At 71.0% G+C, this 57671-nt stretch carries 40 protein-coding genes and 1 pseudogene (2 of these 41 cut by a window edge); 15 read left to right on the forward strand and 26 right to left on the reverse strand.

What is annotated here, in order from left to right:
- The 3 genes in view from PPSIR1_RS05235 to PPSIR1_RS05245 are tightly spaced (at most 36 nt apart) and all read left to right on the forward strand, a layout consistent with a single transcriptional unit that may run on beyond the window.
- Positions 1-1507, forward strand: the 3' portion of a protein-coding gene (locus tag PPSIR1_RS05235; protein ID WP_006969946.1) for a DUF2330 domain-containing protein. Its footprint begins 170 nt before the window's first position; only the last 1507 of its 1677 coding nucleotides appear in the window; its start codon lies off the left edge, out of view; the stop codon is at positions 1505-1507.
- A 34-nt stretch (positions 1508-1541) separates the two neighbouring features.
- Entirely contained in the window at positions 1542-3854 is a 2313-nt protein-coding gene (locus tag PPSIR1_RS05240) for a multiheme c-type cytochrome (RefSeq protein WP_006969947.1), read from the forward strand.
- Positions 3855-3890: 36 nt separating this feature from the next.
- Positions 3891-4469, forward strand: coding sequence for an NADPH-dependent FMN reductase (locus tag PPSIR1_RS05245; protein WP_006969948.1), 579 nt, complete (start codon positions 3891-3893; stop codon positions 4467-4469).
- Here PPSIR1_RS05245 and PPSIR1_RS05250 read toward each other — a convergent pair.
- The 8 genes from PPSIR1_RS05250 to PPSIR1_RS05285 all read right to left on the reverse strand — a co-directional run bounded on the left by PPSIR1_RS05250 (position 4453) and on the right by PPSIR1_RS05285 (position 15527).
- Entirely contained in the window at positions 4453-4944 is a 492-nt protein-coding gene (locus tag PPSIR1_RS05250; RefSeq protein ID WP_006969949.1) for a hypothetical protein, read from the reverse strand. The two genes, PPSIR1_RS05245 and PPSIR1_RS05250, sit on opposite strands and share 17 nt — an antisense overlap.
- 200 nt (positions 4945-5144) lie before the next feature.
- Positions 5145-6740, reverse strand: a complete 1596-nt coding sequence (locus PPSIR1_RS05255; RefSeq protein WP_006969950.1) for a hypothetical protein — start codon at positions 6738-6740, stop codon at positions 5145-5147.
- A gap of 80 nt (positions 6741-6820) precedes the next feature.
- A complete protein-coding gene (gene tssD, locus PPSIR1_RS05260) occupies positions 6821-7309 on the reverse strand; it encodes a type VI secretion system tube protein TssD (RefSeq protein WP_006969951.1) in 489 nt (162 codons plus the stop codon).
- Between the two features lie 94 nt (positions 7310-7403).
- Complete coding sequence (locus tag PPSIR1_RS05265) at positions 7404-9062, reverse strand: type VI secretion system contractile sheath domain-containing protein (RefSeq protein WP_006969952.1); 1659 nt, start codon at positions 9060-9062, stop codon at positions 7404-7406.
- A gap of 236 nt (positions 9063-9298) precedes the next feature.
- A complete protein-coding gene (gene tssA / locus PPSIR1_RS05270; RefSeq protein ID WP_006969953.1) occupies positions 9299-12607 on the reverse strand; it encodes a type VI secretion system protein TssA in 3309 nt (1102 codons plus the stop codon).
- A gap of 170 nt (positions 12608-12777) precedes the next feature.
- Positions 12778-14250, reverse strand: coding sequence for a type VI secretion system contractile sheath large subunit (tssC, locus tag PPSIR1_RS05275; protein WP_006969954.1), 1473 nt, complete (start codon positions 14248-14250; stop codon positions 12778-12780).
- Positions 14251-14305: 55 nt separating this feature from the next.
- Positions 14306-14797: a type VI secretion system contractile sheath small subunit gene (gene tssB, locus PPSIR1_RS05280; protein ID WP_006969955.1), complete on the reverse strand. Its 492-nt coding sequence runs from the start codon at positions 14795-14797 to the stop codon at positions 14306-14308.
- A gap of 400 nt (positions 14798-15197) precedes the next feature.
- On the reverse strand, positions 15198-15527 hold the full coding sequence (locus tag PPSIR1_RS05285; RefSeq protein ID WP_006969956.1) for a hypothetical protein: 330 nt from the start codon (positions 15525-15527) through the stop codon (positions 15198-15200).
- A gap of 40 nt (positions 15528-15567) precedes the next feature.
- On the opposite strand from PPSIR1_RS05285, the gene PPSIR1_RS05290 reads away from it, so the two are divergent.
- Entirely contained in the window at positions 15568-16107 is a 540-nt protein-coding gene (locus PPSIR1_RS05290; protein WP_006969957.1) for a hypothetical protein, read from the forward strand.
- 502 nt (positions 16108-16609) lie between these two features.
- On the opposite strand, the gene PPSIR1_RS05295 is transcribed toward PPSIR1_RS05290, so the two are convergent.
- Entirely contained in the window at positions 16610-18007 is a 1398-nt protein-coding gene (locus PPSIR1_RS05295; RefSeq protein WP_157595213.1) for a Mur ligase family protein, read from the reverse strand.
- Between the two features lie 290 nt (positions 18008-18297).
- Between PPSIR1_RS05295 and PPSIR1_RS05300 the strand changes: the two genes are divergently transcribed.
- The gene (locus PPSIR1_RS05300; RefSeq protein ID WP_045115410.1) at positions 18298-19497 is read left to right on the forward strand and encodes a homocitrate synthase/isopropylmalate synthase family protein; all 1200 of its coding nucleotides are present in this window, start codon (positions 18298-18300) and stop codon (positions 19495-19497) included.
- A gap of 227 nt (positions 19498-19724) precedes the next feature.
- Here the strand turns inward: PPSIR1_RS05300 and PPSIR1_RS41850 are convergent, their stop codons facing one another.
- The 3 genes from PPSIR1_RS41850 to PPSIR1_RS05315 form a co-directional block, all read right to left on the reverse strand.
- Complete coding sequence (locus tag PPSIR1_RS41850; protein WP_053335318.1) at positions 19725-20552, reverse strand: aspartyl/asparaginyl beta-hydroxylase domain-containing protein; 828 nt, start codon at positions 20550-20552, stop codon at positions 19725-19727.
- A gap of 139 nt (positions 20553-20691) precedes the next feature.
- Complete coding sequence (gene tssH / locus PPSIR1_RS05310) at positions 20692-23457, reverse strand: type VI secretion system ATPase TssH (protein ID WP_006969962.1); 2766 nt, start codon at positions 23455-23457, stop codon at positions 20692-20694.
- Positions 23458-23803: 346 nt separating this feature from the next.
- A complete protein-coding gene (locus tag PPSIR1_RS05315) occupies positions 23804-24199 on the reverse strand; it encodes a hypothetical protein (RefSeq protein WP_157595214.1) in 396 nt (131 codons plus the stop codon).
- Positions 24200-24492: 293 nt separating this feature from the next.
- Between PPSIR1_RS05315 and PPSIR1_RS05320 the strand changes: the two genes are divergently transcribed.
- Positions 24493-24786 carry a hypothetical protein gene (locus PPSIR1_RS05320; RefSeq protein WP_006969964.1) on the forward strand — a complete coding sequence of 98 codons (294 nt, stop codon included), beginning with the start codon at positions 24493-24495 and terminating at the stop codon, positions 24784-24786.
- Between the two features lie 8 nt (positions 24787-24794).
- Here PPSIR1_RS05320 and PPSIR1_RS05325 read toward each other — a convergent pair whose 3' ends face one another.
- Together PPSIR1_RS05325 and PPSIR1_RS05330 are read right to left on the reverse strand one after the other, a co-directional pair.
- On the reverse strand, positions 24795-25739 hold the full coding sequence (locus PPSIR1_RS05325) for a hypothetical protein (RefSeq protein WP_006969965.1): 945 nt from the start codon (positions 25737-25739) through the stop codon (positions 24795-24797).
- A 1-nt stretch (position 25740) separates the two neighbouring features.
- On the reverse strand, positions 25741-26526 hold the full coding sequence (locus PPSIR1_RS05330; RefSeq protein WP_006969966.1) for a hypothetical protein: 786 nt from the start codon (positions 26524-26526) through the stop codon (positions 25741-25743).
- Between the two features lie 145 nt (positions 26527-26671).
- Here PPSIR1_RS05330 and PPSIR1_RS05335 point away from each other — a divergent pair, with 145 nt between their 5' ends.
- The gene (locus PPSIR1_RS05335; protein WP_006969967.1) at positions 26672-27718 is read left to right on the forward strand and encodes a DNA-methyltransferase; all 1047 of its coding nucleotides are present in this window, start codon (positions 26672-26674) and stop codon (positions 27716-27718) included.
- 56 nt (positions 27719-27774) lie between these two features.
- Positions 27775-29259 (forward strand): sodium:solute symporter family protein, encoded by a 1485-nt coding sequence (locus tag PPSIR1_RS05340; RefSeq protein WP_006969968.1) that lies wholly within the window; start codon positions 27775-27777, stop codon positions 29257-29259.
- Positions 29260-29273: 14 nt separating this feature from the next.
- Here PPSIR1_RS05340 and PPSIR1_RS05345 read toward each other — a convergent pair whose 3' ends face one another.
- The 4 genes and pseudogenes from PPSIR1_RS05345 to PPSIR1_RS05360 all read right to left on the reverse strand — a co-directional run bounded on the left by PPSIR1_RS05345 (position 29274) and on the right by PPSIR1_RS05360 (position 34176).
- Positions 29274-29474, reverse strand: a complete 201-nt coding sequence (locus PPSIR1_RS05345; RefSeq protein ID WP_006969969.1) for a hypothetical protein — start codon at positions 29472-29474, stop codon at positions 29274-29276.
- 52 nt (positions 29475-29526) lie between these two features.
- A pseudogene (locus tag PPSIR1_RS51155) lies at positions 29527-30459 on the reverse strand (hypothetical protein); the annotation flags it as partial.
- 152 nt (positions 30460-30611) lie between these two features.
- Positions 30612-31499: a hypothetical protein gene (locus tag PPSIR1_RS05355; RefSeq protein ID WP_006969971.1), complete on the reverse strand. Its 888-nt coding sequence runs from the start codon at positions 31497-31499 to the stop codon at positions 30612-30614.
- 148 nt (positions 31500-31647) lie between these two features.
- The gene (locus PPSIR1_RS05360) at positions 31648-34176 is read right to left on the reverse strand and encodes a neutral/alkaline non-lysosomal ceramidase N-terminal domain-containing protein (RefSeq protein ID WP_198154462.1); all 2529 of its coding nucleotides are present in this window, start codon (positions 34174-34176) and stop codon (positions 31648-31650) included.
- Between the two features lie 111 nt (positions 34177-34287).
- On the opposite strand from PPSIR1_RS05360, the gene PPSIR1_RS05365 reads away from it, so the two are divergent.
- The 4 genes from PPSIR1_RS05365 to PPSIR1_RS05380 all read left to right on the forward strand — a co-directional run bounded on the left by PPSIR1_RS05365 (position 34288) and on the right by PPSIR1_RS05380 (position 40365).
- Entirely contained in the window at positions 34288-35985 is a 1698-nt protein-coding gene (locus PPSIR1_RS05365; protein WP_045115412.1) for an alkaline phosphatase D family protein, read from the forward strand.
- Between the two features lie 213 nt (positions 35986-36198).
- The gene (locus tag PPSIR1_RS05370; RefSeq protein WP_006969974.1) at positions 36199-37191 is read left to right on the forward strand and encodes an FHA domain-containing protein; all 993 of its coding nucleotides are present in this window, start codon (positions 36199-36201) and stop codon (positions 37189-37191) included.
- A gap of 64 nt (positions 37192-37255) precedes the next feature.
- Complete coding sequence (locus tag PPSIR1_RS05375; protein WP_006969975.1) at positions 37256-40054, forward strand: serine/threonine-protein kinase; 2799 nt, start codon at positions 37256-37258, stop codon at positions 40052-40054.
- Between the two features lie 14 nt (positions 40055-40068).
- Positions 40069-40365 (forward strand): hypothetical protein, encoded by a 297-nt coding sequence (locus tag PPSIR1_RS05380; protein WP_006969976.1) that lies wholly within the window; start codon positions 40069-40071, stop codon positions 40363-40365.
- Between the two features lies 1 nt (position 40366).
- Here PPSIR1_RS05380 and PPSIR1_RS05385 read toward each other — a convergent pair whose 3' ends face one another.
- The 3 genes from PPSIR1_RS05385 to PPSIR1_RS45690 form a co-directional block, all read right to left on the reverse strand.
- The gene (locus PPSIR1_RS05385; protein WP_006969977.1) at positions 40367-41167 is read right to left on the reverse strand and encodes a DUF1295 domain-containing protein; all 801 of its coding nucleotides are present in this window, start codon (positions 41165-41167) and stop codon (positions 40367-40369) included.
- Between the two features lie 36 nt (positions 41168-41203).
- Positions 41204-42229, reverse strand: coding sequence for a lysophospholipid acyltransferase family protein (locus tag PPSIR1_RS41855; RefSeq protein ID WP_006969978.1), 1026 nt, complete (start codon positions 42227-42229; stop codon positions 41204-41206).
- Between the two features lie 457 nt (positions 42230-42686).
- Complete coding sequence (locus PPSIR1_RS45690; protein ID WP_006969980.1) at positions 42687-43916, reverse strand: RNA polymerase sigma factor; 1230 nt, start codon at positions 43914-43916, stop codon at positions 42687-42689.
- A gap of 198 nt (positions 43917-44114) precedes the next feature.
- Here PPSIR1_RS45690 and PPSIR1_RS05400 point away from each other — a divergent pair, with 198 nt between their 5' ends.
- Positions 44115-44579 carry a deoxycytidylate deaminase gene (locus PPSIR1_RS05400; RefSeq protein ID WP_006969981.1) on the forward strand — a complete coding sequence of 155 codons (465 nt, stop codon included), beginning with the start codon at positions 44115-44117 and terminating at the stop codon, positions 44577-44579.
- 9 nt (positions 44580-44588) lie between these two features.
- On the opposite strand, the gene PPSIR1_RS41860 is transcribed toward PPSIR1_RS05400, so the two are convergent.
- Genes PPSIR1_RS41860 through PPSIR1_RS05415 form a run of 3 tightly spaced genes read right to left on the reverse strand, consistent with a single transcriptional unit; the run spans position 44589 to position 48694 of the window.
- Positions 44589-46397, reverse strand: a complete 1809-nt coding sequence (locus tag PPSIR1_RS41860; protein WP_006969982.1) for a sensor histidine kinase — start codon at positions 46395-46397, stop codon at positions 44589-44591.
- Positions 46394-47158: a response regulator transcription factor gene (locus tag PPSIR1_RS05410; RefSeq protein ID WP_045115445.1), complete on the reverse strand. Its 765-nt coding sequence runs from the start codon at positions 47156-47158 to the stop codon at positions 46394-46396. The genes PPSIR1_RS41860 and PPSIR1_RS05410 overlap by 4 nt, the downstream gene beginning before the upstream one ends.
- Positions 47159-47179: 21 nt before the next feature.
- Complete coding sequence (locus tag PPSIR1_RS05415) at positions 47180-48694, reverse strand: hypothetical protein (RefSeq protein ID WP_157595215.1); 1515 nt, start codon at positions 48692-48694, stop codon at positions 47180-47182.
- Between the two features lie 58 nt (positions 48695-48752).
- Between PPSIR1_RS05415 and PPSIR1_RS05420 the strand changes: the two genes are divergently transcribed.
- Positions 48753-49568 (forward strand): hypothetical protein, encoded by an 816-nt coding sequence (locus tag PPSIR1_RS05420; RefSeq protein ID WP_006969985.1) that lies wholly within the window; start codon positions 48753-48755, stop codon positions 49566-49568.
- 56 nt (positions 49569-49624) lie between these two features.
- Here the strand turns inward: PPSIR1_RS05420 and lysS are convergent, their stop codons facing one another.
- The gene (lysS, locus tag PPSIR1_RS05425) at positions 49625-51256 is read right to left on the reverse strand and encodes a lysine--tRNA ligase (RefSeq protein ID WP_006969986.1); all 1632 of its coding nucleotides are present in this window, start codon (positions 51254-51256) and stop codon (positions 49625-49627) included.
- A gap of 64 nt (positions 51257-51320) precedes the next feature.
- Here lysS and PPSIR1_RS05430 point away from each other — a divergent pair, with 64 nt between their 5' ends.
- A complete protein-coding gene (locus PPSIR1_RS05430; RefSeq protein WP_006969987.1) occupies positions 51321-52601 on the forward strand; it encodes a class I SAM-dependent rRNA methyltransferase in 1281 nt (426 codons plus the stop codon).
- Here PPSIR1_RS05430 and PPSIR1_RS05435 read toward each other — a convergent pair.
- A protein-coding gene (locus tag PPSIR1_RS05435) for an ATP-binding protein (RefSeq protein ID WP_006969988.1) crosses the window boundary here: on the reverse strand, positions 52598-57671 show its 3' portion. Its footprint extends 656 nt past the window's final position; only the last 5074 of its 5730 coding nucleotides appear in the window; the start codon falls outside the window, past its right edge — the gene reads right to left on this strand; it ends in the stop codon at positions 52598-52600. The two genes, PPSIR1_RS05430 and PPSIR1_RS05435, sit on opposite strands and share 4 nt — an antisense overlap.

Genomic DNA, 57671 nt, shown 5'->3' on the forward strand with positions numbered 1-57671 from the left:
GACCATGGTCGTGATGATGCGCGACGGCAAGCGCACGGTCCTGGCCATGCAGAACAACTACCAGGGCCCGACCGAGGACTTCGCCATGGTCGTGCCCGTGCCCGTCGTGCTCCAAGAGGCCGACGTCTTGACCCTCGAGCGCGACGTCTTCGACCGCGTCGACCAGCTCGCCGCCCCGCGCCTGGTCGAGTACTGGGAGCAGGACCCCTGCTACCGCCCGCCCAGGCCCAAGCGCAGCCGGGCCATGAAGTCCATGGCCGTCGAGAGCTCGATGCCGCCCTCGGAGGCCGAGGGCGACGCGGACTACGGCGTGACCATCGAGGCCGAGTTCACCGTCGGCGAGTACGAGATCGTGGTCCTCGGCGCCCAGGACAGCACCGGCCTCGACAGCTGGCTGCGCGACAACGGCTACTCGATCCCCGAGGGCGCCGCGGACGTGCTCGGGCCCTACGTGCAAAGCGGCATGAAGTTCTTCGTCGCCAAGGTCGACGCGCAAAAAGTCCGCTTCGACGCCAACGGCCAGGCCCAGCTCTCGCCCCTGCGCTTCCACTACGACAGCGACACCTTCTCCCTGCCCGTGCGCCTGGGCCTGATCAACGCCAACGGCGACCAGGACCTGATCATCCACATCCTCGGCCAGCGCCAGCGCTACGAGCTGGCCAACTACCCCAACGTCACCATCCCCACCAACCTCGAGGTCAACAACGAGACCCGCGAGCGCTTCGGCCAGTTCTACGCCTCGCTCTACGACCACACCGTGGCCCAAAACCCCGGAGCGATCGTGACCGAGTACAGCTGGTCGGCGAGCAGCTGCGACCCCTGCCCGGTGCCCGCGCTCTCGGGCCAGGAGCTGCGCGTGCTCGGGGCCGACGTGCTGCCTAGCATGGCCGACTACTTCGACCAGCAGGGCAACCTGACCAACGAGTGGGGCCTGTCCTCGGAGTTCACCCTGACCCGGCTGCACGCCCGCTACGACCGCGAGGCCCTCGGCGAGGACCTGGTGTTCCGCGAGGCCGAGCCCATCGTCGGCGGCCGGGAGTTCCTCCAGGACAACGGCGTGCTCGAGCGAGGCTCGCGGCCGGCGGACTACGGCGAGAGCAACTTCCAGTCGCGCTACATCATCCGCCACTACTGGGACGGGCCGGTCGCCTGCGCCAACCCGCGCTTTGGGGTGTGGGGCGGGCCGCCCAACCACCGCCAGGAGACCAAGGTCGCCCGCGATCTGGCCTTCGTGGCCCGCGACGCTGGCCTCGACGAGTTCGTGACCGCGGCGACCCACGACGAGCTCGGCCTGGCCGGGCCGCCCAAGGCCGAGAAGGTCCCGCACGCGGGCAAGCGCAAGCGCGGCGGGGGCGACAGCGTCCACGCCGACGCCAGCGAGGGCGGCTGCGCCCACTGCTCGACCACCGAGGACGGCTCGTCCTCGCCCTGGGGCCTCGCCTTCGGCGGCCTGGGGCTGCTCGGGCTCGGCGCCCTGCTCCGTCACCGCCGCCGTCGCCAGGGCTGAGCGAACCAACCCCTCCGACCACGGTCCGACCTGCGTGCGCCGCCGCGATCCAGCCCTCCACCGCGTCCCCCTCGGTCTCGCCCTCGCGCTCAGCCTGTGCGCGGGCGTGGGCCTGGCCTGCTCGAAGACCACCACCGTCGAGGGCGAGGGGCCGACCACGGCGACGCCCAAGGTCGACCCGAGCGACGAGGGCCCAACCGAAGCTGGCAGCGGCGTCGAGGGCCCCGTGCCCGACGCGCGCCTGCCCGAGGACGACGGCGAGTTCGCGCCCGCGCTGACCACCCGGGCCCCCGGGCCCGCGCCCCTCGACGGCCACACCCTCGGCGACGTCGACACCTGCGGGACCTGCCACGAGCAGATCGTCGCCCAGTGGCGCACCAGCGCCCACGCCTACGCGAGCTTCAACAACCCGATCTACCGGGCCTCCATCGCCCGCTTCCGCGAGGCCGAGGGCGGGCCTGAGGCGAGCCGCTTTTGCGCGGGCTGCCACGACCCGGCCCTGCTCGTCGACGGCGTCATGGACACGCCGGGCTCCCTCGCCAAGGACCCGCGGGCCCACGTCGGCGTCGCCTGCCGGGGCTGCCACGGCGTGGCCGAGTCCCGCCCCGACGGCAACGGCAGCTACACCCTCGCGTCGGCGGCCATGGTCCTGCCCAGCGACGCCGACGGCGGGGCCCCCGGGGAGCTCGGGGCCCACCGCCGCGCCGTCACCCGGGGGGCCGCGCGGGACCAGTGCGGGGCCTGCCACCGCGCCTTCGTCGGGGTCGAGACCGGCCACCCCCACCACCTCGGCGGCACCGACGAGCTCGGCCCGTGGCGCGACTCGAGCTACTCGGGCTCGCGCCTGCGCCTGGACACGCCCGTGGACGAGGCCGACTGCGTCGACTGCCACATGGCCACGACCACCGAGGCGGACCCGGCCATCGCGGCCCTCGACGAGGCGGCCGCCGACGCCCAGGGGCGCTTCGTCAGCCACCGCTTCCTCGGCGGGCACAGCTACCTCGCGGCCATGCGCGACGACCCCCAGACCCTCGCGCAGATCCAAGCCTTTCTGAGCGATGTTGCGAGCGTCGACGTGGCCGCGGTCAAGCTCGACGGGCAGGCGGCGCTGCTCGGCCGCGGGCTGAGCCCCGAGGCCCTCGCCCTCGGGGGCGAGCTGCGCGTGGACGTGGTCGTGCGCAACCGGGCCGTCGGGCACCGCTTCCCCGGGGGCACCCGCGACGCCCAGGACACGTGGATCGCCGTGCAGATCCTCGACGCCGCCGGAGCGGTCATCGGCGAGTTCCAAGATCGCCCCGAGGCCCCCGCCGAGGTCCACCGCCTGCGCGCCGGGGCGGTCGACGAAAACGGCGCGCTGATCTCCGCCCGCGAGGTCGAGCGCCTGCGCGCCGTCGCCTTCGACCACACCATCGGCCCGCGCGACGCCGTCGCGGTCCGCTACGCCCTCGAGCTCCCGCCCGGGCACCGAGGCGTCCGCGTGCGCGCGCGCCTGCTCCACCGCAGCCGCAGCCTGGCCCTGGCCGCGCGGACCTGCGAGGGGGGCCGCAGCGCCTCGGGCCAGGCCGCGCTCAGGACCAGCGCCGAGCGCAACGGCGAGCGCCTCGACCCCTGCGCGACGCCCCCGACCACCGCGATCGCCGAGGGCCAGCTGGCGCTCGGTGAACTCGTGACCCGGCCGGACACACCCGCGGCGGCGCCCGACTGCGAGCGCCTGTGGGAGCTCGGCGTCGCCCTGAGCCACCAGCTCCAAGAGCGCCTGCCCGAGGCCCGCGAGGCCCTCGAGGCCGCCCTCGAGGCCGCCGAGCGCGAGCTCGACGACCCCGCGCGCCTCGCCCAGACCCGCGCCCGAATCCTCGCCACCCTCGGCGCCGTCGCGGCGCGCCAGGGCCGGGTCGAAGAAGCCCTCACCCTCGCCGACCAGGTCGAGGCGCTGATGCCCGACCACCCCTACCCCGACCTGCTCCGCGGCCGCGCCCTGGCCAAGGTGTGGCGCTGGGAGCAGGCCATCGAACCACTCGAGCGAGCCTTCGAGCGCAACCCCGAGTCCCCCGGCCTGGCCTCCGAGCTCGCCACCGCCCTCGGCAGCGCCAACCGCCCCGCTCGAGCCCTCGCCGTCGCCCAGGCGGGCCTCGCCCTGCGCCCCCGCGACGAGGCCCTGCTGCGCAGCCAGGCCCTGGCCCTCGCCGCCCTCCACGGCGAAGACGACCCCCGGGCCAAGGCCGCCCTCGACGCCTACTTCGCCCACCGGCGACCCGACGACGAGCCCCACCTCGCCGCAGACTGTGGGCGGCTGGACCCCGCCTGCGCCCTCGAGCGGGTCCCCGTGCACGTCCACCGCAGGAACTGAAGCGGGCTCGCCCGCGCGGGTACCATCGCAGCGCTCATGAAGCTGCTCGTGTTCGCCGCGTCCGCCCACTCGACCTCCATCAACCGAAGGCTGGCCGAGTACGCCGCCCGCACCCTGGCCGCCGACGCGAGCCTCGACGTGCCCATCGAGATCGAGCGCCTCGACCTCAACGACTACGAGATGCCGCTGTTCACCCAGGACCGCGAGGCGCAGCTCGGCTCGCCGCCCCAGGCCCAGGCCTTCCTCGACGCCATCGCGCGCAACGACGCGGTCGTCGTGTCCTTCGCCGAGCACAACGGCTCGTACACCGTCGCCTACAAGAACGTGTTCGACTGGGCCTCGCGCATCGACAACAAGGTCTACCAGGGGCGACCCATGGTCCTGCTCGCGACCTCCCCGGGCGGCCGCGGGGGCGCCAGCGTGCTCGGCCAGGCCAGCGCGAGCCTCCCCTACCAAGGCGGCGAGATCGTGGCCAGCGTGTCCGTGCCGCGCTTTCACGCCAACTTCGACGCGGACACCGACACCCTGACCCAGCCCGAGCTCCGCGCCCAGGTCGAGGCGGCCATGCGCGCCCTCTACGACGCGACCAAGGCCCGGCTCAACAAGGGCCCGTGATGTCCCCGGGGGCCGTGCACGCCGTCAGGTTCGAGGGCACGCACTGGTCGGTCTGCCACAGCTCGTCCTCGCCCCCGCACAGCACCTTCATCAGCGGCGGGCACAGGTCGCCCGCGTTGACGCAGCCGATGTACTCCTCGGCGTCGGTGCACCAGCTGCCCTCGCCCATCTCGACCAGCGGCGAGCCGTAGACGGCGTTGCAACCGGCCGCGCTCGAACACGCGTCCTCGGTCTCGTGCACGACGCAGCCCATGGGCTCGCCGTCGTCGCCACCGCCGAAGTCCCCCGCGTCGTCGCCGGCATCGTCCCCGCCCTCGTCGACGTTGACGTCGCCGCCCTCGTCTCCGTCTCCCTCTTCCGTGTCCCCGGCCGCCTCCTCGGGCCCCTCCTCGTCGCTGCCTTCGCACGCGGGGGCCAGGGCCAAGGTCAGGCTCATCATCAGGGTCGGGATCGTCAGCGTGGCTCGGCGCATCATCTCGACGCTTGAGACTCTCCCTGGCGGCTCCAGGCTTCGCGACGAGGGCGTGAGCATGGCGCGAGTTCGCCGTGAAACTCCAGCCGCCCATCCCGTGTCGAAGACACGACTCGCAAGCTGCTGAAAATCGCCGCGCGTCGTCAGGTGCGTCGCTGCGCGTCGCGGCCAAGGAGCGAAACCGAAGCTGTCTCAGGAGCTTGCTAGCGCAGCTCGGACTCGAACGGCCAGCCCGCCGAGTCCGTGACGAACAAGCGCCCCGGCGCCCGGTCGAACCACCACGCGCCGTGCAGCTGCCAGGCCGCCGCCGCGAGCACCAGCGCCAGGAACAGCCAGCGCACGCGCACGCCCCAGGGCGTCTTGGAGCTCCCCGCTCCCCCGGCCACGACCAGGGCCGGCAACGCGAAGGGCAGCCAGTCCACGGCGAAGCGGTAGCTGAACTGGAGCTGCCCGCTGTTTTGGTAGAGCAGCGAGGGCACGGCCACCGCCGCCGCGGCCAAGAGCAGCCCCCAGCGCTGCGGAGCCGGGCTGTCCTCGCCCTCAGCCCGCGGGCGCAAGGCGAAGGCCGTCAGCAACACCCACGGCGACCCCAGCAAGATGCTCGAGCCGTGGATCGACACCCGCGGCACCCAGGCCGCCAGGTCCGACTTCGGCCCGCCCAGGAGCTCCGGCAGCGCCCCGGGGCCGTGGGCCCAGGTCGGCATCAAGGTGAAGGCGCAGCGCAGGTTCCGGCCCAGGTAGTCCGGCGCGAACATGCCGATCTCCTGCATGCGTCGCTGCCAGCGAATGTCGAGGAAGCGGTGGCCAAACTCGAAGGGGTCGGCGAAGCGCGCCCAGTTCATGGCCATGAGCGCCGAGCCGATGACCACGATCGGCGCGGCGAAGCGCAGCGCCACCAGGGCGCGCTCGCGCAGGCTCTGGTCCTGGCGCTGGCCCTCGCGCCACCACTCGAGGGCGAAGAAGACCACCGCGACGGCCACGTGCGGCCGAGCGCCCACGGCCAGACCCAGGGCCAGGCCCGCGAGCAAGGGTCGGTGGCAGCGCCAGGCCATGGACACGTAGAGCGCCAGGCACAGCGCGGACACGATCTGTGCCGTGAACCACACCTCCCCGTGGCTACCCAACAACAGCGCCGGGCTACCCAGCGCCCAGGCCCCGGCGGCGAACAGGTGCTCGAGCTGCTCGCCGCGCTCGCGGTCGAACAGGCGCAGGAGCACCGCGGGGATCAAGGCCGCGAGCAGGCAGGTCAGCAGCACGTCCGGCGTGCCCTCCGGGCCCCACAGCGCGACGGCGGGCAGCATCACCAGGGCCGGCGTCGGCGGGAAGCTGACGTACCAGGTCTCCCGACGCTCGACGATCTCCCCGCGGCCGAGCTCGAGCAGCTGCGCGCCCCGGCCGAGGGTCAGCCAGCCCTCGACGCCGCGCTTGCGCAGCGCGTCGCAGGCCTCGGTCCGGCACTTGTGGGCCCGCACCGTCGAGCCGTCGCGCAGGCTCAGCGTCCACACCCGCGCCCAGTCGTCGTGGCGGTTGCGCTTGCACTGCTTGGCCCGGCGCAGCTCCTTGGTGCACCAGCCTTTGGGCTTCCCCTCGTGCTCGAGGGTGCCGTCGAGCCACGACTGCGCGAGGTGGGCGTAGTGGTTGTTGGCGCTCGCCGATCGCAGGCGCTCACCCCCGGCGAAGCTGGCGAGCACCACGAAGGTGACGATGAAAGCGGCGATCGGGCGCAGCCACGAGCGCCACGGGCTCGGAGCCGACGGGGTCGTCGGCGTCGTCTCGCGCGCTGCCGGAGCCTCGGCCATCGGCGGAGTGTAGTGCCGTCTGCGTTAAACGGAAAAGGGGCCGCCAGATGGCGACCCCTTTCGAGCGCGAGCGCGTTGGCTCAGGACTCGGCCCAGTTGTCGGTGTGCTCCTTACCATCGGCCACGTAGGTCTTGGTGATGGTGTGGAACACGATCTCGACGACCTCGGTGGCCGGCTCGGAGGTGTTATCGGGGTCGAGGCAGTCCGGCGAGGTCACGGTGATCGAGGCGATGCGGCCCTTCTTGATGGAGACCGTGTAGAAGTGCTCGATCTCCCCCATGCCGTCGCGGTCGGGGCGGAAGAACTTGAACTCACCCTCGATGACCTCGTTGTTGCACAGGGCCTTGAACAGGATGGGCGAGGCCATGTCGACGCGCTTGCGGATCTTGATGGGGTGGTGCTTGCGGCGGCCAGCGTAGTTGGCCGTCGCGGCCTCGATGGCCGAAGCGACGGAGTCCTCGTAGAAGACGGCCTCGATGGAGTTGCCGTCACCGCGCACGGACTCGGTGGGCTCGCCGTCGATGTGGGTTCCGTTGGCGGTGAGGTGGACGTGAGTGATCGTTGACATGTTTTCGCTGCTTCCTATCCGGTTAAATCGTCGTCCCTGGTGGTGCTGACGTTAGGTCTGAGTGCACTTGGCTGTCAAGGCAAGCCCGCCGCCGTCAATCGGCGAGGGCCACCGTGAGCGGAAGATCAAAGCCGACCTCGAAGGGCACGCCTGCGAGTCGGGGTTCGACGGCGGCGACGAGTCGGATCATGGTCTGATCCCCCTCCTCGACGACGCCGGCGTTGAGCTGAGCGCCACCGCCCAGTCCCGGGAACAGGAACACGGTCGCGGCCTGCTCGAACAGGTCCTCGACCTCCTGGCGTGACGAGCCAGCGGGGATTTGGTCGCGGACCCAGAGGCCAAAGCGCACCAGCCGCCCGGTGAGGATCTGGGCCGGCAGGGGCACGGCGTCCTTCGAGCGACGGGCGGTGCGGATCTCGGACAGCACGACCGCGTCACTGTTGCGACCGCTACCCAGCCCGATGATTCCCAGGGCCCCCAGCTCAGCCTGCGCACGAATCGACACAAACGCGGCCGTGGGCACGGTGCTGCCCTGCTCGCGCCCGCTCTGCACCTCTCGCAGCCCCGGCATGCGGAGCGAGCCCTCCTTGCCGAGCACCCGCGCGAAGCTGGCCGTGTGCCGGAAGCTCGCCGCCAACATCGCCGCCACGGCGAACACCGACGAGCCCAGCACCGTTCGCCGGGCCGCGCCCGCGCCCTCGGACGCGACCACCACGTCGTTGGTGGTGACCGCGAGCCAGCGCGAGACCTCGTCTTGGGTCAGCTCCGCCCAGCCCTCGGGCAGCGCGCTCATGCCATCGGGCTTGGCGTCGCGCAGGGCCGTGATCACGTCCTCGGCGTCCTCGACCCCGAAAAAGCCGGGGCCCACGGAGGTCACGAGCGGGGCGTGGAGGTCCTCGGCCGTCGAGGCCAGCGACTGCAGGCGCGCGGGATCCTCGACGCGGTCAAAGCAAAAGTAAGCGTCGGGCCGGTTCATCGGCTCCTCGTCCAGGCTCTCGCGCATCACCTGCTCGAGGCCCTCGGGGCCGACGTCGACGATCTCGACGTACATCTTCGCGCGGCGCGTGGCCTCGGCGACGACGAGCTTGAGCCCGCGCCACAGCGCCTCGGGCTCGGTCACGCCCGGATCGTTGAGCAGCGCCGAGATCGCCCCGAACACCGCCGTCTCGACGAGCTCCCGGGCCCGACGGTGCGCCGGGGTGGGCTTGGCGCCCGCCTTGGGCTTGCTGCCGCGGAGCGCCGAGATGAACGAGTCGACCGCCCGCGCGCTCTCGTTGCGGGTCGCCTCGGCCTTGCGCTCGTTGGCCGCGAGCATCTCCCCGACGAGGTCGTCCGAGTCCCCGCCAGCCTTCGCCTCGGGCTCAACCTCGGGCGCGGGCGCGGGCTCGGGAATTGCCTCGGACTCGTCGCCGGCGAACACCTTGCGCAGCTCCGCCGCGAGCGGGCCGTCGCCGACGAGCTCGACCACCTTGGCCACGGCCGCGTCCGGCGAGGGCCGGCGCGAGCTCGGGCCGCCCAGGTCGTCGGCGAGCTTGCGCAGGGTCGTGAGCGCCGGGACCGAGGCGAGCACGTGCTTGAGCGAGTAGTCCTTGAGCTTCGCGAAGCTCAGCTCGACCTCGAAGGCACCCGCGGCTCCGATCGCCGGGCCGACGTCGACCTTGGCGCCCAGCTGCGCGGCGGCGAAGGACTCCTTGAAGCTGTCGGTGTCCAACGCGAAGCGGCGTCCAGTGGGCGTGGGCGACAGGGAGCCCATCAGCAACCAGTGGACATGGGAAGATTCGCGAGCGCTGGCGTTGGACATGGAGAGCGACCGCCCCGGGCTGCGCACGAACGCCGACTGCGTCCGCGGGCCTCGATGGCGCGCCAAGCCTAGCGGAAAAGCATCGGCGGCTCCACGTCGGATTCGATCAGTAGGGGGTCACTGGCACCCCATCCAGGGCTACGGCGCCCCCCACCGGGGCGCCGGTTCACCCGCGCACCACCGGCGTATCAAACCTTGCTGGCCGTCACCGGATCGGCACGGCACAGACGCTCGAAGGCAGGATTGGTGGTCAGCGGAGGCTTGGCCTTCGCCGCGGTCTTTTGCACTCGGAGCAGACCCTGCAAGCAGCGAGCCGTGAGCTCCGGATCCCAGCGATCGAGCTGCTGCCCCTCGAGCTCGGCGGCCAGGGACGACAACAACCCCAGCGAGAGGCGGGGGGCCTTGCCCATGACCATGTCCGCGAGGTCGAGGCGGATCAGGAACTCGCTGCGCCCGCTCGACGCCCGGTTGATCTGGGCCTTCATGATCTCGAGGCCCTCGTCGAGGTTGCCCCCGCTGATGCTCTTCTTGGCCCGGGCGACTTGCTCGGTGATCTCCGGGGGCAGACCCCCCGGTCCACCTCCGCCGCCGCCCTCGTCGGGGAACACCTCCGACTCGATCCACGCCCGCGTGTCGGGTCCGCAGATCTCGGTGCCCTCGTTGAATTTCAGGGCGAGGAGCGTAGGCATTCGTCCGATGAGCGAACGCACTCCGTCGATCACCGCGTCGAGGGCCTCCCCGTGGCCCAGCCCCTGCAGACCTTGCGCGGTGTAGTAGTGGAGATCGAGGGCCAAGCGCGCGCGCATCAGCGTGCTCTCGGCCTCCTTGACCAGCACGTCGAACTTGCCGTTGGCCTTGAGCGCGCCGAGGCGCTTCATGACGTCGGGCGGCGGCGGCGGCATGCGGGTGTTGCCGTTGGGCTGGGGCGGCGGCGCCTTGGTCATGTGCAGGTACAGGCCGATGCGGAACAGCCGGTAGGCCATGGCGTCGCCGACGTTCGCCCCGCGCAGCAGGTTCGCCGTCTTGAGGAAGTCCACGCCCGTGGTCTTGAGGTACTTGATGACCTCGGCCGCGTCGGTCGGGGCCGCGGCCCCCTTGGGCGCGGCCACGGTCACGGCCGCCCCCGCAGGAGCAGCCGCCGCGGGAGCAGCCGCCGGCTTCGGCGCCGGGGCAGCCGCCGGCTTCGGCTCCGGCTTCGGCTCGGGTTTGGGCTCCGGCTTCGGCTCCGGCTTCGGCTCCGCCGGCAGCGACATCTCGAGGCGCTTGAGCGCGTCCCGGAGCCCGCGCGTGGGCGGAGCGACCTTCTCGAACTTGCTGCCGAGCTTGGACTGCAGCTCCTTGAAGGCCAGCTGCAAGGCCGCGACCTTGGGCCGATCCGCGGCCGTCGGCTGCATCTCGGCGATGTCGCGCTCGAGGTGCTCGAACAGCCAGCTCAGCGCGTTGGCCCGGCGCCGCTCCTTTTTCTTGGGCGGCTGCATGTCCTCCCAGTAGCGCTCGCCAAGCTCGGCGAGCACGGCCATGCCCTGGACCAGGCCGTCGAGGCCGCCGAGCACGTGCAGGGCCCGGGTCAGGTAGGACGCGATCAGCAGGTCCTTGCACTTTTGGGTCAGGACCGCGGTCGCGTCGCGCTTGACCGCCTTCCAGTCGACCTCGCCGCCGGTGACCGACTCGAGCTTGCCGACCTCCGTGCGCACGGCCTCGTGCTCCGGCTCGTAGCGGGCGTCGGCGCCCGCCGGCTTGTCGCCGGGGATGGGCTCGATCCACTGCTTGGCCAGGCCGGCCGAGTCGAACGCGGGCTTCTCGGGCTCGGCGGCTTTGGCCGGGGCTGCCGACGCGGGCGCGGGCGCGGGCGCGGGCTTGGCCGCCGCCGCGGGGCTGGGCGCCGCCGCTGCGGGCTTCGGCGCCGCCGCAGGCTTGGGCTCCTCCTTGGGCGGAGGCGGGGCCGACATCTTCGCCCGGGTGATCGCGTCCCGGACGCCCCGGGTCCCCGGCGAGTGCTTCTCGAAGCTCTGGCGGATGGTCGAGAACATGTGCTTCGACACCGCCTCGAGCTCGTAGATGGCCTTCGAGTCCTTGGCCGTGGGCTGCAGCTCGCTGACCTTGCGCTCGACCGGCTCGAACAGCCAGCTCAGCGCGTTGGCCCGTCGACGCTCGCGCTTTTTGGGCGGGAACATCTCGTCCCAAAAGCGCAGGGGCAGCTCGCCGAGGAGGGCGAAGCCCGTGACCAGGCCGTCGAGACCGTCGAGCTCGAACAGCGCCCGGGCCAGGTAGGACGCGATCAGCAGGTCCTTGGTCTTCTCGCGCAGCAGCTTGTCGCACAGCCGCTTGACCAGCTTCCAGTCGACCTGCCCGCCGGTGATCGACTCGAGCTTCTCGACCTCCTGGCGCACCTTGGTGTGGTCGTCGTCGTAGCGGGTCTCTTCGCCGGCCGGCTTGGCGTCGGAGATCGGCGCGAGCCAGTGCTCGACCCGGGGCGTCCACTCGCTCGTCGGGTACTCGGGCTTGGCCGGCTCGGGCGGCGGCGGAGGGGGAGGCGGCGGCTCGGCAGCCTTGGGTTTCGGCTCCGGCTTCGGCTCCGGCTTCGGCTCCGGCTTCGGTTTCGGCTCCGGCTCGGGCTTCGGCTCCGGTGCGGCCACGGGAGCCGGCTCCGGTTTCGGCTCGGGCTTCGGTTCAGCCGGTTCCGGTGCGGCTACGGGAGCCGGCTTCGGCTCCGGTGCGGCTACGGGAGCCGGCTCCGGCTTCGGTGTTGCCACGGGAGCTGGCTTCGGCTCCGGTGTTGCCACGGGAGCAGGCTCCGGCTTGGGTTCCGGAGCTGCCACGGGAGCAGGCTCTGGCTTCGGCGCGGGCGCAGGCTCCGGTGCAGGGGCGGGCGCAGCCGCGGGTGCTGGTGCCGCCGCGGCCGCAGCCTCGGCCGCGGCCTGCTCCTCGGGCGAAGCCTCGGGCAGGCTCATCACCAGCCGCTTCGCGCCGTCGGTCAGCGCCCGCATCCCGGGCGAGCGATCCGCGAACTTCTCGCGCACGACCCGAGCAAAGGCGGGCGCCATCTTCTCGAGCATGAGCACCGCGACGCGGTCCTTGCCCGCGACCTGGATCGAGGTCATCGCGTTGTCGAGCCGCCCCATGTACCAGTCGACGGCGTTGGCCCGGCCGCGGATCCGCTTTTTCGGCGGGAAGCCGTTGTCCCAGTACTGCTCGACGATGCCGTGGAGCAGCCCCACGCCCGCGACCAGGCCCTCGAGGCCCTCGTTCTCGAACCACGCCCAGGCCACGTAGCAGGCCATGAGGTAGTCCTTGCTCTTGCTCGACAGCAGCTCCATGCCCACGCGCGCGACCATGGTCCAGTCGGGCATGCCGCTGGTCGGCGACTCGAGCTTGGCGACCTCGCGGCGCAGCTCCTCGTGGCGCGGATCGTAGTTGGCTGCCTCGCCACCCGGAGAGGCTCCGGGGATCGGCGCGAGGAGGGGAGCGATGCGGGCGTCGATGCTTTGACGATCCATGGGGTCGTGGGGCTGGGTGGGCTGGGTGAGCTGGGAGTCGAAGACGCGGAGGAGGGCTCAGGCGATGGCGGCGGTGCTGGCTGCAGCCTCGGCGTGGGCGTGGCTGCGCCAGACGAACGAAGGCCCCCCACGCCGAACTGCGCAGGGAGCCTCCGTGTGATCCGTGGGGATCAGTCCTTGTCGAGCTTACCGACCAGGGACAGCTCGAAGGAGGCGCCCATGTACTTGAAGTGCGGGCGAATCTTCATCGAGCACTTGTACCAGCCAGGCTGCCCCTCGACGTCCTCGACGGTGATCGAGGCCTTGCGCAGGGGACGACGCGAGCGGACGTCGGGGGCGGGGTTCTCCATGTCCGCGACGTACTGGCTGATCCAGGTGTTGAGCTCGCGCTGCAGGTCCGAGCGCTCCTTCCACGAGCCGATCTGCTCGCGCTGCAGCACCTTCATGTAGTGCGACAGGCGGGTGACGACGAACATGTAGGGCAGCTGGGTGCCCAGGCGGTAGTTGGTCTCCGCCGCCTTGCCCTCGGGGGTGTTCGGGAACACCTTGGGCTTTTGGACCGAGTTGGCCGAGAAGAAGGCCGCGTTGTCGCTGCCCTTGCGCATGGTCAGGCCGATGAGGCCCTCCTCGGCCATCTCGAACTCGCGGCGCTCGGTCAGCTGGCACTCGATGGGCAGCTTGGTCTGGATCTCGCCGCCTTGCTTGTACTGGTGCAGGGGCAGGCCCTCGACGGCGCCGCCGGAGGTCGGGCCGATGATGTTCGGGCACCAGCGGTACTTGGCGAAGCTGTCGGCGACGCGCACGGTCATCGCGATGGAGCTGAGGCCCCACAGGTAGTTGTCGTGCTGGTCGATCACGTCCTCGACGAAGTTGAAGGACTTGACCGGGACGTCGTCGGGCCCGTAGGGCTGACGCAGGATCATCCGCGGGGCGCACAGGCCGACGTAGCGGGCGTCCTCGCTCTCGCGGAAGGAGTGCCAGCGGGCGTACTGCGGGCCCTCGAACAGGCTCTGCAGATCCTTGAGCTTGGGCAGCTCCTCGTAGCTCTCGATGCCGAACAGCTTGGGCGAGGCGTTGCCGAGGAAGGGCGCGTGGCTCATGGTCGCCACGGCGGCGCAGTTTTGCAGCAGCTCGATGTCCTGCGGCCCGCCGTCGAACTCGTAGAGCGAGCACATGACGCCGTAGGGGCGGCCGCCGAAGGTGCCGTACTCGGCGGAGTAGACCGTGCGGTAGAGGCCCGACTTGGTGATCTCGGGGGCGTCCTCGAAGTCCTCGAGCAGCTCGTCCTTTTGGACCGAGAGCATGTTGACGCGGACGTTCTCGCGGAAGTTGACGTTGTCGATGACGTACTTGAGGCTGCGCCACGAGGACTCCATGGCCTGGAAGTCCTTGTGGTGCAGGATCTCGTTGATCTGCGCGCTCAGGCGCGAGTCGATCTCGACGATCATCGCGTCGACGGCCGCCTTGTCGATCTTCTTGCCCTCGCGGCCCTTGAGCATCTCGCCGATGAAGGCCTGGACGCCCTGCCTGGTGACGTCGTAGGCCTCGTCGCCAGGGGAGAGCTTGGTCTCGGCGAGGATCTGGTCGAAGAGCGAGCCTTCGCCTGCAGCTTGTGCGCCTTCGTTTTGGGTCTCGGTGCTCATGAAACTACCGTGTTCCTTTTAAATCGATCGCAGTGGTGACTGACGAGTTCGAGGCTCAGCCCTCGCCCTTGTTGACGCCGAGTTCGGCCATGAGCTTCTCGCGCGCGGACACGTCGTCGAGCAGGCTCTGGATCTTCTTGCGGAAGGCCGGGACGTTGCCCAGAGGGCCCTTGAGGGCGGTCAGCGCCTCGCGGAGGGCGAGCAGCTGCTTGAGCTCGGGGACCTGGTTGGCGATGCCCTCGGGCGTGAAATCCTTGATCGACTTGAACTTCAAGCTGACGCCCATCTCCGCGCCCTCTTCACCCGAGAGGGTGTCCGGCACGTTGATGTCGACGCCGAGGTTCTGGCTGGCGAGGACGTCAGAGAAGTTGTCCTTGTCGATGCTGACGGGCTTGCGCTCTTCGACGGGCGTGTCGTCCGCCTTGCCGGTGAAGTCACCGAGCATCATGATGCGCAGCGGCAGCTCGACGTCTTCTTGTGCATCGCCAGCCGGCTTGTAGACGATGTTGACGCGTTCTTTGGGGGCGACGGAGGCTTCTTTTCCCATCTCGGCGCGGAGCGTATCACTTTTGCTCCCGGCTTCGCGACACATGATCGTGCATGGTCGACGCTTATTTTGGGGTCACGGATGCGGATCCAATCGACCCCACCCTCGCGACCGGCCCCGCGACTCGGGGCATTGGAGCTTCGGAGCCTCGGGGGGTCACGAGGTGCGTGCAATGGATTTTGCAATTGCCCTTTTTGACCGTTCAAAACGGCACGTGAGGGGCAAAGCGAAACATGCGCAGGCTCACGCGGGGCCCCTCGCCGAACCCTCGGTCCGAGCCCACGAATACTGATCTTCCGATCGCGTCGTGGCCCGGACTGGACCAGGCAGTCCCGCGCTCGCCAGGCCTCCCCGTCGGTCCCCGTGTCGAGCTGAGGTGTCAGCTCCGTCTCGATTGCGCTCAGCCGCCCTGGCCGAGCTCCGTCTCGCCGACGCGCTCCCACTCGCCCGTGCGCAGCACTCCGCGGCCACCGACGAGGCCGAGCTTCACCGGGCGGTCATGCTGCAGCAGCGCGACCACGCCCGCGAACGCGCTCATCGGCAGGTTCACGAGGATCAGCCCGTCCTCGCTCTCGCCGTCCGCTGGCACCGAGACCCCGTCGTCGTAGAAGCTCAGCCGACCCAGGGCCAGGCGCGGGCCATCGTCCGCCATCAGGTTGATGACCGCGCGCACGCCGTTGGACGCCGCCTCTCCGAACACGCCGACGTTGTACCTGCTGATCGCCCTCATCGCGCCCGAGTGTACGCCATCGGAGGGGTAGAGTGCGGCCATGCTCTCGCCCGCCTCCCCCGGCGCCCGAACGGTCACCACCCTCGGGCTCGCTTGCGCCCTCGCCCTCGGCTCCGGCTGCTCTCGCCAGCTCCGAGCCTCCCAGTCCGTCAGCCTCAGCGGTGACACCTCCCCAGAGATCGAGGCCCTCGAGCGCGAGGAGTACGAGGTCCGAAAGAGCGTCGAGGCCGAGGAGTCCTCGACGCAGGTCTACATCTTATGGTTCCCCGTGGGCTCGGTGCGCACGGGCCCGGAGCTCTACGAGAGCGCCTACTTCGAGGCCGCCGAGAGCAACGACTGCGACGGCCTGATCCTCCCCCACGAGCGCGTGCGCCGGATCGTCGTCCCGCTCATCGCCGTCAACATCGTGGTCAAGAAGACCCGCGTCCGCGGCCGCTGCGTCCGGGTCAAGGACGACTCGGCGCTGACGCCCACGCCCCAGCCATCGCCGACGGCACCGAGCGCGCCGGCCCCAGCCAAGGCGCCCCTCGCCGAACCCGAGGCTCCGGCGGCTCCCGAAGCCACCGCCCCGGCAAACTGAGCCTCAGATCGAGCAGCCGCCGTTGAGGGTCGCCATCTCGCCGGCCGAGGGCACCTCGAAGCTCGTCGACTCGCCGCCGTACTCGAGGGTGTAGGTCCCCGCGGCGAGCGTCATGCCCCCAAGCTAGCAGACTGCTCGCGCCTGGCCGCTCGCCCGCGGCGGTTGTCACGGCGTGCGAGTCAAAGACACGCCGGGTGCTCGAGCCAGATGTGGGGGTTGGCCGAGGGGCCCCGGCTGGCGACGGCGAACACGTGCATGTCGTAGCTCTGCCCCCACAGCCGCCTGGGACCGGGGGCGCTTCGTCGCTGTCCGCTCCTCCGCTTTGGCTTGGTGGGCAATGGAGTTCGTGCCATTGAGAGGGCATGTGGTCGCCCCCGCAAGCGGGGGCGTGGATTCCTTGACAGTCCCTGAGTCGTGGACGTGGGGCAGGGAGGGCGTGGCGTCGTCCACGACGGCTAAAATCGTCAGGGACTGTGAGTCACTCACAGTCTCTGAGCGCGGCTCAGCCTCCGCGCGCGCCCATGTAGGCTGCGACAAAGTCGCGGTCCGACCACTCCACGCGCCGATCCGCGAAGATCTGCACCCGCTCGTGGCCCTTGCCCGCGACCACCACGACGTCCTCGGGCGCGGCCTCGTCGAGGGCGCGGGTGATCGCCTGTCCACGCTCGCCGATGACCCGAGCCCGCGAGGGCGTCTCCATGCCTGCCACGACCGCCGCCGCGATCGCCTCCGGGTCTTCGTGGCGCGGGTTGTCCGTGGTCACCACGACGACGTCCGCCGAGCCCTCCGCCGCCGCGCCCATCTCCCCGCGCTTGCCCGAGTCGCGCCCGCCCCCGCAGCCGAACACGCACCACACCCGCCCCCCAGGGGCCAGCGCGCGCGCCGAGTCCAGGGCGAAGGTCAGCGACTCCGGCGTGTGGGCGTAGTCGATGAGGCAAAGGGGAGTTCCCGGGGCCGCGTAGGGCTCCATCCGACCGGGCGGGCCCGACAGCCCCTCGCAAGCCACCACCAGCTCGGGCCAGGGGACCCCCAGCCGCGCCAGGGTCGCGAGGGCGGCCGCCAGGTTGTGGGCCTGGAAAGCTCCCAGCGCGCGGATCGACACCGCCGCCTCGCCCCACGTCGAAGCCAGGCGCACGCCCAGGCCCGCGCGCTGCTGCTCGAGGCCCTCGATGTGGACGCGGGGCAGGTCGAGCTCGGGGCGCGGCTCGGCGCCGAAGACCGTGACCGCGCAGCGCTCTCGGAGCCTTCGAGCCCACGCCTCGCCGGTCGGATCGTCTGCGCCGAGCACCGCGAACTCCGGGGCGTAGGCGTCGAACAGCCGCCACTTCGCCGCGGCGTAGGCCTCCATGGTGCGGTGGCGATCGAGGTGGTCGCGCCCGAGCATGGTGAACACGCCGGCGTCGATGGGCACCCCGCCGAGGCGATCCATCTCGAGCCCCGCCGAGGAGGCCTCGATCGCCACCAGACCCAGGCCCTCGTCGACGTAGCGGGCCAGCTCGCGCTGCAGCATCGCGTGCTGCGGCGTGGTGTGGCCGCTGTCGCGCAGGTCGCCGAGCCGGCCCATGCCCAGGGTCCCCATCACCGCCGCGCCCAGGCCCACGCGGTCGGCGAGCTGGGCCGTGAAGAAGGTCGTCGAGGTCTTGCCGCAGGTCCCGGTCACCGCGACCACCTTCAGCGCGCGGCCCGGGTGGCCGTAGAAGCTCGCCGCCAAGCCCGAGACTTCGTCCGCGAGCGCCGGCACGAACACGATCCGGGGGTCGCTCGCCGCGAGCTCGCGGTCGTCGGTCAACACGGCCGCCGCCCCCTGGGCCAGAGCGTCCTCGGGCCGCGTCAGGCCCATGCGCGGGTGCGAGGGGATCCAGACCGCGACGTCCCCCGCCCCGACCGGGTCGATGCCCATGCGAAATTCTCGGAGCGGCGCGTCTTGGTGGGGACGCAGGCCGAGGGGGGCCAACCAGGCACCAAGCGACATCGAAGGCCGGGTCATGGCGTGGCCTAGCACGATCGCTCGGGCGCGGACAACGATCCAAAGGCCTGGCCTTCGCCATGCTTTCGCAACATCCTCGCGCGGGAACGAGCATACTTGGGTCAGACTGTTCCCAAATCAATTGGGGGCGACGTGGGGACCACATTCCCTCGACTTTTTTTGGATCTGCATGCTCTATTGGCGCACTTCCGAAAGGGGTCGCCATGGACTTGGATCAGAGCCACCTGAATGAAGTTCGAGCCGCGCTGGCGCCCGTGCGGCTGGTCGACTCCACGCTCCGCGAAGGGCTGCAGTCCGACACCCGCCCCGTCGACAGCGCGCGCAAGCTCGACATCGCGGCCCTGCTCGCGGCCTTCGGCGTCGACTGCATCGAGGTCGGCAACCCCGTCAGCTCGGAGCGCGCCCGCGCGGACGCGAGGCGCCTGGCCGGCCTCGACCTCGGCAGCACCCGCGTCCTCGCCCACGTCCGCTGCCACCCCGAGGACATCCGCGCCGCCGTCGACACTGGCGTCGACGGCCTGAACCTGTTCATCCCCTGCTCGCCCCTGCTGCGCCACGCGAGCCTCGGCCGTTCCCTCGACGAGCTCATCGAGATCGCCGTGGGCGCCCTCGAGCTGGCCCGAGCCCTGCGCCCAGAGCTCGAGCTGCGCATCACCCCCGAGGACAGCTTCCGCACGCCCGTCCCCGAGCTCGAGCGCTTTTGCGGCGCCGTGACCTCCCGCGTCCGGGTCGATCGCGTCGGCCTGGCCGACACCGTGGGCGTCGCCCACCCCCGCGCCGTCGAGGCCCGCTTCGCCCGGCTGCGCCAGCGCTTCGACCTCGACCTCGAGTTTCACGGCCACAACGACACGGGCTGCGCCGTGGCCAACGCCCTGCTCGCCCGCGAGGCCGGGGCCACGCACGTCGACGTCACCGTCCTCGGCCTCGGCGAGCGCAACGGCATCACCGCGCTCGAGGGCTTCGTGGCCGCGCTGCTGGTCCACGACCCCGACGCGGTCCACGGGCGCCTTCGCCTCGAGCTCCTGCCCCTGCTCACCCGCGCGGTCGCGGACGCCTTCGGGGTCGAGATCCCGCGCAACAGCTGCCTGGTCGGCGCGAACAGCTTCGCCCACAAGGCCGGCGTGCACACCAACGCCATGCTCCGCGACCGTCGCAGCTACGAGTTCGTCGACCCCCAGCTCATGGGCGTCGAGCGCAGGCTGCTCGCGGGCCACGAGATGACCGGCGCGAGCGTGCTCGGGGCGCGGGCCCAAGCCCTCGGCCTCGACCTGAGCCCCGAGCAGCTGCGCCGCCTCGCCGCCTCCGTCCGCACCTCGGCCAGCCACGGCGCCCTCGCCAGCGAGACCATCGACGAGCTCTTGCTCGCGAGCGTGTGCGCCCCCGAGCGGGCTCAGGGACTGTGAATCAATTCACAGTCCCTTTCTACTTTAGCCGTCATGGACGACGCCACGCACTCCCTGCCCCACGTCCACGACTCAGGGGCTGTCAACGAATCCACGCCCCCCCTTCGCGGGGGCGACCACCAGCCTTCTCGAAGGCACGAACCCCATTGCCCACCAAGCCAAAGCGGAGGAGCGGATAGCGACGAAGCGCCCCCGGTCCTCAGATGCCTGTGGGGGCAGAGCAGAACTCAGCTGCGTCCGCCCTCGGGGCCTTCCTCGATCTCGCGGGTCGAGAAGTAGGCCTTGTAGGTCGGCTGCAGCAGCTCGCGGATCCGCGAGGTCGCCCGGCGCTCGAGCGCCGAGAGGTCGGGGTGCGGCACGGTGATCAACAGGATCACCCGCGACTCTCCGCTGTGGTTCCAGGCCTCGTGGGGGTAGGCGTCGTCGAGGATCAGCCACTTGCCCGGCCGCCAGCGGCGCAGCTCGGTCCCGCAGCGGATCCCGCAGTCCGTCGCCGGCACGCGCAGCGGGTAGTGGAAGATCAAGCTCGCGTTGGTCCCCCCGCAGTGCGGGCGCAGGTGGCCCGCCAGGCCCGCGTAGTAGACCGGACCGCGCAGCATCCCCCGGGCCTGGATCGCGCGCAGGTGCCCCACGGTGGCGGGCACCCGCGCGACCTCGTCGTCGATCCACTCCTCGTTGACCGTGCGCAGCGGATACTGCGACCACGCCTCTTGGATGCCGATGTGGGTGTGCCCCGTGGGCCGAAAGTCCTGGCCGAGGATGCCCGCCTCGAACTCGGCCGAGACCGCCTCCCAGTCGCGCTCCACCGCCTCGAACACCGCCCGGTCCTCGACGGGGAAGTCCGCGAGCGACCAAAAGGGCTGGGCCCGCAGATCGGGAAGATGCAGGTAGTGCGGCGCGTGCAAGCTCCAGTCCGGCCACGGGCCACGGGACGCCGCGTGTCGGTCTTCGCAGGTCAGCGTCCCGCGACGCCAACGCTCGAGCCGCACGCCCATCTCCGCCTCGGTCTGCTCGACCGCCCGCTGAAATCCCGCCTCGAACTCCCTGAACTCCATGGTCACCAAGGGATGTACGACGGCCTCTCACGTTCTCCAACCCCCGTCGCCTCGACACCCGAAGACACGCGCGACCCCGCGCCATCGCCAGGGATGGATCGCGGGGTCGTCTGTCTCGGCCTCCGGCCCAATCGCTAAACTAATCGCTAAAGTCGAAGCGCCAGCTCCCCTCGGGGCTGAGGCCAATCTCGAGCTGGGGCGGAATCTCGCCGTCGGCCATGTACTCGAGCAAGGTCCGAGCCAGAGCCGGCATCAGCGAGGCCCGCAGGGTGTGGTCGACGTTGCGAGCGCCCGTGTCCGCGTCGGTGCACCGGCGCACGAGCTCGTCGAGGAGCTCGTCGCTGAAGGTGGTCTCGATCTCGTGGGTCTCCCGCAGGCGCCGCTCGAGCTTGCGCAGCTTCAAGATCGCGATCTCGCGCATGATCTCGGGGCCGATGGGCCTAAACGGCACCATGGTCATGCGCGCGAGCAGGGCGGGCTTGAAGTGGGCGCTGACCGTGGGCCGGATCGCCTCGACGACCTCCTCGGTGGCCGGGGCCTCGTCGCCCTGGTACAGGCGCATGATCGTGTCCGAGGCCAGGTTCGAGGTCAGGATGATGATCGTGTTGCGGAAGTCGACGGTCCGGCCCTCGCCGTCGTTGAGCACGCCCTTGTCGAACACCTGGTAAAAGAGGTTCATGACGTCGGGGTCGGCCTTCTCGCACTCGTCGAGCAGGACCACCGAGTAGGGTCGCTGGCGCACGGCCTCGGTCAGCATGCCGCCCTCGCCGTAGCCGACGTAGCCGGGGGGCGAGCCGATCAGCCGGGAGACGGTGTGCTTCTCCTGGAACTCCGACATGTTGATGGTCGTCATGAAGCGGTCGCCGCCGTAGAGCTGGTCGGCGAGGCTCAGGGCCATCTCGGTCTTGCCCACGCCGCTGGTGCCGACGAAGAGCAGCACGCCGATGGGCGTGTTCGGGTCGCGGACGCCGGCGTAGGCCATGCGCACGGTCTCGGACACCACGCGGACCGCCGGCTCCTGGCCCTTGACCCGGGAGCCGAGCACGTCCTCGAGGGCGAGCACGGAGCCGATGGTGTCGGCCTTCATCTTGCCGACGGGGATGCCGGTCCAGTTGGCGACGACCTTGGCGACGACGTCGGCGTCGCACTCGTGGTGGACCAGGGGGTCCTCCTCGCCGCGGATCGCGTCGATCGCCGCCCTGGCGGCCTCGACCTCCGCGCGCAGCTCCTCGATGGACTTGGCGGGGGCTCGTGCCTCGCCTTCACCCTCACCTTCGGCGGGCGCGTCGACGAGCGGCGGCTCGGCGGGCGCTTGTGCCTCGCCCTCGCCCTCCGCCGGCGCCTCGAGCTTGGCGATCTCCGCCGCCTCGGCCTCGCGCAGCACCTCGCAGGCCGCGTTGTAGGCCTTGACCGCGTCGCGCTCGGCGACCCAGCGCTGCGTCCCCTTGGCCACGGACTCGCGCAGGCTCTCGATCTCCCCGAGCAGCTCGGCGTAGGCGTCCTGGTCGACCTCGATGTGCTCGGCGATGTCGCGGTCGAGGGCCGCCCGCTTGCGGTCGAGGGAGGCGAGCTCGAGCTCGAGCTCCTCGATGCGCTGGGGCTTGGCGCCCTGCTCGATCTTGACCCGCGCGGCCGCGGTGTCGAGGAGGTCGACGGCCTTGTCGGGGAGCTGGCGCCCGGAGATGTAGCGGCCCGAGAGCTCCGCGGCCGCGACCACGGCCTCGTCGCGGATCGTCACCCCGTGGGCCTCCTCGTACTTGCCGGCGAGGCCGCGGAGCATGACCACCGCGTCCTCGACCGAGGGCTCGTCGCACTTGACCGGCTGGAAGCGGCGCTCGAGGGCCGGGTCCTTCTCGAAGTACTTCTTGTACTCGGACCAGGTCGTGGCCGCGACGGTGCGCAGCTCGCCGCGGGCCAGGGCCGGCTTGAGCAGGTTCGAGGCGTCGCTGCCCCCCTTGTTGGCCCCGGCGCCGATCAGCGTGTGGGCCTCGTCGATGAACAAGATGATCGGCGTGGGCGAGGCCTTGACCTCGGAGATGACCGCCTTGAGCCGTTTCTCGAACTCGCCCTTGACGCTCGCGCCCGCCTGCAACAGGCCCATGTCGAGGGCGATGAGCTCGACGTTCTTGAGCAGGTCGGGCACGTCGCCGCTGACGATCTGCAGGGCCAGGCCCTCGACCAGGGCCGTCTTGCCGACGCCGGGCTCACCGACGATGATCGGGTTGTTCTTGCGGCGGCGCGCGAGGATGTCGACGATCTGCCGGATCTCGCGGTGGCGGCCGAAGATGGGGTCGATGCGCCCGTCCCGGGCCTCTTGGGTCAACGACACGGTGAACTGACCCAGCGCGCTGTCGGCCGAGGGCGCCCCCGCCTCGCCCGGCGCCGCCCCGCGGCCCGAGCGGGCCCCGCCGCCGCCCGAGCTGGCGACGTCGTCGAGCTCGTTGGAGTTGAACACGACGCTCGAGAACTCGCGGCGCAGGACCTCGGTGTCGATGGCCTCGAGCTCCGGGAAGTCCTCGGCGGTGTAGCGAGACGCGCGCTCGCAAAACTGCAGCAGCAGGTGACCGGTGCGCAGCGTGGCCACGCCGTAGAGCAGCGAGGACAGGGTCCACGCGTCCTCGATCCACTGGAACAGCGCCTCGGAGAACACCGGGCGCTTGGCGTTCCCGGTCTTCATGCTCTCGAGCACCTTCTCGATCCGCCCGACCAGGCGCAGCCGATCTTGGCCGAAGTGCTTGAGGATCTGGGCCGCGTCGCCGTCCTCTTGACCGACGATCCCGTAGAGCAGGTGCTCGGGGACGATCTCGTAGAACTGACCCTGCGCCGCACGACCCACGGCGGCTTCGAGCATGCCCGTGCTCACGGGGCTGAGACGGCGGACGAGGACTTTGGGCTGGACGCGCATCGGCGATGAGTTTGCCCCAGCCCGCGCGCTTCCCTCAACTACGATGTGCAACGATTTGACCCGATCCTCGGACCACCGCGCGTGCGCGAGGGGGTCACGGGGACCGGGCCGTCCAACTCACCCAACACGCCCTCGGGTTGGCCCCAGGCTCGCCGAAGAGCCCTGCACCGACCAGTGTGTGCTGGGTCAATCCGCGGTCATCTGCCAGGTCGGGCTCCAAGAACACATCATCTGTGGGCCTTCCCTCGGAGTCGCGTCTGTGAGCTGCGCGGACGCAGGGGGCTCAGCCGCGACGGAGATCGATGTTTGCGCTTCGTCGGCGGACGACGGCGGTGATGAGGCGGGCTCAAATCCAGACGCCCAGCCTTGGGAGCCCGAGCTCTACATCACGCATGACTCCGACAAGGACCTCTACATCGTCGATGCCGAGTTCCTCGACGACGTCCGAGCCGACCACCGACCGTACGAGCTCGTGGTCCAGGGAGAAGGTGCTGGTGTAGATCAGCCTCTCTCCGTAGACGTAGCAGCCCAAGTTGTGGACGCCACAGAACTCGGACTCCGGGTAGTCCGCGGACCCCCAGATGTACATGCAGGGACAGCCGGCTTGGGTGTCCCCCAGAGCTTCTGGGGTGAAGGCGCCGCGGAGTCCCTCGGTTGGCGCCGCACACTCCCGGGCAACACCGACCCACTCGAAAACCTCGAGCTCGACCCGCCCGCGCTCGAGTACCAGAGCGCAGGGCACTTCGTACGGTGGCTGTGGGAGACACGCGGACCAGAGGCGGTCTCGGCCCTGCTCGCGCAGACCCTCGACCAGCCCAAGAGGCATTCGAGGCGCTCTTCGGTCAGAGTTTCGTCGACGCGGAGAACGAATACTTCGCAACGACAGCCTACAGCTACTCCGTCATCGACGCGTGCGCCCACCCCTCGGTGCCCGAGCTTCAGACTCGAGAGGGTGAACCACGGCGTTGGAGCGACACTGCCTCGCTCGACTGCGCCGCACCAGGCAACTTTGGGAGCAGCGTCGGCACGGCCACGATGCGTGTGCTCGAGCTACCCGAGCACGCGCTCTACGCCATCACCACCAACGCGGACGTAGCGACGCTCGCCCGCTGCTCCGACGAGACCCTGCTCGAGAAGCCCGTCGACGGCGATCCACAGTGGGGAGAGCTCCCCCCTGTGACCGACATCGCTCCAGGAGGCCTGACCATCAGCCTGCCTGGCGGAGAAACGACGAGCCTCGAGCTCGCGCCCGGGCGATATGAGTTGACCCTCCTGGGACAAGAGGGTCAGCCAGTGGGTGTCGACGTGAGCGTCGAGCTCGGTCCTTGAGGGCCCGCTCAGCCCCACTTGATGGGCAAGCCGTCGGTCAGCACGAAGTTCGCAAACTTCTTGTTGGCCGCCAGCATGACCATCGCCACGTCGCCCACGCTCGCGTCACCGACGTCGATGACCAGCGTGGTCTTGTTGGGGTACTTCTTCTTGATCGCCACGAGCTGCTTGGCCAGCTCCTTCCAGCCCGTGCCAGAAATGCGCGGCGCGAAGCGGGGGTGGGCGGCGGAGATCTCGAAGCTCTCGCCGGCGGACAGGCTGATGCGCAGGCCCAGGGCGTTGTCGCCAGGCGCCACCCGCATGCCGCCGGGGGGGAGCACGTAAAAGGGCCGGGCGCGCAGGCCCGCGTTGCCGCCGTTGACCAGCAGGCTGAAGTTGGGAGGCACGCCCGGGCGGGTCTCGCCGGCGGCGTAGGCCAGCTCGACGATGGTCTTGGCCGGGACGCTGGCCTCGGCGCCGAACATGACCCGGGTCGGGACCTCGAGGGTCAGGCGCTGGGCCTCCTCGAGGGTCTGCAGCCACAGCCGGCGAAAGCCCGCCCACAGCAGCTGCTTGCACCCGCTCTTGCACTCCCGAGAGGCCGGGCCCGGAGGGGTCAGCCCGCCGCTCAGGGGCGTGACCTCGGTGTCGAACATGTACAGGGCCGTGGGCGAGACGGTCAGGTAGATGCCCGGCTCGACCGGGGCGCCGTTGACCTGGGGCAGGTTCTCGGACCCGAAGGCGGCGTTGAGCTGGGCGAGGACCACGGTCTCGAAGCCCTGCAGGCTCTCGGGCGCGGCCTGGGCCCGGATGATGTCGGCGAGGGTGATGCCTCCGGCCGCGTAGTCCTGGGCGTCGGCGCTGGTCGAGCTGCTCGTCGTGGTCGAGGTCGCGTCGATGGTCTGCGCTGCGAAGGGGGCGGGGTGGGCGGGGTGGGCACCAAGAAGCGCGGTGATCAGCAAGGTCTCGAGCATCTCAGAACTCCTCGATGGGGATGGGCATCCAGTTGGTGTCGACGGTGCCTTCGCGGACGACACCGAGGGTGGTCGAGGCCCCCAGCCCGCGGTTCTCGAGCCGGCCCTCGACGGCCTCGTCGGACAGCTCGCTGCCCTCGAGCCAGGTCGGCAGGTCGGTCAGGAAGCCGACGACGGTCTGCCGGTCGCCCTCCTTGGCCGTGGCCACCCAGATCTCATAGGGGTCGCCGTAGCAGGTCATGTGCACGAGCCAGCCCTCGCCCAGGCCGTCGATCGCCTCCTTGGTCAGGCCGTCGATGACCCCGCCCAGATCGCCGCGCCACAGCCCGAGCTCGTCGAGCCGGCCCTCGACGCGGCTGCGCAGCTTGGGCAGCAGGGTGCTCATCGCGGCGGCCGACTCGGGCCGGCACTCGGCCCCCCGCAGGGGCTCGCGGTAGCCGGCGGCGTGGGCCACGAGGCGGTCCTGGATGGCGTAGGGGTTGCGGTGGTGCTCGAGCTCGCCGCGCAGGGCCTGCAAGATCGAGGTCGGCGACCCCGAGCCCAGCCAGTGGAGCAGCGCGAAGGCATCCCACGACCCGAGCAAGGGGTTGTTCTGAACACAGTTGCCCCCCTCGCTCTCGACGCAGTGGACGAAGGAGGTGGCGGCGCGCTGGGCAGGCTCGGCCGGACCGACGGTCGCCTCGACCTCGGTCTTGACCTGGCAGCCCGCGAGCGCCGCAACACCGCACAGACCGAGGGCCAGCGCGCCTGCTCGGCGGGTGATCGCGTGAATGGTCGCGTACTTCATGGCAGCTCCAGCCGCCGGGACGGCCTTCGGGGCAGGAGTATCAAGGCTCGAATCGTCCGCGCAACAAAACGGCCAAGGCGGGGGCCTGGGATCGATGCGTCGAAAAATCGGACGTTGGCGATCCCGCCCCCAGCATCGGCCCATCGTGGCGACCAAGAAACGGCCCACCTCCACCGCCAGCGTGACTCGACGAAAGAAAGCCTCGGTCAGCGCCCCCAAGCGCGCGCGTTCCAGCGCCTCCAAAGACCCCACCGAGGGCAAGGAGCGCTCGAGTGGCGACGCGAGCGCCCTGCCCCCACCCGCGCGCCGGCCCATCAAGGTCGTCAAGCACGCGCCCCCGGTCATCGAGCGTGGCCCCTGGGAGGCGCACCAGGGCGAGTACTGGCGCTCCCCCGACAGCCGCGCCCGGCTGATCCAGGGGGACTCCCTCGACATCCTCGAGCAGCTCCCCGAGGGCAGCGTCGACGTGATCTTCGCCGACCCGCCCTACTTCCTGTCCAACGGCGGCACGACTTGCCAGGGGGGCAAGCGCGTGAGCGTCAACAAGGGCAAGTGGGACGCGAGCCTCGGAGCCCAGGACAACCACGCCTTCAACAAGCGCTGGCTCTCGGCTTGCCAGCGCGTGCTCGCCGACAACGGGACCATCTGGGTCTCGGGCACGGCCCACGTGATCTTCTCGGTCGGCTACGCCATGCAAGAGCTCGGCTTCAAGATGCTCAACGACATCGTGTGGGAGAAGCCCAACCCGCCGCCGAACCTCTCGTGCCGCTACTTCACCCACTCCACGGAGCTGGTGCTGTGGGCCGCCAAGACGCGCAAGTCCAAGCACTACTACGACTACCAGGAGATGAAGCTGCGCAACGGCGGCAAGCAGATGAAGAACGTGTGGCGCTTCACCGCCCCCGGCAAGTCGGAGAAGACCCACGGCAAGCACCCCACGCAAAAGCCCCTGGCGCTCCTCGATCGCCTGCTGATGGCCAGCTGCCACCCCGACGCGCGGGTCCTCGACCCCTTCAACGGCAGCGGGACCACGGGCGTGGCCGCGGCCAAGCTGGGGCTGCAGTACACCGGCCTCGAGCGCGAGCCCGAGTACCTCGCGCTGAGCAAGGCTAGGCTCATCGACGCCGTGCCGGCCTGGGCCCAGGCGGCCGCCAAGCCCCCTGCCAGGCCCAAGATCGCCGCCGTCGGCTGACGCCCTTTGACCGCACTTTGACCGCCCGTTGACCGCCGTGGGTTAGGGTCTTCCCCGTGAAGCCCCTGGCCCTCACGGTGGTCGTCGCCTACATGGTCCTCACCGTCGTCCTCGGCGTCCTCGCCGGGCGACGCGGGAGCGGGGACAGCGACGACTTCGTCGCGGGCGAGCGCGCCTTCGGCCCGGTGGTGATGTACTTCGTCGTCGGCGCGACGATCTTCTCGGCCTACGCCCTCCTCGGCACCCCCCAGCGCGTGGCGGCCAAGGGCTCGGACGCCTTCTACGTCCTGTCCTACGGCGCCGTCGGCCTGGTCCCGCTGTTCTTCTTCGGCGCCCGGGTCCGGCGCATCGGCGCCCGCGAGGGCTTCATGACCCAGGCCGAGTTCGTCGGCGGGCGCTACGACAGCCGGCGGATCACCGTGCTCATGGGCGCGGGCTCGATCCTCTCCTTCGTCCCCTACCTGGTCATCCAGCTCAAGGGCGCGGGCCTGGTCATGCACGCGGTCACGGGCTGGCCGCCGATCTGGGGCGCGGCCCTCGTCTACGTCGCCGTGCTCACCTACGTGCTGTTCGGGGGCGTGCGCGGGGTCGGCTGGACCAACGTGGTCCAGGGCGTGGCGATGCTGATCGTCGTGTGGACCCTGGGCCTGTGGATCCCGACGGCGCTCTACGGCTCGGTCCCGGCGATGTTCGACAAGGTCGTCGAGCAGGCCCCGGAGTACCTGACCTTGCCGGGCCCCGGCGCCCAGACCTCGCCGGCCAGGTACAGCTCGGAGATCCTCGTGTCCATGCTGGGCTTCGCCATGTGGCCGCACGTGTTCATGAAGTGCTTCACGGCCCGCAGCGCCCGCTTGGTCCAGCAGAGCGTGGTCTGGTACCCGACCTTCCTGTTCTTCTTGGTCCCGCTGATCTTCCTGGGCTACGTCGCCGTGCTCGACGGCGGGCCCACGGACGACTCGGTGCTGCTGTGGCTCGTCGACCGCCTGTCCGGCCATCCGCTGCACCCGTGGATGTTCGCCTTCGTCGCCTTCGCCGTGCTCGCGGCGTCCATGAGCACGGGCGACGCGCTGCTGCACGCGGGCGGGTCCATGGCCGTGCGCGACGTGCTCATGCCCCTGCGCCCGTCGAGCCAGGGCGAGCTCGACGGCCACCAACAAACTCGAATCATCCGCGTCTTCGTGGTCGCCTTGGCCGTGCTCAGCTGGGTGGTGTTCGCCGCGGGCGGCGGCCTGTCCATCGTCGACCTGCTCTTGCTCGCCTTTGCGATCCCGATCCAGTTCCTCCCGCTGGTGCTCCTGGGCCTGTACTGGCGCCGGGCCAACGCCCTCGGGGCCGAGCTGGGGATCGTCGCGGGCTACGGGACCGTGCTGGCCTGCTTCGCCCTGCGCAGCCTCGCCCCCGAGCTCTACGCCAACCTCAACCCGCTGGGCCTCGAGATCGGGGTGATCGGCCTGGCGGTCAACGTCGCGGTGATGATCGCCGGCTCGCTGCTTGGCGCCCCCCCGAGCGCCGAGACCCTGGCGCGCTACGAGCTCGACTAACCCGGCGAGCCCCCTCAGCCCACTGGCGGGAAGCGGTTGATGATCTGCGTGCCCACGCCGCCGAGGTAGGCGTAGCTGTCGGCCCCGTCGAAGCCGACCACGCTGACGCTGACCGGGTCGCCGTCGCCGTCGACGATGTGCACGCCGTCGGTGGTCAAGATCCGCGCGACCTCGTAGTCCCCCCCGCCCACGGGGATGAACTCGCTCTCGGGCACTGGCGCCCCATCGACCAGGACCTGGGCGCCGGCCAGGCTGGAAGGTCTGGCCCGGGATCCCCGTCGGCACGCCCGGCCCTGGCAGGGTCGGCACCGAGGGCGTCACGTCGACGACGGTCCCGTCGTGGGCCGCCATGATCACCGTGAAGGCCTCCCAGCCGTCCTCGGTCTCGTGGCTGACCACGTCGTAGAGGTCGTCCCAGCTCGACACCGGATAGAGCAGGGCCGCGTCGCTCGAGAAGGACAGCCAGCCGTCGACGGGGTTGAACTCGTAGGCCATGGTCGGCACGTCCGCGCGCACGCGCAAGGCCCCGCCCTCGAGCACGATGCTCTCGTCCTGGTCCAGCTGCGGCGGCGTGAACAGGTGCGAGCCGAGGGGCGCGACGAGCTCGGGTCCCGCGAGGGTCTGCCAGGTCCCGCCGACGCGCTGCTCGAGCACCACCTCGGCCTCGACCTGCTCTTGCACGTTCGACACCGCGATGCCCCAGGCCGCGTCGTCGTTGGAGTTGTTGAGGTCGACGGCGTAGAACTCGCAACCGACCGCGCTCTCGACCATCGCCGCCGTCGTGCAGTCTTCCGGGATGCCTGCGGGCAGCTCGGGCTCCTCCCCGTCGGGCAAGGGCCCCAGATCGAGCTTGGGCCCCTCGTCCTCGCTCTCGTCCGCCTCGTCGTCTTCGTTTGGGTCCTCGTCCTCGCCGGGCCCCTCCTCTTCGCCGAGCGAGTCCTCTGGTATTGCCTCGTCGTTGGCCGAGCCCCCGCCAAAACTGCCCGAGAAGGACTCCTCGAGGTCGCCGCAGCCTGCCAGGAACGCGAAGAGCGTCAGCGGCAGGGCGGCTCGGGTGAGAGGGTTGGCGGGGGACTCGGGTGAGTCGTGGACGTGGGGCAGGGAGGGCGTGGCGTCGTCCACGACGGCTAGAGTGGACAGGGACTGTGAAAACTTCACAGTCCCTGAGTCGAGGGTCAGGCGGCTCGGTTCGCGGGTCATGGTGCTCGGCGGGCTCGAGGGCCCTTTGAGTCATGGCGCGAGGCCGGCGGATCCGTGACGCGGGCGCGGCTTTCTTTTGGCGACGGTGACTCGCGTTGGCGGGGTCACCGTGACAACTCGGCTTCACATCGCCCAGCAGCCAACGCCGGCCCTCAGGGTGGAGGCGCGATGCAGATGCCCACGTTCTCCAGGCCCTCGGGCGCCTGGCCTGGGCTGTAAAAGGGCTCGCACTGCGTCCCCTCCAGGGTGCACACCGCCTCGGGGTCGTCCAGGGCGCAAAACTCCGCGCAGCACGCCGTGCTCGCGCACTCGGGGAGCGCTTCGCTGTCCACACACGTGAGCCCCGGTCCGCAGTTCGCGATCTCCTCGCAGGACTCGCCGAGTAGATCGGTCTCCTCGTGGCTCGTGCACAAGAAGTCCGGGCTGATCCACGTGCAACCCAGGGGCTCGGGACACGCCGGCGCGAGGGGGTCACAGGTGTCGATGCACAGGTTGATCGACCCTTGGCCGTCGATCACGCAGGTCTGCCCCTGGCCGCACACCGGGGCGTCGACGGTGCCCGTGCAAAAGGACTGACACAGCCCCTCGCCCTCCGTGTTGAAGATGAAACAAAAGCTGGTCTCGTCGCAGTCGTCCGTCGACTCGAAGACGCCGGAGTAGGTGCACGGCTCGCCCTCGCCCTGGCTCCCGAGCACGGGCACGCACTTGTTGGAGTCCAAGCTCGGGCTCGACCAGGCATAGGGCACGCACTTTTCGCCTTCGGGGCAGTCCTGCGCGAAGGGATCGCAGTCCGGAGGTGCCCCGGTCGTCGTGTCGTCCTCGGGGCCGGCGTAGAAACTCGCACCGCCGTCGTCGACCTCGCTGGTGCTCTCCTCTTCCTGGGTCGTGTTGGTCGTCTCCGAGTCCGTCTCGGTGTCCGCGATCGTCGAGCTCTCGGCCTCGTCCCCGCTCGGCGGCTCGTTGGTGCACGCGCTCATGCCCAAGGTCGCGGTCACGATCAGCGCAGCGCCCACGCGCGCGACCCAGGGGAGCGACGTCACCGCCTGAGCGCGACCGCAAAACGGGCAGCTCGCGTCGGTCTCACGAATGTGGCGCTTGCAATCAGAGCACGGAATCATGGCTCCATGATGACCATGTCACCATGAGACACACAAGGCGCGTTTGCGTTTTCGTGCGCCTCTCGGGGTCCTAGGGTCCGCTCACGGGCGCCCCGACCACCGCCGGCTCGAGGTCCTCGGCCAGCCACGCCTCGACCTCGACACTCGCGTTGGCGTCGATCCCCGTCTGGCCAAAGTCGAACACGTACAGGTCCGCCTCGGCGTCGTACTCGGCCGCGTAGACCTCCGGCTGCAGCGCCCCGTCCACGGTGAACTGCAGGCTCAAGGGCGCGCGCACGTGGATGCCCTCGCCGGGTCCGTGCCAGGCGTCGTGGAGGATCCAGCCCTGCTCGGGGGTGCTGCCGTCCTCGACGTACTCGGGCTCGTCGAGGATCAGGGTCAAGTTGAGGGTGCTCGCGTCGCTGAGGTTGGCCGTGAGCGCGGCGCTTTGGTGCTGGGTGACGGCGAAGGGCAGGCCGACGGCCTCGTAGTCGACGACCTCGGAGGCGTTCCACCACGGGCCCGAGGCCACGAAGCGGTAGGTCCCGGCGGGCCAGTCCGCGGGCACCTCCCAGTCGACGTACCACTCGTGCTCGCGGCCCGAGAGGACCTGGCCGTTGGGGGCCGGGTCGGGGTCGTAGCGGGTGATCATCGCGGCGCGGCTGTTGTCGTAGGCCATGCCCGCGAAGCCGGCGGGGTGGGGCACGTCGACGAAGCCCTCGCCGTCGTCGACCTGCAGGCGCACGTTGGGGGCGCCGATGCTCGGGTCGCCGCCGCCGAAGCGAAAGCGCGCGACCTCGGTGCGCTGGCGCTCGGGGTCGACCTGCCCGACGACCTCGCCGACGTTTTGGCTGAACTCGTAGGCCCGGGGCGTGAAGCCGCCGGGCGAGGCCAGGCTCGGGCTCTCCTCGACGAGCACCACATCGCCTGCCTGGCCCGCGAGCATGTCGGCGAGCACGGCCGTGGTCGTATCGACCATGAAGGACCCGCCGAAGGGCCCCCACAGGCTCATCTCGGCCTCGTAGCCCCCCTGGTACCAGTCGTCGGGGGCCGAGAAGTACAGCAGGTGATCCTGGCTGTAGCCCCAGACCATCAGCTCGAGGCCCTCGGGACCCACGGGGATGCCCTCTTGGTCCATGAGCGCCGCGAACTCGTCGCGGGCGTACTTGACCAGGGAGTAGTTCGGCTCGCCGGGGATGGTCGAGATCACCATGGAGCCGACCTTGGCCACGCTCAGGTAGGTCTGGTGGACCTCGGCGTGGGGCACGTCGTTGCCGATCAGCAGGGTGTCGACGGGGATGCACTGCTTGGGCAGGCCCTCCATGGAGGTGTTCGGGTCGTTGTCGCCCGCGACCCCGGTGCACTGCCAGCCGCCCCAGGTGTAGTCGATGGGCAGCAGGTCGAAGAGCTCCCCGGAGAACTCGCCGTTGCGGTGGTAGCCGAATTTTTCGTAGGTCAGGTCGACGCGCCGGGAGGCCACGTCGATGTCCGGGTCGTCGGTCCAGTCGAGGTTTTGGTAGGCGTCGAAGATCACCGGCGAGGCCACGGTGCCGATCATCTCCATGCGCTGGGTCGCCGGGTCGTGGCCCAAAAAGCCGCCCCGGGGCGAGGCGTCGCCGGCCCCGGCCTGGCTGAACAGGCCAAAGATGGGCTCGCCGGTCTGCTCGAAGAAGTACTCCTCGAAGGCCAGCTCCACGGCCCCGGGGGCGTCCTCGCTGAGCAGCTCGTTCTCGTAGGCCACGGAGATTCCGTGCATCGCAAAGTTGAACAGCGCGGCCAAGGGCGTGCCGTCGGGGCGGCGCAGCCCGAGCACGGTCAGGCGCGGGTCCTTGCCGTAGGTCGGGTCGTTCTCCCCGCGGCGGTCGCCGTAGACCTTGTCGTCCGGGTCCCAGTCGTCGAGGGTCGTCCACCCGAACTCCGCGTCGCCCATGGCGTCGGCGGCCTCCTTGATGGTCATCGCAAACTCCGTGGCGATCAGGTCGATGACCTCCTCGTCCGCGGTGTCGGCCCCCACGGCCCCGAAGATGTCGGGCAGCCGCCAGTAGCGGCCGTGGGCGTGGTGCGAGTGGGTCCCGCCCCAGATCACCCGGCCCGCGATGTCCTCGCCGTAGAGCTCCATGTACTTGGCCGCGACCGCGTCGGTGACCCCCGACTCGCCGCTCATCATCGGCGTCTTCATCAAGATGACCCGGTCGCCCTCGCCGTCGTCGAGGACCATGGCCTTGATGGTGGGGTAGCTGTAAAAGCCCTTGGTCCCCCAAAACAGCCCGCTCCAGGCCGTGTTGATCCCGCCCACGCGGCCGCCGTAGCCAGCCAGGGAGATGCCCACGGGGTAGTGGAGGGGGCGCATCGCGACGCCAGCTTGGAGCGGCGTGGCCGGGCCGCCGGTGGTCGTGTCCTCGCTCGAGTCGGTCTCGGTCTCGGTCTCGGCCTCGGTCGTCGAGCCCTCCGTGCTCGTGTCGCTGGTGTCCTCGCCGCTGGTCGTGGTCTCGCCGACCTCGTCGTCGGTGCTGCCGTCGGTGCCATCGGCCGTCGCGGAGACGCCGTCGTCACCGCAACCTGGGGACAGTGCGAGGGACGCGAGCGCGAGGAGCATCAACGAGCTGTGGCGAGAGCGCATGACGCTCCATGGTAGAGCAACGCCGATTGAGGAGGAAACACCCCCGGATGTCACGGATCCGTCATCGGGGCGTAGCGTGGCCTCCGGGAGCCTCGTAGACATTCCGGGCCCGTGGCCATCACCCGACGAGAACTCCTTCGGCGCGCCGGCATGCTCGGCGCCGCGACCCTGATCCCCAGCTTCACGGCCTGCACCCTCACCGTCTCCAGCGGCGACGACGAGGTCGGCGAGGACACCGAGACCGACACCGAGAGCGAGTCGGACACCACCGGCGGCGGCGACGGCCTGCCCGAGTACGCGTGGGAGGGCGAGCCCGGCCCCGAGACGATCTTCTCCCACGGTGTCGCGAGCGGCGACCCCCTGGCCGACTCGGTCATCCTGTGGACCCGGGTCAGCCCGGCGAGCCCCGACGAGGCCGTGCGGCTGTTCTTCGAGGTCGCCGTCGACCCCGACTTCGAGCTCCGCGTGGCCGCGGACTACATCGACGTCGAGGCTACGAGCGCGCGGGACCACACCATGAAGATCGACGTCGACGGCCTCGACCCGGCCTCGACCTACTACTACCGCTTCTACGCCCAGGGCCGGGTCTCGCCCGTCGGGCGCACGCGCACGGCCCCGGCCGGCGCGAGCGAGCACCTGCGCTTCGCCCTGGCCTCGTGCTCGAGCCTGGCCCACGGCTACTTCCACCCCTACCGCGAGCTCTCGACCCGCGCCGACCTCGACGCGATCCTCCACGTCGGCGACTACATCTACGAGTACGGCACGGGCTACTACGGCGAGGTCCGCGAGTACGACCCGCCCCACGAGATCGTCACCCTGTCCGACTACCGCCGACGCTACGCCCAGTACCGCGCGGACGCCGCCCTCCAGGAGGCCCACCGCCAGCACCCCTTCATCGTCACCTGGGACGACCACGAGATCGCCAACAACGGGTGGCTCGGCGGGGCCGAGAACCACACCGACGACGAGGGCAGCTGGGCCGCGCGCAAGGCCGCCGGCACCCAGGCCTACTTCGAGTGGCTGCCCCTGCGCGAGGGCGCCCCCGGCCGGGTCTACCGCGCGCTGAGCTACGGCGAGCTCGTCGACCTCATCGTGCTCGACACGCGCTACGAGGGCCGGGAGGAGCAGGTCGCCCCGGCCTCCGACGGCGTCGAGGCCTTCTACGAAGACCGCCAGCTCCTCGGCGTCGAGCAAGAGAGCTGGCTGCTCGACCGCCTCGCCAGCTCCACGGGCCAGTGGAAGATCCTCGCCAACCAGATCATCATGGGCCAGCTGATCATCACCCCGGGGGACGAGGGCGAGCTCAACGGCTTCCTGCTCCCGGACATCTGGGACGGCTACGACGCCGCCCGGCGGCGCATCTTCCAGCACCTCATCGACAACGCCATCGACGACGTCGTGGTCCTCGCGGGCGACCTGCACATCAGCTTCGCCAACGAGCTGACCATCGACCCCTACGACGGCTACGACCCCGAGACCGGCGAGGGCGCCGTGGCCGTCGAGTTTGCGACGCCCGGCATCAGCTCGCCCGCCTCGGGCTTCGACGCCGGCACCCTCGCCCTGCTCCAGTCCCTCAACCCCCACAACCGCTACGTCGCCGCGGGCGACAACGGCTACGTCACCATCGACGTGACCCCCGCCCGGCTCCAGGCCGACTTTTGGATGTTCCCGCCGCAGCTGCGCGAGAGCCCCGAGTTCGCCCCGGGCAGCTTCGCCGCCGGCTGGAGCGTCGCGTCTGGCACCGCGCGGCTGAGCGAGGCTGGGGAGCCCGCGCCCGCCAAGGCCGATCCGCCGCCCCTGGCCCCCTGACATCCAGGCGACTAGCGAAAAGGATGGGCCGCGGCGACGGGCCCCGGACCCCGACAGGGGGAGCCGATCTCATCGCGCTCCCCCCGTTCGGTAAGTTGCTTCACGCTCGCGAACCCCGCGCGTCGCAATTCGCCCCACTCGTCGCACTATCGAGCCTCCTGATAGGGCGTGAAACTGCGCCAAATCGACGACTGAGGCAGGCTGTGGGTGGCAATGGACGCGACCCTCCCCACTCGGCCCGGCCGCGCCGGCTACCCCCGGATGACGCCGACCTGCGGTAGCTTCGGGGCCGTGGCCGTGCTCGAAGACATGGCGACGGGAGCTCGCCACTGGCTCAGTCCTCGCCACCTGCTGGGACGCGCTCCCAACTGCCAGCTGCGCATCCGCGAGCCCCGAGTGTCGGGCTTCCACGCGGAGCTGCTGTGGGACGGTCGCTCTTGGCGCCTCCAGGATCTCGGCAGCCGCAACGGGACGACCCTCGGCGAGCGCCGGCTGGCCGTGGGTGAGCAGGTCGAGCTGACCCGCGGTGCCGAGCTGACCCTCGCCGGCCGCGTGTCCTTTCGGCTCGTCGACGACTCCGCGCCCTCGCTGATCGCCACGAGCCCCGACGGCGAGACCCGGACCGCCGAGGACGGCCTGCTCGTGCTGCCCAACGAGGAGTCCCCCGAGCTGACCCTCTACATGGAGCTCGACGGCCGCTGGGTGGTCGAGTCGAGCTCGGGCAGCGCCGAGCTCGAGGGCGAGCAGACCCTGTTCGCGGGCGGCAAGCCGTGGCGCGTCAGCCTCCCGAACACCCTGCCCGAGACCCGCGAGATCGACAACGAGCGGCGCATCCACGCCTTCTCGCACCGCTTCTTCGTCAGCCGCGACGGCGAGCACATCGAGCTGAGCCTCGTCTCGCCCGAGGGCAGCGAGAGCGTTCGGATCGAGCCCCGCGCCCACCTGGCCCTGCTCCTCGTGCTCGCCCGCGTCCGCCTCGAGGACGCCGAGGCCGGGCTGCCCGAGTCCGAGCACGGCTGGGTGCATCGAGAGGACCTCCCGCGCAAGCTCGGCGTGGAGCCCCACCTCCCGAACCTCTGGATTCATCGCGCGCGCAAGCAGCTGGCCAAGCTGGGCTTTCGCGACGCGGCCACGGTCATCGAACGTCGCGCCAACGGGACGCAGCTGCGGCTGAGCGTGCGACGCATCGAGATCGCCGACGCCTGAGCGTCGACCTCGCTGGAAACCCGACGGCCCACCACGCCGCCTCGCCCCCCGCTCCGGAGGTCCCATGGAAATTCGCGAGACCCACACCGACTATGAGCTGACCCATACAGCCCAGGCCCCCGATGCCATGCTCGAGTCCGTCGGGCAGCGCATCCGCGCGCGCATGTTTGGGCTCGAGGACGGCGCCGGCGGGCCGCCCGAGCGCATCGATCGCTTCGTCATCGACCGCATGCTCGGCGCGGGGGGCATGGGCACGGTCTACGAGGCCTGGGACGAGGAGCTGCAGCGCCGGGTCGCGATCAAGTTCCTGCGCACCATCGCCCGCAGCGAGACCGGCGAGAAGCGCTTTTATCGCGAGGCCCAGGGCCTGGCCCGCATCGCCCACCCCAACGTCGTCTCGGTGTTCGACGTCGGCCGCTGGGAGGACAAGGTGTGGATCGCCATGGAGTACGTGCCCGGCAAGACCCTCGGGCGCTGGGCGGCCGAGCTGCGGCGCAAGCCCGCGGACATCGTGCGCCGCTGGGCCGACGCCGGCCGGGGCCTCGCGGCCATCCACGCCGCCGGCCTCGTCCACCGCGACATCAAGCCCGCGAACATCCTGCTGGGCGACGACGGGCGCGTGCGGATCATCGACTTCGGCCTGGTCAAGGTCTCCGACACCATCGACGAGTTCTCGTCCATCGGCCTCGGCGACCGCCCGGCGTCCATGGACGGCAACACCTACGCGGGCTCGGGCGCGGGCTACAGCAGCTCGGCCTCGCTCAACGAGAGCCTGACCGACGTCGACAGCTTCGTCGGCACCCCGGCCTACGCCGCCCCCGAGCACTGGGACCGGCGCTACGTCGACGCGCGCAGCGACCAGTACTCCTTTTGCGTCGCGCTGTGGGAGGCCCTGGTCGGCTCGCGGCCGTCCCGGCGCGAGCGCGAGCGCGGCGGCCTGGTGCCCCTGCCCAAGGACAAGCGCATGTCCAAGCGGGTCTACCGGGCGCTGTGCCGCGGCCTCGCCCTCGACCCCCAAGAGCGCTTCCCCGACATGCTCAGCCTCGTCGAGGCCCTCGAGCCCCCCTCGCGGCGATGGCTCGCGCCGGTGGTTGCAGCCGGGGTCACGGCGATCGTGGCGACCAGCGCCGCCTTGGCCCTGCGCCCGCCGGTGGTCCTGGCCGAGCCCGAAGACCCCTGCTCCAACGCGGGCGACCCCATCGCCGAGCTGTGGACCGAGCGGCGCAAGGAGGTGGTCCACGAGCGCCTCGGGCCCGAGTTCGCTGGGCAGGCCGAGGGCCTGATCGAGGGCTGGGCCGAGGGCTGGCACCAGGCGGCCTACGACAGCTGCGAAGACGTGCTCGTCCGCCAGCTCTACTCGAGCGAGGTCTTCGATCGTCGCGGCCGCTGCCTCGAGCGCCAGCTCGACGGCTTCGAGGTCGCCCTGCAGGCCATCGAAGAGGGCGACGTGGAGTCGACGAGCGAGCTGCTGCAGTGGCTCGCAACCCTCGACGATCCCCAGGAGTGCCTGGGCGAGGCCATGCTCCACAACCAGTTCGAGGCGCCGCCCCCGGAGCACGCCGAGGAGATCGCGCGGCTGCGTCGCCAGCTCCTCCGCCTGAGCGTCGGTGAGCTCCGCGGCCTGCCCAAGCGCATCGAAGACGTCGAGACGATCCTCGCCCGGGCGCGCGCGCTGGCCTGGAGGCCCCTCGAGGGCGAAGCCTCGCTCATGCTCGGGGGGCTCTACGCCAAGACCTACCGCCTCACCGACGCCCGCCTCGAGCTCGGCCGAGCCCTCGACGCCTGCGTCGAGCTCGACGACAACGAGCTGTGCGGCCTGGCCTGGAGCGAGCTGCTGACCATCGAGAGCCAGATGGCCTTCGACGTCGACGCGGCCCGGTGGGCCTACGAGCGCGAGCAAGCCATCTGGGCGGAGTTCGAGAGCCCCCACCGCCAGGCCTTCTCCAAGACGGACCACGCCAAGTACTTGCTGCTCACCTCCGAGTTCGAGGCCGCGGAGACCGAGCTGCGCGCAGCCGCGGACATCTACGCCGAGCTCGGCTCCAACTACGCCTGGGACCACGCCCGGACCCTGCGCATGCTCGCGTGGACCTCGACCCTGCTCGAGCGGCCCGACGACGCGAAGACGCTCTACGCCGAGGCCCGGGAGCTGCTCACGCTCAACGAAGAGCACGCGGCCAAGCCCGGCACCGGGCGCTCTGCCGCCCGCGCGAGGCTCAACGAATCCATCACCGTGTTCGTCGACGGGGACGCGGCCAAGGCCAGGACCCTGGCGAGCGAGGGCCTGCGCACGGCCGTCGAGGAGCAGGGGCCTCAGGGCTTGCTCGTGGCGCGCTACCACGTCGTCATCGCGGCGACCTGCGAGGCCCTCGGCGACGTAGACTGCGTCCGCGAGCACTCCGCCCAGGCCGACGCGGTCTCGCTGGCCGCTGGCGGCCCCACCCACCCCCTGCGCCTCGACGTGCTCTCGACCGTCGGCGTCGTCCACCTCAACGACGACCGGCCCGAGGAGGCGATGGCGGCCTTCGAGCAGGCCGTGGCCATCGCGCGGCGCAACTGGGACTCGGACTCGATCCGCGTCGCTCTGGCCGAGCGCAACCTCGCCGACGCCGTGTTCCAAAACGGCGAGCCCGAGCGCGCCCGCGAGCTAATGCTCCAGGCCGCGCGCAACATCGAGGCCAGCCAGGGCCCCGACAGCGCCGAGCTGCTCCCCGCCGCGACGATGCTCGGCCACGTCGAGCTCGAGCTCGGCCACCGCGCGGCGGCCCGGACCTGGCTCGAGCGCGCGCGCACCCTCGCAGGCGGCGACGCCGAGCTCGTTGGGGAGCTCGACGCGCTCCTCACCAAGACCTCCACGCCCTAGACAAGGACCCACCCATGGCAAGCGCAACCATCGACAGCACCTCCTCCCCCCAAGACATCAAGTGGTCGAGCACCACGGAGCCCCGCCTCACCAAAAACAGCAGCACGACGGTGAGCTCGACCGTGTCTGGCATGTACTGGTGGCTGGGCACCGACAGCCAGCCCTCGGGCGGCGGCACGGCCTTCTCCTCGGGTACCTCCTTCGCTCAGGGCGTGCGGGATCAGACCTGGTCCTTCGCCAGCTCGTCGTCCAGCGGCGCCAAGATCACGCTGACCGTGACCGGCACCGGCGACGACGACGTCCTCAAGTAGCTCAATCCCGCGGCGGACGAGGGAAGAACGCGCTCGTCCGCCGCACGTAGTCTTCATAGCCCGGCCGCGTCTCGACCAGCTTGCGCTCGAGCAAGGGCACGCCCGAGACGCGCAGCAACAGGAAGCTCATCAGCGCGGGCCCGATCGCGGTCCACCACGGCGCGCCCAGGACCAGGGCCACGCCGAAGTGGGCCCACCACACGCAAAAGTCCCCGAAGTAGTTGGGGTGCCGGGTGTAGCGCCACAGCCCGCGATCCATGACCTTCCCGGCGTTGTCCGGATCGGCCTTGAAGCGCGCGAGCTGCAGGTCGCCGACGGTCTCGAAGCCCAGCCCGACCAACCAGGTCAACCCGGCGACGACGGTGAGCGCCACGTCGAGGCCGTCGAGGCCGTCGAAGGCTCCGCCCGACTCGCTCAGCAGCGCGCCCTGGACCGGCAGGCTGACCACGTAGAGCAGCGCGCCCTGCCCCCAGAAGATCAAAAACAGGCTGCTCCACCAAAAGGTCGGCCCGATGCGCTCGCGCAGGGACTGGTAGCGCGGGTCCTCCTCGGAGTAGACGAGCAGGTTGCGCCAGCCCAGGTAGACGGTCAGGCGCAGGCCCCAGGCGCTGACCATGGCCAGCAGCAGCCACTGCAGCGGCTCGAGGGCGAAGCCTCGGTCGTAGGCGCAGGCCCAGGCGACGAGCACGAAGCCGAAGCCCCAGTAGATATCGACGATGCCGGCGTTGCGCTCGAGCAGGCTGATCAGCCAGACCAGAGCGAGGGACACCAGCAAGATCGCGGCTGCAGTCAGCGAGGCCATGCTCGGGCAGTGTACCCAAGCTCGACGGGCTGAGCTTCAGTGCTTCCGGGAGGCGATCCAGGCGTCGAGCTCGGCCCAGCGATCGTGCAGCCACTCCCCCCGCGCCTCGTCGCTGGCGGGGAGCTCGCTGGCCGCGTAGCGCCAAAAGCGGACGTGGACCTCGCGGCCGATGATCTCGCCGGACCACAGATCGGCCACGGTCGCAAAGCCGCCCAAGCCCTCGTGTCCCACGATGACCACGTCCGCCTGCGGGGCGCCCCGCATCAGCGCCAGGGTCCCGCCCGGGCGCGGCAGCAAGGTGTGCTCGAGGGCCACGGCCCGCTCGGCGAGCTCGGGCTGCTTTTGCTCGAGGCGCGCGATGACCCGGCAGCGCTTGCCCTCGGTGAAGCGCGTGCCCTCGGGATAGATCAGCAGGCCCTCGCCAGGGTCGAGGCCCGCCGCCAGGGCCTCGATCGCGGCCAGCTCGTGCTCCGAGTCGCTCGGGTCGCGGTCGACGAAGTGGTTGGGGATGTACTGCCCCGCGATGTCGAGGCAGGGCTCGTTGAGCAGCTCGCGCTTGACCACGCAGCGCAGCGGGATGGAGTTGGCCGCGGTCACGAACACGTTGGGCACCAGGGTGTCGATGATCGAGGCGTGGCGGGTGAGGTAGAGGGCCGGCGCCGGCGGGGCGAGCTCGGCCCCCTCCACGGTCCAGCGCAGACCAAACAGCGTCGTCGCCAGCTCGAACAGCGCGCCCGCCCAGTGGCGCTGGATCCCATAGGTCCACCGGGCCATCCGGGCCTTCGCCGAGCCAAAGCCCGTCAGCAGCCAGGCCCACAAGAGCAGCTGCTGGCCGTAGAGGTGCAGCGCCAGGTAGCCCCCGACGAACAGCCAGATGCGCACGGCGATGCCCCGGCGCCGACGCGCGAGATCGGCGAGCAGCGCGAGCCCGAAGCTCAGCGGGGCGAGGCTCCAGTAGAGCAACGCCGCCGCCCAAAACAGCGGCACCGTGACGGCGCGCCGGCGCAACCGCGGACCGAGGTCGTGGGGGTCGCTGCGCGGCTCGGGGGAAGCGATGGACACGCAGAGGCAATCTATCGTGGTTGTGTCACCGCCCGCCCCGGCTGCTCGGGCTGGCAAGAGGGGCAGCTTCCCGGCGTGCGTCGTCCTGGCTCGAGCGAGGACGCGGACGGAGGCAGGCTTCGCGAGGCCTGTTCGCATTTGCTCTCGCCCGCGCGCTCGCCTGCCTCGTCGCGGCGCCGGCCCGCGACCCGAGCACTGCGAACCGAGCGCTTCAGGTGTAGATCCCGAGGGCCAGGATCATCACGAAGGCGTCGCTGCCCTGGGGAAAGCCGCCGAGCATCATCGGGCAGTGGGCCGAGAACGGATCGTCGATGACGAGGCCGTCGAAGAACAGCTCCAGGTGACCCTCGAGGCTCCCGCGCAGGTAGGGGCCGAGCCTCTCCAGCTCCGGATACTCCTCCTCCTCCTCGACCCGCGAGTGAGTCGTCCGTCCTCGACGGCGAATACAGACAACGCCTCAGGCCGCGCACAGCTCGCGGCGCAGCCGCTGCCGCGCCCGGCTGATCCGCACCGACACGTTGCGCTCGGTGATGCCCAGGGCCTTGGCGATCTCGGCGTAGGACAGCCCGCGCAGGTGCAGGCTGATGGTCGACTCGAGGTTGTCGGGCAGCTTGGCCAGGGCGTCGAGCATGCGCCGGCGGTCGTCCTCGTGGAGCACGGCGGACTCGGGGCAGGTCTCGGTGTCGCGCAGCTCCTCGCCGTCCTCGAAGATCTCGAGGGCCGTGGGCCGGCGCTTGCGGAGGGTGCGAAAGCAGCTGTAGCGGGCGACGCGGTGGACGAAGGTCGACAGCGAAGACTCGCCGCGGAAGGTCGGGAGGGCGCGCCACAGGGCCAGGGCGATGTCCTGCTCGAGGTCCTCGCGCTCGGCCGGGGTGCGGCCGTAGCTGGCCGCGAGCCGGGAGATGCTCGAGCCGTGGGTCGCGAGCACGCTGGCGAGCTGCTGCTGCCGGCGGCGCATCTGGGCGACCTCGTCCTCGTCGTCCGCGTCGTCGATGGCGTTGGGGTAAAAGCCGGGCCGACCAAAGCGGGGCGCCGGCGTCAGGCCGACGAAGCCCGCCGCGCCCACGCGGTCTGCCCCGCCCGCGCGGTAGCCCGCGCCGGGGTTGGCCGCGGCGAGGCGCTCGTCGAAGGACCACATCAGGCCCGCGAGGGCGCGGACGAGCTCCTGCGGTCGGTTCTCCCCGCCAGTGACCAAGGCCTCGCGCACGGCGTCGGCGTCGACCCCCAGGCCCGCCAGCAGCTCGTGCTCTTCGGCGGACAGGCCCTGCGCCGTGTCGAGCCAGTCCCACACCTGCCGGCGCGTCTCGACCAGGGCGCTGTAGTCCGCGAGCTGATCGTCGATGAACAGGCTGCGCCACCCGGGCTGGGGCTCGGCGACCTCCTCGGGCCACCACTGCGCCTCCTCGCTGCGCTCGCGCAGCTCGAGGGCCAGGGTCCGCGTCTGCCGAACCAGCGAAGCCATGCCGCGGCTCAGCCCGTCGACGCACACCGGGCGGTCCGGATCCTCGAGCACCCGCTTGACCCCGAGCCAGGCCGGGAGCATGCGCAGCAGCCAGTTCGCCGACGAGCGCAGCATGGTCAGGCCGCGCAGCGCCGGGAAGAAAGCCACCGCGAAGGTCACGCAACCCAGGACGTAGATCGCTTCGCCGAGGAGGGGGATCTGCGGGAGAGGCGCGAGGGGTTCCATGCAGGGATACGGTGTCCGGAGACCCCAAAACCCTACATGGAAATCCAAAAAGATCGATTGCTTGGCTCCAATGGAGGTCTGCGGGCCCGATACACTGTTTCTGCTCGGCCCCTCCCGAGCTCCCAAAACCCGGCGGCCCGTCGCGTTCCCCGCTCGAAAGCGCGCTCTAGTACCGCGAAGCTGGCTATCATCACCGCGATGAGCCTCAAGTGGGACCGCCGCTTCCTCGAACTCGCCCGGCACATCTCCGGGTGGAGCAAGGACCCCTCGACGCAGGTCGGCTGCGTGGTCGTCGGCCCCGACCGGGAGATCCGCAGCGCCGGCTTCAACGGCCTGCCCCGGGGCATCGAGGACAGCGCCAAGCGCCTCCAGGACCGGGCGCTCAAGTACCCGCTGATCTGCCACGCCGAGGAGAACGCGATCATGCACGCCGCCCGCATCGGCGTCGCGCTCAAGGGCTGCACGGCCTACGTGACCTGGCCGCCCTGCACCCGCTGCGCTCGCTCGCTGATCCAAGCCGGCGTCGACGAGGTCGTGTTCCCCGGCCCCATCGAGATCCCCGACCGCTGGCGCGAGGACTTCGACATGAGCCGGGGGATGTTCGAAGAGGCCGGCGTGGACATCCGCGAGGTCGCCCTGGAGCCCGCCCCTGCCCCCGGCTAGCTGAGGTGGTTACCGAAGCGGCAGCTCGACGTGAACCTCGAGGCCGCCGCCTTCGCGGTTTCGGGCCCACACGCGGCCCCCGAGCTCCTCGACCAGGCCGCGGACCACCGCCAGGCCGATGCCCGTGCCCTTGCGAGCCTCGGCGTGCGCCGCCTCGGCGCGGACGAAGGCCTGGAAGATGCGCGGGAGCGTGGCTGGATCCACGCCCGGTCCCCGGTCGGCGACGCTCAGGGTGAGCCCCCCGCCCTCGCTACGTGCGGACAGCTCGACCTCGCCCGCGCCGTGCTCGAGGGCGTTGTCGACGAGGTTGGTGAGGATCTGCGCGAGGGCGTCCCGCGGGAGCGCGAGGTCGGCGAGCGCGGGCTCGAGCTCCGCCCGCAGCTCGACCCCCGCGGCCTCGATCTGCGGGGCCATGCGCTCGCGCAGCTCGTCGAGGAGCCCGCCGAGTTCGGCCACCTCGGCCCCCGGTCCGGCCCCGGCCCCGTCCCCCGCCTTGGCGCGCTCGATCCGGGACAGGGTCAGCGCGGCCTCCACCAGCCGGCTCAGGCGCTCCGCCTCGCGCCGGATCGTCCCGTGGTAGCTGCGCCGCCGCTCGGGGTCGGCGACCATGCCCTGCTCGAGCATCTCGCTGTACATGCGGATGCTGGTCAGCGGCGTGCGCAGCTCGTGGGTGACCGCGGCGACGAAGCGCTCGCGGGCCTCGGCCTCGAGGATCAGCGTCGCCAGGGTCCGCTCGATGGCCACGAGGCCGGCGAAGGTGGCCAGGAGCAGGGCGAGCGCGAGGGCCAGGTTGACCCGCGCGCCCGGGTCGGCCAGGGCTCGCGCCGGTCCCAGCTCCACGGCGACGGGCAAGCCCGAAAAGGGCGGCGAGAGGGCGTGGACCCAGCGGCCCAACGCCGCGTCGCTGGGGCCCTCGGGGGACCAGTCCAGGCTCAGCCGCGAGCCGAGCTCGGCCTCGGCCTCACCCAGGAGCTCGGACTCGAGCCAGGCCTCGAGGGCGCGCCGGTCGACGACCACGCCCTGCACCCAGACCTGCTCGCCGATGGTCACGGTCCGCAGCAGCCGCAGGTGCTCGGCGCTCGGGGCCTCGACGGCGAAGGTCGTGGTGCGCACGTCGAGGTCGTCGCGGGGCGGCTCGAGCTCGGCCCCAATGCCGACGCCGCCTTTGTTCCCCAGCGCGTCTCCATTGAGGAAGTTCCCGAGCTGGGCGATGTCCGGGTCGAACTTGGCCTGCTGGTTTTGGACGACGTCGTTGCGCCGGTTTTGGGCCTGCTGCTCGATCGCCTGCTGGATCTCGAGGTCGGCCAGGGCCTCGTTGGCGCGCTGCTGGACCTGGACCGGCTCGTTCGCCGCCGCCAACATGGGGCCCTCGGCGCCGCCAAAGCGCCCGCCGCCGGGCTCGAGGTCCGCGCTCAGGGGCCGGAGCATGGCGACCCGCGACGCGTCCGCCATGGGGCTGGCGAAGCTCCCGTCGGGCTCGATCTGGAAGTAGCCGAGGACGAAGTCGCGCTCGGGCGCGGCGGCGAGCGGCGAGGCCACGGCCGCCTCGCCCTGCCGGGGCACCCACTCCTCGCGCCACTGCACGAAGGGCCGGGCCTGCTCCTCGGCGACGAAGCGACCGAGGCTGGTGTCGAGCTCGCCGACGATGCGCATGGCCAGGGCCTCTCCGCGCAGGCGCTGCTCCGCCCGGGCGTCCTCGAGGGAGCGGAGCACGAGCGCGCCCAGGCCGACGCTCAGACCCAGGGCCGCGAGGCTGAGGATCGCCCGGATCCGCCGCAGCCGTCGACGGCCAGGGCTGAGCGCCTCGCCCTCGTTCACGGACGCGCCTCTTTGCCGGGCTCGCGCAGCCGATAGCCCACGCCGCGCACGGTCTCGATGGGCGAGGGCTGGCCCGGGAAGAGCTCGGCCAGGCGCCGGCGCAGCTTGACCACGTGCATGTCCACGCAGCGCGTCTCGAGCTTCTCGGCGCGCTCGTAGCCCCACACCTCGCGGAGCAGATCGACCCGCGGGACCACGCGGTGGCGCTCGCGGGCGAGGTAGGTCAGCACCTGCAGGTCGCGGGCGGTGAGCTCGATGCAGCCCTCGCCCGCGCGAGCGCGCAGGTTGTCGAGGTCGAGCTCGAGCGCGCCCACGCGCAGGGTCTCGGGGGCGCCCGCGTCGTCGACAGCGGCCGGGCTCCCGTCCCCGCCCGAGCCCTTGGCGCTGCGCCGCAGCAGCGCGTCGATGCGCGCGCGCAGGACCGAGAGCGAAAAGGGCTTGGCGACGTAGTCGTCGCAGCCGCACTCGAAGCCGCGCAGCACGTCGGCCTCGCGCCCGCGGGCGGTGAGCATCATGATCGCCTGCCCCGGACGAGCCTCGCGCAGCGCCGCGCACACGGAGAAGCCGTCGCGGCGCGGCAGCATGACGTCGAGGATGACCAGCTCGTAGGCGCCCGTCAGCGCCTCTCGCAGCCCGGCCTCGCCGTCGCCCACGCCTCGGGGCCGGTGGCCGTGGTAGGCGAGCAGGTCGCAGATCCCCTCACGGATCGCCCGCTCGTCCTCGACCACCAAGATGGCGCTGCTGGCTCGGCCCCGACTCACACCGCCCAGCATAGCAAGGCGTCACAAGTTCGCCCGTACGCTGGGCAGCCGCATCTTCCACAGGAAGCCGTCGAAGTAAAAGTGGATCATCGACTGGTAGATGCCCCAGTAGGTCAGCCACACCGCGGTGCGGTAGCCGAGCAGCTCGGGGCGATCAGCGTCCGGCGCGATGTAGCGACCCCAGTACTTGAGCAGGGCGATGGCCACGGCGAAGGCTACGACCATGCCCAGGTAGAACACCACCGGGTGACGCAGCAGCGCGCCCAGGGTTGGCCGGTGGGTCAGCGGCCGGTGGTAGCGCTTGCGCTGGAAGGCCCACACGAACACGCAGTACTCGAGGGCGTGGCTGAAGGCGAAGGCCATGTAGACCTTGATGGGGTCGAACACGAAAAAGCACAGCGCCAGGGCCGTGGTCCCGCCGACCATCCACAGCCGCGGGGCCGAGCGCAGGCCGTGAGCCTCGCGCTCGCGGTGCAGCCACAGGATGTGGATCACCACGACCAGGCCCACGGTCACCGGTATGGTCACCGGCATGGCCTGCTCGAGCAGCGAGATGAAGCCGGGCAGCACGGCCGAGGCGTCGTCGAAGTAGTCGACCGCGATCTCCCGGTACATCGGCCCGAGCCACGCGAAGTAGAGCGGCAACCAGCACAGCACCAGGGCCTTGTCGAGCCACGCCGGCGCGGCCCCGCCGGCCTTGGCGTTGTACATGCGCAGGATCCCGAACTTCTGCATGTAGACGTGCCAAAAGTTCCACAGCGCCGCGAAGCTGCCGACCGCCGCGAGCACGGCGTCGAGGGAAACCTCGCTCAGGGTCGAGCCGGCGAGCAGCACGACCCCGAGGATCGCCACGATGATCCCCGAGGCGACGAAGCCCCGCCCGCCGGACACGGCGATGGCCTGCTCCTTGCCAGCCTCAGTCTCGGCTGGCGCCGTCTTGGCCAGGGACAGCCGCCGCCAGTCGATCCAGGTCGAGGCCCCGAGCGCGGCGGCGTAGAACCACCACCCGCCGTCGATACCCTGCACCCCGAAGGTCAGCCCACCCGCGACGCCGTAGGCCGCCCCGAGCAGCGGCAACAAGTGACGCAGGGGCGTCGCGTCCGGGCCCCCGTCGCGGCGCATGATCTGGACGAGCAGCACGACCCCCGCCCCGATCGCGCACAGGCCCCCAGCGCCGAGGGTCAGATCAGAGCGGACCAGCGTGGGGCTGGCCGCGAAGGCCACGAAGAACAGGGCCGGGAGCAGCCAAAAGCGCGCGGGGTAGCGCTCGCGGACCTGGCTGTCGAGGTAGACGTAGGGCAGGCCGAAGTGGCGGTGCAGGTCGGTGATCGCGATGACCGCCAGGTAGACCCACAGGTAGTCCGCGCGGGCCGGCCCGAGCAGCAGCAAGGGCACGAGCACCCACACCCAGCTCAGGGCGTAGGCGGACAGATCGACCAGCGGGGAGATGTGCCAGCCCTCGACGCGCTCGTCGGGCTCGGGGAGGCGGAGGGCGGCGGGCAGACCCATGGCCGCGACCTTAGCAGCGGCGGACACCGGCCTGTAATCGCCATCGCTCACGCGGGGGAATCTGCACCGGGCACCGTCCGTCTCCATGTCCATGGTGGCTCGCCTCGGCCCTGCGCTCGTCTGCCTCGCCCTCCTCGCTTGCTCGGGAGGCAGCGCCAGCACCGGGGCAGAGCACGAGCCGCCCGCCGAGGACGCAGCGCCCGTCGACGCGCCCTCGGCGTCCGCGTCGCAGGGCCCGACTCTCACGGCTGAAGTGGACGCGAAGTCGGACCCCGCCGTCGAGCTCGCGCGGCGCCTCGACGCGCGCCTGGCCCTGGGCTTCGATCGGCGCGCCGCGACCACCGTCGCCGGGGACCAGCTCGAGTGGTGGTTCAACGCCGACGAGTTCGGGGCCGTGGTGCTCGTCGCCCGCGACCACGACGGGGCGCTGCTCGCCTACGAGGAGGCCCAGCTGAGCAGCTCCGCCCGGCCCTTCTTCGCCGGCCAGCGCTACCTGGCCTTCGGCGCCCACGACCCCGACGGCGAGGTCCACTCGGGCCTGCTGATCGTCTGGGACGCCGAGACCGACCGCTTCCGCCGCTTCGAGGCGCCCACCCGCGAGGTCCACGGGGACATCGCCATCCACGACGGCAAGCTCTACCTCGGCGCCTGCAAGACCCCCGCGCCCCTGGGCTTCATCGACCTCGAGAGCGGCGAGGGCAAGGCCTTCGAAGAGCCCGGGCTGCAGTCGCCCGCGTTCTACCTCGACGGCAACGATCTGGTCATCCAGACGCGGGTCCAGAGCAAGAACAAGCCCTGGTTCACGGTTCAAGGCGGCGAGCTGGTCGAGCGAGAGCAGCGGACCAGCGAGGCCCTCGTCTCCCTCGAGCAGCCCTTCGCGTCCATCGCGGTGACCCCCTGACGCTCGGCGGCGGCGAAGCGCCCCCGGGCTCGAGTCAGGGCAAAGTCAGAGTCGGCTCAGAGCCCGCCCTCGAGCAGGCCGATGGCCCGCTCGATGCCCATGACCGTCATCAGCGAGGTCAGCTTGGGGCCCTTTTCGCGGTCGAGGATCAGGTCGTAGACCACCGGGAAGAACTGCTTGGGTCCGAGCTCGAGGCCCTCGAACAGAGTCTTCATCACGGGGATGAGCTCGGCCTCGCTCGCGCTCGGGTTGGCCTTCAGCGCGGTGACCAGGCGCTCGAGGGCGACCTTGGCCTCGCCCTCGAGGCTGCGGCGGATCGGCTCGCGGCGGATCCGGTAGCGGAAGGACTCGGGGGCGTGGTCCTCGATCCAGTTCCACACGCAGCGCGCCCGCTGGTCGAAGAGCGCCCGCTCGCGCTCGGTGTTCAGCTCGCCCGTGGCCTCGTAGTGGCTCCGGGCCCGGTCGATGTCGCCGTCGTAGATCTGCAGGATCACCGACAGCGGCCGGAAGCTGGGCTGGAATGGCGGAGTGGTCCCGGCCTCGATGCGCTCGCCCGCCGGGTCGGCCAGGTCGAGGGTGCGCCGCGCGACGGTCCGCTTTTTGTCCTTGCGCCCGCCGTCGAGGGCCTCGTGGGCCAGGCGCACGGCCCGGTCGTAGTCCTCGTAGAGCTTGAGCACGTCGAGGTCGAAGCTGATCGCAAACTCGGTGTTGGGCCGGTAGGCGGCGAACAGCCAGCGCAGCATCTTGGGCTCGTAGACCCGCAGGCAGGTCTCGACGGTGACGACGTTGCCCGAGGAGCTCGAGATCTTGCCGCCCATGCCCTTGATGGACACGAAGTCGTAGGCGACGTAGGCCGGCGCCCAACCTCCGTAGACCTGATCGACGATCTGCTTGGCGGTGTCGTAGCTGCCGCCCTCGGAGCTGTGGTCCTTGCCGCCGGGCTCGAACATCACCTGCTCCTCGGCCCAGCGCATCGGCCAGTCGATGCGCCACAGCAGCTTGACGTCGCCGCCCTCGCGCAGGTCAAAGGCGCCCTCGCGGCCCGTGGACTCCACGCGGTAGCGCACGGTCCAGCCCTCGTTCTCCTCGGGGTCCCAGGTGAAGCTCAGGTCGTCGCGGCCGGTCTCGGGGTCGAAGCCGGCGATCGGCAGCCAGCTCTCGGGCAGGGGCTCGCGGCGGTACTGATCGAGGATCGCCTTGATCGCGGCGGTGTTCTGAAGGGCCTTGCGGATGCCCTCGGCGTAGGCCCCGGCGCGGTAGCGCTTGGACTGGCGGATGAACTCGCAGTCGATGCCCAGCGGCTCGATGCTGCGCTCGAGCGCCGCGATGTTGTTGGACGCGTAGCTGTCGAGCTCGCCGTAGGGGTCGGGGACGTCGGCGATGCTGCGGCGCAGGTTGTCCGTCAGCATGTCCTGCTGCGGCATGCCCTTGGGCACCTTGCGGAACACGTCGAAGTCGTCCCAGGAGTAGATGAAGCGGACCTTCTTGCCCTGCTCGCCCAGTCGATCACGCAGGGCGCGGGCGACGAGATCGACGGTGATGATCTCGCGGAAGTTGCCGACGTGGACCACCCCGGAGGGGGTGATGCCCGCGGCGACGGTGTAGAGCTCGGCCTCGGGGTGCGCGGCGATGGTCCGCGCCGCGGCGTGGTCGGCCCAGTGGGACAGATAGGGATCCGGCTGTGCCATGGGGTCGAGAGCATGATCGATCCCCCCTTGTCTGTCGAGCGTCCGCGGCCGACACTCGCGCATCGTGGCGAGCCGAGCCAAACACGGCCGGGGGCGCGGACCCTCGGGCAAGGGAGGGCCCCCGCGGGGCTCTGGGGGCGCGAACACCCGGCACCGGGTCAAGCTCGCCAAGGCCCTCGAGCGCGCCGTGGGCCAGGGCCACCCGTGGATCTTCCGCGACGCCCTCGACGAGCGCTTCGCACGGCTCCCGCCGCCGGGCACGGTCGTCACCGTCCTCGACCGCCAGGGCCGCTTCCTGGCCCGCGGCCTCGCGGAGTCTGGGCCCATCGGCGTGCGCGTGTTCACACGCCGAGACCGACCCGTCGACGCCGCGCTGATCGCCGAGCGCCTCGACGCCGCGCTGCTCTTGCGTGACCGCTTCGCCCCCGCCGACACCGACGGCCTGCGCCTGGTCCACGGCGAGGGCGACCGGCTGCCCGGGGTCGTCTGCGATCGCTACGCCGACCACGCCGTGCTCCGCCTCGACGGCGAGGCCATCGAGGGCTGGCGCGCCGTGATCGAAGACCGCCTCGCCCAGCGCCTGCGCGCCCGCGGGGTCTCGGCGTTCCTGCGCCGCCAGGGCAAGGGCGAGCAAAAGCGCGTCGAGCCCATCTACGGCCGGCTGCCCAGGGCGCCCATCGTCATGCGCGAGCACGGCATGGACCTGCTGGTCGACCTGGTCCACGGGCAAAAGACCGGCATGTTCCTCGACCACCGCCCCAACCGCCGCAGCGTCCGGGCGCGGGTCGCCAGCTTGGTCGCGGCCGGCGTCGCGGCGCCGCGGGTCGTCAACCTGTTCGGCTACACCGGGGGCTTCTCCATCGCCGCGGGCCTCGGCGGGGCCGCCGAGGTGGTCACCGTCGACGTCGCCGCCCCGGCCCTCGACCTGGCCACGCGCTCGTGGCAGCTCAACGCCCTCGAGCCCCACCGCCACCGCGCCGCCCCCGTCGAGGTCGAGCGCTGGCTGGCCGAGCAGCGCGAGCGGGCTCCCTTCGACCTGGTCATCGCCGATCCGCCCAGCTTCGCCCCGCGCAAGAGCGCCCGGGACAAGGGCCTCGCCGCCTACCGAGCCCTGCACACCGCCGCCTTGCCGATCGTCGCCGACGGCGGGCTCTACCTGGGCGCCTCGTGCTCGAGCCAGGTCGACCGCGCCGCCTTCGAGGACACCCTGCTCAAGGCCGCGCGAGCGTGCAAGGTCGAGCTGCAGGTGCTCGAGCGCAGCGGGGCCGGCTTCGACCACCCCGTGCCCCTGGGCTTCTCCGAGGGCGAGTACCTCGTGGCGACCCTGTGCCGGGTGCACCGCTAGTCCTGGTACTCGCCCGGCATCACCACCGGCAGGTCGAGGTGGAAGGTCGTGCCCTCCCCCGGCTTCGTCTCGACCCACAGCTCGCCGCCGTGATCCCGGGCGATGCCGTGGCTCAGCGAGAGCCCCAGGCCCGTGCCCTGGTCGCGTCCCTTGGTGGTGAAGAAGGGGTCGAAGATGTGGGCGAGGACCTCGTCGGGGATGCCGGTGCCGGTGTCGGTGACCGAGAGCCGGACCCAGCGCGGGTCGCCGTCGGGGTCCTCGTCTGGATCGCGCGCGTCTTCGTCGAAGCCGACCAGGATCGGCGAGACCCCCGAGGTCTCCTTGTTGGGCTTGTCGCCCTTGGTCAGCCCGGCCTTGGACTCGGGGCCCTCGCCCTCGACCAGCGTCTCCGAGTCCTCGTCGGGCTCGGGCTCGCCGCGGACCCGGACCGCGGCCGCGCTGAGCCGGATGATCTTGCGCTCGTCGTGGCCCTTCCAGCGCTCGTTGATCGCGTCGCGGGCGTTGGTCACCAGGTTCATCACGATCTGCTGGATCTGCTGGCTGTGGCACAGCACCTCCGGCAGGTTGATGGGGATCTCGTTGCGCAGGTCGATCTGGTCCTTGCGCAGGGTGCTGCGGATCAGCGACAGGGTCGAGCCGACGATCTTGCTGATCTGCGTGGGCGTGCGCTTGGGCGCGTTGTCCCGGCGCGAGAAGGCCAGCAGGTCGCGGACGATGGTCGCCACGCGCTCGGCCTCGCCGGCGATCTCGCCCGCGAACTCGCTGACCAGCTCGGGCTCCTCGCGGCTCATGCCGAGCAGCTCGGCGTAGTTGAGGATGCCCTGGACCGGGTTGTTGATCTCGTGGGCGACGCCGCTGGCCAGGGTGCCGATGGACTCGAGGCGCTGCTGCTGGCGCAGCTGGGCCTCGAGCTCGAGGCGGCGCGCGTCGGCGTTCTTGCGCTCGGTGATCTCGGTCGCGATGACCATGACCCGGCGCGGCTCGTCCTCGATCTCGATGGGCGCGATGTGGGCCTCGTACCAGCGCCGCGTGCCCTTGCCCCGCCCCGAGGAGGCCGCCTTGGTGATGCAGATCTCGGCCTCGCCCCGGCGGCCCTGCTCGAGCGCGGCCTCGATCGCGCCCTCCCAGACCTCGACGCTCTCGTCCTCCATCGCCGGGGCCTGCCCGGGCACCCAGCCCGGCAGCGGGCGGTTGACGAAGGTCAGGTCGCCGTGGTCGTCGAGCAGCGCGATGATGTCCGGGGCGCCGTCGACCAGCGAGCGCCACTGGACCTCGCTGCGGCGCAGGGCCCGGTAGAGGTTGGCGTTGTCGAGGGCGCCGCCGGCCTGAGCAGCCACGAAGTCGAGCACGCCCAGGCGGTCCTCGCTGAAGCAGGACGCCGACTGGCGGTTCTCGAGCACCAGCGCCCCGAGCCGGCGCTTGCCCTTGCCGATCGGCATGCACAGCAGCGAGCGCACCCCCGTCCGGCTGATGTAGGAGTCCGAGGCGAAGCGCACGTCGACGCGGGCGTCGTCGAGGACCACGGTCTTGTCGGTGCGGATCACGTACTCGACGACGGAGACCGGGACCATGGCCGCGGCGCTGCCGAGCTCGAGGGGCGGGACGATGGTCTGGACCCGCCGGCTCATGCCGCCCAGGGCCGCCAGGCACAGGCCGTCCTCGGTCTCGACCAAGAGCGCGCCGCGGTCGGCCCCGGCGTTGGTCATCGCCGCCTCGAGCACCTTGCAGATCACCGCCTCGGGGTCGAGCTCCTCGGAGATCGCGGTCAGCGTGGTCGTGATCGTCTCGAGGTCGAGGGCCAGGTTCGCGTGGCGGTTGCTGCTCGAGCCGCGGCCCTTGGCCCGCCGCGTGGGGATGGCGTCGTTGTCGTTGAGCCCGAACTGGTCCTCGAGCTGGCGCAGCTTGGCCCGCGCGCCCCACAGCCGGTAGAGCTCCCAGGCCTCCTGGCGCGGCCCCTGGGCGAGCACGGCGTAGGCCCGGCGCTCCATGTGGGCGGCCATGCGCTCGCAGGCCAGGGCCGCGACGTAGAGGCACCCGCGGACGTTGGCCTCGGCCCGGGTCTGCTCGTAGAGGCCCATGGCGCGCTCGTCGTCGCCGTCGAGGACGGCGAGCTCGGCGGCCACGAAGTCGCGGTAGTGGCCGAAATTGTGCGGGCTGTCGTGGGCCCAGCGCTGCAGCAGGTCGAGCTGCTCGACGATCACCCGGCGGCGTCGACGGTGGCCCCGGCCGTCGAGCTCGGCGCCCTCGCGCTCGAGCTCCATGGCCGTGGCCAGGGCGTAGAGCAGGGCCGCCCGCGGGGTCGACCACGAGCCGCGCAGGACCTCGGCGAAGTCGGTGATGCGCAGGCAGTAGGCGAGCGCGGCCTCGGCCTCGCCCATGATCAGGTGGAACATCGCCCGGACCACGCAGTTGGCGTAGAACCACACCCGGTTGTCCGTCTCGGGGTCGAACTCGCCGGGCTCGACGGGCACGACCCGCGGGGTGTCCTCGTCGCGCGCGAGCTCCCCGAATTCGGCGTCGAGGTCACCGACCAGGGCCGCGAGCAGGCTGCCGTTGACCCGAAAGATCTCGGAGATGCCCTTGGACAGCCGCGCGCCGATGTCCTGGTGGACGCGCTGGGTGAACTCCAGCAGGCCGCGCAGGTCCGTCCCGACCTCGGGGTGCACGCTCAGGCCGAGGGCCGCGACGTAGCCCGCGTTCTCGAAGTCGCCGATCACCAGCGCCCGCTCGTAGGTCACGTCGAGGCGGGCGACGCAGTCCTTGTAGGGCCGGCTCATGTGCCACACGAACAGCGCCCCGCCCATCTCGGCGCGCACGGCCGAGAGCGTGGGCTGCTCGCCGTCGACCAGCGCCATGGCCTGGTCGGCGAGCGCCCCCGCAGGCACGGGCCGACGCAGCACCCAGCCCACCGCCATGGCCAGCTGGGCGAAGGCCGAGCCGGTCCCCGGGTGCTTGCCGTGGTCGAGGAACAGGCGGACCTGGAAGGCCGTCAGCTCCGCGAACAGCAAGGGCGCGACGATGTAGCTCGAGGTCACCAGCGCCGAGCTGATCTCCATGGCCGCGCACGCGACCGGGTCCGTCATGCTCGGCCACTCGCCCAGCTCGACCTCGCTCAGCTTGCGCACGCCCATCCACGCGCGGACCACCGAGACCAGCACGCGGACCCGGCTCGGCTCGCGGTTGAGCTTGAAGCCGCACTCGGCCAGGCCGCGCAGGCCGACCTCGAGGGCCGCCGCCGCCTCGCCCTGGAGCACCAGCAGGCGCGTGCGCTGGGCGACCAGCTGGGCGCGCTGGACCGGGCTGAGGGCCCAGCCGCCGAGCTCCTCGAAGATCGAGGTCGCGACGTCGGCGCGGCCCGAGAGCGACAGCGCGAGGGCCCGAGACAAGGTGATCTCGAACAATCGATCGTCGATCGCCTCGGCCGAGGGCCGGCGCTCGTGGAGCACCTCGAGGGCCATGTTGAGCGCGCTCATGGCCATGTCGTAGGCGGCCAGCTCGAGGCAGCACTTGCCCGCCTCGAGCTGCAGCGCGACCAGGCGCGCGCGGCTGTGCTCGTCGTGGTCGGCGTGGGCGCGGCTTTGGCCCAGGTAGTGCACGGCCGTGAAGAACTCGAGCCGCGTCGGCTCGCCCTCGAGCAGGGCCCGGCCGCGGCGGGTGTAGAGCTCGCGCCGCGTCGTCGCGCTCATCTGGTTGACCGCGAACTCGCGGACCCGGGCCCGGCGAAAGCGGTAGCCGGTGCGCGTGGCGAGGAGCAGGTCGTCCTCGAGCAAGGGCTGGAGCAGCTTCAGGGTGTCCCGCGGCGCGCGATCGGTCGCGACGCACAGCTCGTTGAGGTCGAAGGCCGAGCCCAGGCACGCGGCCTCGCGCAGCAAGGCCGCCGAGTCCCGCGGCAGGTCGCTGACCCGGGCGTCGATCAGCCCGTAGATGTCCGCGGGGATCGACGCGGTCTCGAACTCCTCGAGGCTCCACCGCCAACGCGACTGACCAGCCCCTCGCTCCTCGTCCACGAGCACGCGCTCGAGCAGGCCCATGCGCAGCAGGTGCTCGAGCAGCAGGAACACGAACTCGGGGTTGTTGGAGGTCCGCGAGGTGATGAAGCGGGCGAAGTCCTCGTCGCGGATGCCGAGCATGGCGTCGAGGAACTCGGTCACCGCCGAGTCCGTCAGCGCGCGCAGGTCGACGGCCCGGCCGTTGCGCTCGCGGTTGCGCAGCGCCGCCGCGAGCACGCGGATCGGGTGGCCCTCGTGGACCGCGTCGCGCCGGCTCGTGCACACGAACAGGGTCGAGCCGCAGTCGCTGCGGTCGAGCAGGATGTTGAGCAGCTCGAGGCTGCCCGAGTCCGCCGAGTGCAGGTTCTCGAGGATCAGCGCCAGGTCGCCCAGCTCGGCCAGGCAGCCCAGCAAGCGCGCGAGGGCGAGGTGGAAGCGGTTGCGGGCCTCGTTGAGGCTCATCGCCGCCGGCTCGGCCACGGGCTCGTCGAGCAAGCGGCGCAGGTTGGGCAGGTAGTCGACGAGCACCGCCGCGAGGATCCCGACGCGCTCGCGGACCAGGACCTCAAAGCGCCCGAGCTCCTCGTGGCCGAGGAGCAGCTGGCCGATGGCGTCGTCGATGGCCGCGAACCAGCCGGCGTAGGGGACCGCCCGGTTGCCCTCGAAGCTCCCGCGACCGAGCAGGCCGCGGCGCTGGATCATCACGTCCTCGAGCTCCTCGGTCAGCGCCGACTTGCCCGAGCCCGAGGCCCCCGAGAGCAGCACCACCCGCGGCCGATCGCCCCGCGCCGCCCGCTCGAGCTCGCTGGTCAGCAAGGTCAGCTCGCGCTCGCGGCCGTGCAGCGCCCCCGAGAGCGCCGGCAGCTCGAGCACGTCGGCGACGCCCAGCTCGAACTCGACCTCGGCCAGCTCCGTGCCCGCGTCGACCTCGGCCTTGAGCCGGCGCAGGTCCGCGGCCACCCCCACGGCGCTGTGGTAGCGGTCCTCGGGCTGCTTCTCGAGCAGCTTCATGACCAGACGATCGAGGGCCGGCGGCAGCTCCGGGCGGTGCAGGTTGGGCGGCTCGGGGGTCTCGAACAGG

This window comes from Plesiocystis pacifica SIR-1, assembly GCF_000170895.1.
GTDB classification, from domain to species: domain Bacteria; phylum Myxococcota_A; class Polyangia; order Nannocystales; family Nannocystaceae; genus Plesiocystis; species Plesiocystis pacifica.

Excerpts from the sequence above, each read along its gene's own strand:
- PPSIR1_RS05375 (WP_006969975.1), top strand. The coding sequence starts at position 37,256 with ATGGAAATTCGCGAGACCCACACCGACTATGAGCTGACCCATACAGCC.
- PPSIR1_RS41850 (WP_053335318.1), bottom strand. The coding sequence starts at position 20,552 with ATGGAGTTCAGGGAGTTCGAGGCGGGATTTCAGCGGGCGGTCGAGCAG.
- tssH (WP_006969962.1), bottom strand. The coding sequence starts at position 23,457 with ATGCGCGTCCAGCCCAAAGTCCTCGTCCGCCGTCTCAGCCCCGTGAGC.
- PPSIR1_RS05290 (WP_006969957.1), top strand. The coding sequence starts at position 15,568 with ATGCTCTCGCCCGCCTCCCCCGGCGCCCGAACGGTCACCACCCTCGGG.
- PPSIR1_RS05325 (WP_006969965.1), bottom strand. The coding sequence starts at position 25,739 with ATGCTCGAGACCTTGCTGATCACCGCGCTTCTTGGTGCCCACCCCGCC.
- tssB (WP_006969955.1), bottom strand. The coding sequence starts at position 14,797 with ATGGGAAAAGAAGCCTCCGTCGCCCCCAAAGAACGCGTCAACATCGTC.
- PPSIR1_RS05385 (WP_006969977.1), bottom strand. The coding sequence starts at position 41,167 with ATGGCCTCGCTGACTGCAGCCGCGATCTTGCTGGTGTCCCTCGCTCTG.
- PPSIR1_RS05320 (WP_006969964.1), top strand. The coding sequence starts at position 24,493 with ATGCGTGTGCTCGAGCTACCCGAGCACGCGCTCTACGCCATCACCACC.
- PPSIR1_RS05360 (WP_198154462.1), bottom strand. The coding sequence starts at position 34,176 with ATGCGCTCTCGCCACAGCTCGTTGATGCTCCTCGCGCTCGCGTCCCTC.
- PPSIR1_RS05265 (WP_006969952.1), bottom strand. The coding sequence starts at position 9,062 with ATGGGCTCCCTGTCGCCCACGCCCACTGGACGCCGCTTCGCGTTGGAC.
- PPSIR1_RS05400 (WP_006969981.1), top strand. The coding sequence starts at position 44,115 with ATGAGCCTCAAGTGGGACCGCCGCTTCCTCGAACTCGCCCGGCACATC.
- PPSIR1_RS05285 (WP_006969956.1), bottom strand. The coding sequence starts at position 15,527 with ATGAGGGCGATCAGCAGGTACAACGTCGGCGTGTTCGGAGAGGCGGCG.
- PPSIR1_RS05255 (WP_006969950.1), bottom strand. The coding sequence starts at position 6,740 with ATGGCCGAGGCTCCGGCAGCGCGCGAGACGACGCCGACGACCCCGTCG.
- tssA (WP_006969953.1), bottom strand. The coding sequence starts at position 12,607 with ATGGATCGTCAAAGCATCGACGCCCGCATCGCTCCCCTCCTCGCGCCG.
- PPSIR1_RS05420 (WP_006969985.1), top strand. The coding sequence starts at position 48,753 with ATGTCCATGGTGGCTCGCCTCGGCCCTGCGCTCGTCTGCCTCGCCCTC.
- PPSIR1_RS05330 (WP_006969966.1), bottom strand. The coding sequence starts at position 26,526 with ATGAAGTACGCGACCATTCACGCGATCACCCGCCGAGCAGGCGCGCTG.
- PPSIR1_RS05370 (WP_006969974.1), top strand. The coding sequence starts at position 36,199 with ATGGACGCGACCCTCCCCACTCGGCCCGGCCGCGCCGGCTACCCCCGG.
- tssD (WP_006969951.1), bottom strand. The coding sequence starts at position 7,309 with ATGTCAACGATCACTCACGTCCACCTCACCGCCAACGGAACCCACATC.
- PPSIR1_RS05300 (WP_045115410.1), top strand. The coding sequence starts at position 18,298 with ATGGACTTGGATCAGAGCCACCTGAATGAAGTTCGAGCCGCGCTGGCG.
- PPSIR1_RS05250 (WP_006969949.1), bottom strand. The coding sequence starts at position 4,944 with ATGATGCGCCGAGCCACGCTGACGATCCCGACCCTGATGATGAGCCTG.
- tssC (WP_006969954.1), bottom strand. The coding sequence starts at position 14,250 with ATGAGCACCGAGACCCAAAACGAAGGCGCACAAGCTGCAGGCGAAGGC.
- PPSIR1_RS05380 (WP_006969976.1), top strand. The coding sequence starts at position 40,069 with ATGGCAAGCGCAACCATCGACAGCACCTCCTCCCCCCAAGACATCAAG.
- PPSIR1_RS05295 (WP_157595213.1), bottom strand. The coding sequence starts at position 18,007 with ATGGGCATCGACCCGGTCGGGGCGGGGGACGTCGCGGTCTGGATCCCC.
- lysS (WP_006969986.1), bottom strand. The coding sequence starts at position 51,256 with ATGGCACAGCCGGATCCCTATCTGTCCCACTGGGCCGACCACGCCGCG.
- PPSIR1_RS45690 (WP_006969980.1), bottom strand. The coding sequence starts at position 43,916 with ATGGAACCCCTCGCGCCTCTCCCGCAGATCCCCCTCCTCGGCGAAGCG.
- PPSIR1_RS05245 (WP_006969948.1), top strand. The coding sequence starts at position 3,891 with ATGAAGCTGCTCGTGTTCGCCGCGTCCGCCCACTCGACCTCCATCAAC.